Source organism: Candidatus Harpocratesius sp. (assembly GCF_054039255.1).
Map to the genome: position 1 here is coordinate 1 of NZ_JBPLBG010000033.1, position 57,671 is coordinate 57,671.

Below are 57,671 nucleotides of genomic sequence, written 5' to 3' on the forward strand. Positions count from 1 at the left end.
CTGTTTGATCAATGCTATCTTCTGGACCCAAATATTTCTGCCAAGTTCGTCGTGAACTACCATTAATCCATTTCCTTTTCTCTAAATAAAGGTAGTTTTTTCCTTTGATTTTTTTTCGAACAAGATAGGTCATTATTTATAGTTAGGGTAAAGATATATATAAATATATTCCTTTAAATCGCTTTAGATTGTATATTTTATAAAAAATAAAAATTATAGTTAGGGTAAAGGACATTTTATTGGAAAAATAGACTAAAGGTATGAATAAAAAGATATACTATTGAAAAACAGGGCTATTTTAGGAGATAATTTGATTTTACAAATAAAATAAATTATGTCGGAGCAATTTTCAAATGAAATGCAATATAAAGATTAAAAAAATTAATTAACTTGTAAACTTAAGAAATGAAAAAAAAATTCAGAAAATTTAGAAAAGTGAATTACATACTATTCTTTAGAATCAAAACCATATAATGGATCTTCTAACCATTTTTTATAATAACTGAGGGGTTACTATTATGAGTAAACAACCATACGATATTGCAATTATTGGTGGTGGTGTGATTGGTGCAGCAATTGCCCAAAGACTGGCAAAATATCAACTTTCACTTGTTTTAATAGAAAAGGAAGAAGATGTTGCCATGGGAACTTCAAAGGCAAATTCTGGAATTATTCATCAAGGTTATTTTACCACCAAAGGTTCTCTCAAAGAATCTTTAAGTTTAAGAAGCAATGCTTTGTTTGATGAGCTTTGTCCGCAATTGGATGTGGACTTCAAACGAATTGGAGCAATATTTTGTGCAACAAATGAAAAAGAATTAAAGACCTTGAAAGGAGAATTCAAAGAGAGTCAAGAACGAAATGTTGCGGTTGAATTAATTCAAGATCGCGCCAGAATTCAAGAAATTGAGCCGCAATTGAATGATCAAGTCATAGCAATTTTACATTTTCCCAATGCTGGTATAATTACCCCATGGGAGCTAACAATTGCTATGGTAGAACACAGTATTATAAATGGAATAAAACTACATTTGGGATTTGAAGTTGCATATATTAAACGCGAGAAGCAAATTTTTCAAATAAATTCAGTGAAAGGACAGAAAATAGAAGCAAGAACAGTAATAAATGCTGCTGGTGTATATTCTGATAGTATTGCAAAAATGATTGGAGATGATTCATTCAATATTATCCCGCGTCGAGGGGAATATATAATGTTTGATAAAAATTCACTTCAGCTAAATAAAATTATATTTCCTACGCCAAATGTAGTTTCAAAAGGAATTGTAGTTGCACCAACAGTGCATAATAATTTCTTTGTTGGACCTAATGCAAACGAAATCGATTCTAAAGAGGGAATTAACACAACAACACAAGGATTAAATGAAATTCTGCATGGTGGGTTAAAATTAGTTAAAAAATTGCCCATTCGCAAACATATTACAAATTTTGCTGGTATACGCGCTTCTACTATAACCCATGATTTCATTATTGGCGTTTCAAAATTACCGCAATTCGTTAACGTTGCAGGAATCGATTCTCCAGGATTAACTTCTTCTCTAGGAATTGCAGAGTATGTTGAAAAAATATTACAAAATGATTGCAGTTATAAATTTATTGAGAAAAGAAATTATATTCCTACCAGGAAAAATCAGATTAGATATACTCAACTTTCTGAGTCAGAATTGGCTAAAAAAATCAAAGAAAATCCTCAGTGGGGGAATATGATTTGCCGATGTGAATTGGTAACTGAAGCAGAAATCGTAGAGGCATGTCATGGTTTAATCCCGGTAACTAATACTGACATGATCAAGCGTCGGTTACGCCCTGGAATGGGTAGATGTCAAGGTGGATTCTGCTTACCTAAAGTGATGAAGATTATTTCTCGAGAACGTGGAGTGATATATGAACAAGTAACAAAAACTGGAAAAGATTCTCATATTGTATTTAAACGAACCAAGAATTTGTGTTCAGAAGTATTCCAAGGAGACCAGTTATAAAATGAGCCGATTAATCAAAAATCTGGAAATAGATGTTGCTGTTGTTGGAGGAGGTCCAGCAGGTATGGCTGCTGCGATTGAAGCTCATCGGGTTGGGGCTAAAATAATTATCCTTGAGCGTGATAATGAATTAGGTGGAATTTTACAGCAATGTATTCATAATGGATTTGGTTTGAAGCATTTTAAGGAAGAACTTACTGGACCAGAATATGCACAACGATTCATTAATGAAGTACAAGAGAGAGATATCGAAGTTTGGTTGAAAACTATGGTGATCCAGATATCTCCCGAACGAATTTTGACTGTTATCAATCCTGAAAAAGGCTTAATTCATATTCATGCTAAAGCAGTGATTCTTGCAATGGGATGTCGGGAACGTACACGTGGTGCCATCAATATTCCAGGAACCCGACCTGCCGGTATATATCCTGCGGGACAGGCTCAACGTTTCATAAATATTGAAGGTTATTTACCCGGACATCGAGTTCTTATTCTTGGAAGCGGAGATATTGGTATGATTATGGCCAGGCGTTGTACTATGGAAGGGATGAAAGTTTTGGCTGTTGCTGAAGTTTTGCCATATCCCAGCGGGTTGGTAAGAAATAGGGTACAGTGTTTGGATGATTACAATATTCCATTGTATTTACGCCATACAATTATTGATATCCGAGGAAAAGAGCGCGTAGAAGGAGTTACAATAGCACAAATTGATGAAAAATGGCGCCCAATTCCCGGAACAGAGAAACATTACGATTGCGACACGATTCTTTTTAGTGTAGGGCTAATTCCAGAAAATGAATTGACTTCTCAAGCAGGTGCTGTAATTTCAGGTAATGGAGGTCCTGAAATTGATGAATATCTCCAAACAACAATTCCTGGAATATTTGCATGTGGCAATGTGCTTCAAGTTCATGATTTGGTAGATTGGGTTACTGAAGAAGCAGAATATGCCGGAAAGAATGCAGGTTTATTTGCTTTAGGGCATTTTCCTGGAAAGAAAAAACTTATTACTCCAATACGGTTAATTCCGGGTGAAAATGTTGGATATGTAAAACCAGAAAGAATTGAGTATTATGATAATCTTGGCAAATTGAAAATTTCCTTTAGAGTAAAGAATCCACGCTCGAATATTCGGACAATTTTAGTATCAAATGGAAAAGAAATTTACACAAAAAGGCACAGATTTGTACTTCCATCAGAAATGATTCATTTGATACCAAAGATTGATATTAATAAAATCGGTCCTGAACTTCAAATTAATGTGGTAGAAAAAGAACAAACTGTTAATGTAATTGAGAAACAAATGATGGAGGAGAAATAATATGCAACAAGCTGTAGAAGAACGCATTAATGAGAAAGAAATTGTTTGTGTGGTTTGTCCGAATTCATGTCGCTTAACTGTTTGGGAAGATAAATTGGGTGAGGTACATGTATCTGGTAATAAATGCCCTCGGGGAGTGGTATATGGTGAATCAGAGTACACCCATCCTGTGAGGATGTTAATTACAACTATGAGAGTAGAAGGTGGTGTTTTACCTGTTATCCCTGTTCGCAGTGAAAAACCCATTCCTAAAGAATTACTCTTAAAAGCCATCAAAGTAGTAAATAAACATTATTGTCAAGCTCCAGTTAAGATGGGGCAAATTTTACTTCGTGATATCCTTGGAACAGGAGTAAATGTTATAGCTTCCCGGGATTTGATGCAAGATGAGAATAAAAAGATTGCTTTTTCTATTTATGATGAAATGTCACCAGAAGAAATTGTCCAACAGACATTGGTTGAAGATTTATTTGACAAAAAGCAGAATTTGACTTTTGAAGAAAAAGAAAAATTAGAAAGAATCAAGAAACACTTAGTCGAGCGCTTGTCACCTTATTTTAATAAAATGTAAAGGATATGCAGTCTTTTAGAATTAACTTTTTTATTTTTTACCAAATTTCATTTTATACTTTTTTCACTATTTATCCATTCTTTTTTCTTTTCTTCCCATTGGGTTTGAAATGATTCTGGGAGTAAGTCCAAGAAATTCTTATAATCAAAATACTTACTTGGAACACCATAAACAAATTCTGATTTTTCTCTTGAGATCTGCCAATTTTTTGGTACAAAAGAGCGCGGACCAACAGCACAATCTTCATTAATAGTTGTTCCAGGAGCCATCACTGCCGTTGAATTTAAGGCAGCATTTTTTTTCATGGAAACTTTTTTTACAGTAAGGTTTCCAAAAATACTATCTACTACATGGCTGGAGATTACTGCTCCATTTTCAATAACTACGCCATCGCTTAATTCAGAAAATTCTAAGCAGACATAGGAATCTCCATAATATGCATTTTTATGTATTTTATTTCCTGCCATATCCCTCAAGACAAAATTTACCATCCAAGGGAATATTGACTTTTTTGATACCCAAACGGGCCATTTATACATAAAACCTCGCAAATGATAATAATGAACTGCAGGATCTACCACATTTTTTTTATCAAATTCCCGAGAATATAATCCTTCCTTTGGAGGACTTTTTTTATCATAATAGGCATTGAGAATACGACAGAATTTTGACATCGACCATATTAATAGATAAACACTAATCATAAAAATTCCTGGTTCTAATAGAATTTGAATCCAAATATTAACTTGAAATGTCGAATATAGATAAAGAATCCCAGCGATAAAGAATAGAACAACAAAAAGAGGCATAACAAATTGATAAAGGTTGATTAAGAAAAAAGGAATTTTTGGTAAAGCAACTTGATTATCATCCCATTTTTTAGCTAGTTCTTCAGCTGAGTAATATTGAACTTCATGTTCACTCATTGATCAGCAACTATACGTATTCCTTAAAATATTTTACTGCATTGAGGAAATCAAGAGTGATCAAGATTAACTGTGATTTTTAAGAAATGTAATTAAAGCCTCAGGATTATTGGTAATGATACTATCAACACCCGCTTCAATTAATTTTTCCCAATCCTTTGGAGAATCGATTGTCCAAGGATTCACAGTTAATCCCATTTCATGAGCTTGTGAGCAGAATTTCTTATTAATAAATTTATAATATGGGTTAGTCCCTTGAGCTTCTACTATTTGCGCATTAACTAAAAACTTCTTTTTATTAAATATACTAAAAAGATATGCCCAAATATTTCCTCCTGTTGGCTCTAAAGTTGTAAATACTAAATTTGGATTAATCTTTTTGAATTTAGTGAGTTCTTCGTGAAGAAAGCTGGATATAATTACATCTTTCTCCATATTGAATTCTTTTATTAAATCATTTACTTGTGAAGTTATCCCTTTTTGTTTTATTTCAATATTAATACCGATTTTACCTTGACAAAGCTCTAACACTTCGCGTAATGTTGGGATTTTTTGTTTTTGAGCAAAATTTAGGGTCCTTAATTCCTCTAAAGTACTTTGAGATACAACTAAGTCTCTAGATGCCACTCTTCCTGTTTTATAATCATGAATAACTACAATTTTATTATCTGAAGTTGAATGAACATCTAATTCTATATAATCTGCTTTCAATTCAATCGCTTTTTCAAAAGCTAACAGTGTATTTTCTGGATATTTTGCACTGTATCCCCGATGAGCGTGAATAGAAACAGAAAAAGTTTTCCGAATTGCTGGGAGATCCATATTTTAAATTAATATTCATTCCTTAAATATTTTTAAATTACAAATATATATTGGAATTTTTTTTTACATTTTTTTAACGAATAGCTTTAAATACTCAAATACATTCATAAATCCATTATCAATAATGCCTTTTAAAAATGTGAATATAACGGATGAAATTTTGCCCAATATGTAGCAATCTGCTGTATCCTAAAAAACATTCTGACGAACTTTACTGCAGAATTTGTAAAAAGTCATTTCCAGTTGATAAAGTTGGTGGAAGTGAGAATAAAAATGTTCAAAAGAAATTGAAAAATCGGAATTTTTACAAGAAAGAAAAGAAACGCGCCCTAAAAACAATGGTCATCACAGAAACAAAGAAAGAAAAATCAATGACTGAAGAAGAACGGGAAGCTTTTGGTGAATTATTTGAATTATCAGAAGAATAGTAATTTAAATAAATTGTATTTATTTTATTTTTTTTGGCTTATTTTATTTTAAATATTTTCGGAACTTTAAAAAATTGCAATTGTATATAATTCACTAAGGATGAGATCTATGCCTTATTTATTTCAAGCAGTGAATGGGGAAGAAATTGGTCGTTTTGATAACAATGCTGAAGATTTAGGAATTCCTAAAATTCTTTTAATGGAATCTGCTGGATTGCAAGCAACAGAATGTATTATTCAGAAATTTTCACCTTCAGTAGATAAAAAAATAACCGTTTTTTGTGGGAATGGTAATAATGGGGGCGATGGATTTGTAATATCTCGCCATTTTGCTTCTAAAGGTTATATTGTTGATGTTTTTTTGTGTGGAGATCCAATAAAAATTCGAACTGAAGAAGCAAGACTTAATATGAAAATATTAAAAAAATTAATATTATCAGTCAAGATTCATATAATTCGGGATTCTAGTCAATTAACTGAATCTTTACGGGAGAATATTGAGAAAGGGAGTAGTTTAGTTATCGATGCATTATTAGGAACAGGTGTTTCTGGCAAAATTCGTGAACCGACAGCTTCTGCTATTAAGTTAATAAATTCTCTTTCAATTCCTAAAATTTCAGTAGATATTCCTTCAGGGATGAATCCAAATACTGGTTATTTTGATGATATGGCTGTAAAATGTGATTTTCGAGTGACCTTTCATCGAGAAAAAACAGGTTTAGAAAATTCACAGAATAAACATATTGCATCTATTGGCATTCCTAGAGAAGCAGAATTATTGGTTGGTAAAGGTGATTTACTTCAATGCATCAAATCCAAACCAAACAATGCCCATAAAGGTCAATATGGTCGGCTTCTTATTATTGGTGGTTCAAAGTCTTATTCTGGAGCACCTACATTTGCAGCTCTTGCTGGTATTGAAATGGGACTTGATCTGGTTAAAATATTTGTTCCTAAAAGTATTGATAATGTTGTTCGTGGTTTTAATGCAAATTTTATCGTTCTTTCTGGAGAAGATGAAATCTTCACTCTAAATGATCTTCAAGTTGCAAAAGAATTATGCAAATGGGCTAATGCAGTTGTTCTTGGTCCTGGCTTCGGAGATGATCCAAACACTATTCAATTTTCAAAAGAAATAATACGTTGGCTTGATTCTCAAAACATTCCATTTGTTATTGATGCAGATGCGATCACTAGTCTCGCGATTCTCATTCACGATGAGAATTTCTGCTTTTCAAATAAGAATGTAGTCATTACTCCACATAAAGGTGAACTTCAAAGATTACTTAAAATTCCAAAACATGAAATTCATTCTGAATTTATCCATTTTGTGGATCAAATAGCCCCATTACTTCATAGATTTGGAGGCATTATTCTTTTCAAAGGGCGTTATGATATTATAATTGATGCATATTATGAAAATACCACTAAAAATCTGATCAATTTAGATTATAATCATTTCCGGTTAAATACCAGAGGTACACCTGCAATGACTGTAGGAGGAACAGGTGATGTCTTAGCAGGTATTGTTGGTAGTTTTCTTGCTTTGAAAAATAATGGTTTTGCTTCTGCAATAAGTGGTGCCTATCTAAATGGAAGATTGGGTGAAGAAATTTCCAAGGAAATTGGTGATCGAATTTCAGCAACAGATTTAATTTATTATATTCGAATATTTCTCAAAAAATTTATCAACTCAAAAAATTAACTACTATTATTAAACAACGATTTTTAGCCAATCAAAAGTTATGTTAAGTATAGGAGTAAGAAAATGCAACTGTTCATAGTAAGGGGAAATGGTGAAGCACATGAGATCACTGAAGAACAGCCTATAAAAAAGCTCTTAGATAGCAAAGAATGTTACGTTTTAGTCGATGATAAGAAACGAGTCGTTTACCTCTGGATAGGAACAAATGCATCCGTTAGATCAAAATTTAATGGTGCACGGATTAGTCAAGATATTAGATCACAAGTTGGATTAAGTTATCGTTCTGTTTCTTTAGAAGAAGTTGACACTAACAAAGAACCTGAATTTCTTGAAGCAATTGAAGAACCTCCAACTACAGGATTTGCGCATGAAATTCGCGAAGAAGGAAATGAAATCCAATTTCGTGAACCTAGTGGAAGTCCACCTTCGAGAACCCCTCCTTCTACTTCTTATCACTCAAAATATAATCAAATTGAACAATCAGGGCCACTTTATACAGGAGATAACGATCATCTTTTTACATCTTCAAGTTCATCTGCTACTTTCTCAAAAACTCCCAGTAAAGCAAAATTAGAAGAGATCATTCATTTGCTAGATGAAGAGGAAATACCGGCAGGATATGAACGAGAAATGGTGATAATAGGGGATCATGCTTATTCAGTTACTGAAAAAAAGCAATCTTTTCTAGGTAAAGAAAATATAGAACGAGTCCTTGAACCTATTTCTAGTTTACCAGAAGGGTTATTTTTTGCAAATGGTTATGCGCCTCGAGTTTTAGTGAAAGATCAAACTGTAATCGCAATAGAATTTTTAAAAAAGAAATAACCATGAAAAATTAAAAATTCAAAAAAAAAGTGTGAAAAAAAATGTCATTAAATGAAGATGATGCCCAAAAACTAAGTGCTTATCTATCGAATATCACCAAGAATACCGAACTAGAAGCATTGGCTTTAGTAACCAAAGAAGGACTAAGGTTGGCCTTTTCTGCAGTTTCTGGTTATGAAATTGATCCAGATGCCTTATGTGCTATGGGTGCGGTTCTTCTTCAAAGTGGAAATGATTCTGTAGCTAAAATTGGATACAACAAGCTTATTGAAGTTGTTTTACGAGGAAAAAAAAGTTTTATGGTTATTTCTGCCGCAGGGAGGTTTTTTCTAATTGGTGCATCCCGTACTATTCGGGATTTAGGTAAAACTGTAGCTGTTTTTCGGTTTTATGCCCAGAAAATAAGCGAAACGTACCCTAAATCTGAATAAATCAGATCTTTTTTGTCTATTGATCTCTTGAAGATTATCAAAAGAGTTATATTATTTAGCTCTATTTCTATAAAAATATTAGGTGTTGGGTATGCGGATCAGTCTGAAATTTCAATTTGAACTGAATAAATTTCCTTATTGTGAAATGAATGAGATAGATGCGCATAAGATAGGATTACCAGAAGGTGGAACTATTCGATTATTTTCTAATAATCGACGATGGCGTAATTATTTTCAAGTTCCTATGAGAATATCTCCTACGATACCAGAAGGAACGATTTTATTACCTAAGCTTTTTCAGACATTACCATTCGCTCAAAGTAAAACAATTGATGCAGAAAATTCTGCTAAATTTATTAATCCTGGTGAAGAATATTTAGAATATAACATTGAAGAACTTGCTTTAAAAAGTCAGACTCAACTCTTTGAAGAAGTAATAACTCAAAAAATGACTCATGAATCTCATAATCTTAATTTGCATACTGATGTTGAGAAAGCAATTCACAATCTTTCTGCTTTTTCCAAAAATAAAGATGTAAAATACGCCCCATCTGATAATATTGCTCAAAATTCAACAGAAGAATACAATCAACTTCAAATTGATGATTTTAAACTAGAAGAGTCTTTACATGAAGACAAATTAAGTAAAAAACAATTTAAAGGTATGAATAAAAAGCTAATTTCTGAGGCTTTTGAAGAGAATCATGATTTAACCACAATTAAGACAAAGTCACATCCCAACGATCTAATTACATCCTCAATCATAAAGGATAAAAATTTAGGTTTTTCATTAGATAGGAATGAAATTAAAGAATATGAAGATAAAGAGTCGATTAATCTTGAAAATTACCCAAATAGAATTTCTGAAGAACAACTGCATTTAATTATTCCTAACTCTCTAATAGTAAGATGTAAAATTGTTGATCGAGATTTAAATGGTAATATTATAATTTCGCAGGAATTAGCAAATAGTCTTTCATTATATCCAGGAGCCTTTTTTGGATGGGAAGATCCAATTTCAAGAAGACAAGGAATGGCAACAGTAGAAATTAGTAAAACTGAAATTGATACAATAATTATGGATAGGGAAATGTTCCAAGATAATCAAATCGCTGAAGTTTTAGTCCCAAAACTAGTTGTTTTTTCAATGGAACCCCCAATTATCAAAGTTCGAGAACTTACATTTAAACCCATAATTAATCATAGGTTGATTGGAAAAGTTAAGATTAATTTTCGAAATGCTAACGCTTTAGGTGTAAAATTAGGAGATATTGTCAGAATTAGTAAAATTAATTCTAACTTTACAACATATGCTCAGGTTCAAACAGATTCAACCTTATCTGATGAGAAAATTGAAATAGATCCTAATATTTTATGGTATAGTTTTGGAGATAAAGATTTACTTTCAATTCAAAAGCAACAAAAAAATGTTGTTAATATTAAAAAATTGTATATATCAGCAAAATTAAATCCAGATTCATCAGAAACTTATAATAAAATTACAACAAATATTCAAAATCGGAAAGAAAGTATTAGAATCTTTTTTTTGAATTATTTCATTTTTCCACGAATGCAAATAAAGCATCCTGATTTTGATTCTATTTTTAAGTTTAAATCATGTTCACCTGCCTTAGGTCCAAAGGAAATAGGGAAAATATCTGCCAATTCAGAAATTGAAATATCAATCGAAGGTTTAATTCCGGTCGATACTCTTATTCTTTTTGATATAACACATAGTATGCTGGCCCGCGATGTTGAAGTAAATTTCGAACATAAAGAACTGCGTAAAGTAGAGAGTTTTCTTTCACAACTTTCAATAGAATCTCCATTTCCCATGATTACTGTAAAATCACATATTTCACGACTTCATACTGCTTTATTCTTCGTGATTTTATATATTATTGAAAAGATTTTCCGAAAAATGGAAGAATATGTTTCTATTGTAATTTTCAAAGATCATGAAGAATTAGTAAATACTATTAATCAAGATGAATGGTTAAATTCAAATATATACAGCACATCTGTTTTAGTTTCATTTATCCATAATTTATTTGAACAAGTAGAAATTGAATCTGGAACATTTACTCATGTTCATTCTCTTTTACCAAAATCAAAAGAAATTATAGAAAAATTACGAAAAAAAAACCCAACTCGCCCAATAAATATCATAATGATTACTGATGCAATTCCTGATGATTTTCCTGAACTAAAGAAAATACTTAATAATTTTTATCAATTCGATAAAATCCAAGTCACTATCTTTGGAATGGGAAATATTTCACTAAAAGAATTAGTTTCTGATTTTCGTTCCAGCAAACTTAGATATCATGATATTAATTCATTCAGCGATTTTATTCCACTATATCGTAGGCTTGCAGCTTTCAATGATTAATCATGAAAAATAAGAATTTTATTTCTATTTCTCGACGATTCCTTGATTTTTTAAAAGGAAAATCACATAAACATGCTTATGGTGTGCTTCTTTTTTGTCTTTTAATCATTCTCATTGGGTCTTACACATATGCAATATTAAAATTTCCTGTTCATTATCAATTTCTTCGTATGAGTGTAAGTAGTCTTGGAAATACGATAAAAAACCCTATAGGTCATTCAATTTGGAGCTTAAGTATGTGTATTGCAGGATTAGGTTTAGTTCCCTATATTTTCTTTCTTTTTCACCAATTACGTCAAATTGCTAAAATTACAACTTATATTTTTACTATAATCCTTCTTTTTTCAGCATTGGGTGTGTTTGGTGTGGGAATTTTTTCTGAAGATTCAGGTTTAATTCATTACATTTTTGCAGGATTGGCTTTTTTTGGCTTTTTCACCGCATTTTCCTTTAATATGTATACACTAATTAAAAGCATTAAAGATAAAATGGGGTGGATTAAAATTTGGCAACTTGTATGTATGTATTTAGTTTCTGATGTGATTATGATTGGTTTTTTAACAGCATTTATTTTTTATTGGTTATATTATTTTTGGAGAATTTACTTTTTCATGATGTATCTTCCACTATGGGAATGGCTATTGTTTGGTTCTTATGTCTTTTATATTTATAGCTTATATCTCATTATTCCCAACCATAATGACCAATAATCTTTAGAAAAATTAGTTAAAAATTCTTGAAAGAAAAAAAAAAGTAATATTTTGATTGGTGCGAATAAGTTTCTTGATATTTTTAATCTAAAAGAGAGAATTCAAAAATCATGCCTAAATTGATGGAATTTCATTAGGTAGGGTAAAAGCAAGCCAATATATCGAAATAAAGAAGTTAAATGAGAGTAACCATTCCCAAAGTGGAAAACTATATATTCCAGGCCCTGGCCATGGATAATCCCTAATATTGGAAATGATCTGCGTAATTAAAGTTCCCATCCCAATTACAGCAAAAGCTATAAAGATATACCGTGTATGAGCATTTGGATACAAGTCATGTTTACCATGATGAATTTTAGGGTATGCATTTACAAGGAATAGAATTCCATAAATAGTAAATCCAGCACTGAAAAGCAAGAATGTTATAGTTGAAATTAATACATGAGCTTTACCCAAAGTCATATCTTGAAAGAAATCAGCTCCATGTACATCTGGGAAAAACGAGATTATTAATATTCCAATACTACCCCCAATTAAGAAAAAACTACCTATATAACCCCATAATCTTTCAATCAACACAACTCTTCTGTGAATATAAAGGATTAAAGGTATAAATGATAATCCAATGACAATAAAAGAAAGGGAAAAATAGAACCAACCTTTAGGGTTTTGGGTATAGTCTCCTAAATATGAAATTGTATGAGTTAGAATATTGTAATTTAACGATTTGGGATAAAATTGCCATGAAATGAAAAGCAATGTAAAAAATAATCCAGCACATAAACCCATATAGTGTAAAAGCTGCCGTCGGGTAAATTTTCCTGTAATAATATTCAGAAAGTTTGTGGGAATATCCATATAATAAGAATAAAAAAATCTCTTTTCTAAAGAAGTTTCGTATGTATTTTCAACCACTTTATTTTTTCCTCAGAATACATAAGAATTCTTTTCGAAACATTTGTACCAGAAAAAAAGCTAAACCCAAAAGATACAAAGGAAAGTAGAAATAGATAACAGCTAACCATTTATTAAAAAAGATCATTGCAATTTGTAGAATTGATTGTTCTATTATATGAAAGTATGATCCACCTCCAAAAAATTGATTTTGTATCTTGGTTGGATCATGTCTAATTTCCTTCAATGAATATTGTTGAGCTTTCTTCCATCGTTCATGATTTAAAGGGCTAAAGGCACCATACATTGCCCAAAATGGGGTTAAAGATACTAAGTAGTATTTATAAATGCCAATTTCAGCAAAAAGAATTACAGTAAATAATGCCAACCCTCCAATATTCCACATAAACCAATAGTATTGTTGATCTGAAGAGAATTTTGTCCTATTTAAAAACCACCAATAAAAACCACCTAAAATAATTGTGATTAAGTATAATAATAATTGCATATGAAAAATAACAGCAAAAATCGCTGTAATTTTTGGTGGAATTCCTAATATGTATCCTATCCATGCAAATGCAATCGCAAGGGATGTTCTGTAATTAACTTGATATGGTCTATTTTTTGGGTTAATAGTTAAATCAGGAAAATATCCAATAAAAGTAGAATTGCTGTTGACTGGTACAATTTGAGAGAAAATATTGTAAACCCATTCATAATTTGAAGTTCGATGATTATTAAAGAGAATACTGATGTATTTTGTGGGTTCGTCAAAAATATATGGATAAGAGGCAATTAAAAATATTTCAATTGGGATTAATCCATAAAAGATTATTGAATTTAATGGTAAATTCCTAATATAGTCAAAAAGGGGTATTTTTGATTCTTTTCTGCGTAATTTTCCTTTTCTTCGTAAATAACTTTTCCAAAATGAAGGTGAATATGCAACTCCTATTACGAAAAATGGATAAAAAAAGAAAGCAACTTGCTTAATGCTCATAGCGATTCCTAACCAAAACATCCCCCATTTGTAATTTTCTTGTGAAATATTAAACATAGATATCACTAAAAAAGTAGTTACAACTCCTGTATTCTGCCAAACAAAATCGCTATAAAATAAATTAAAAGGGGATAAAAGGCATATCATCATCATAATTTTTGCTGCTTTCGGTGTTGCCCCAAAATTTAATGCTAAACGAAAAACATAATACCCTGTAAGAATATTACACAGAAAAATAACAATTGGAGCAGAAAAAACAGTCCAATATGCAAAAATATGAATTAAATAATAATATAAAGGGGGATAAAGATATCTACCTTTGAATGCATCTGTATAAAGCTTTTCACCATTCATCCAGTTTGTATGCCAAGGAATATAATCCCCAGCGAAATCACTTAATCCTTCTAAATCCCACCAGTGTGCTGCAAATTGATTGAAAACATTCTGTGATGCTACTAAAATTCCATTTTGATAACAATATAGACTGTAAATAAAAAAAACCAGTTTTATTAGAAAACCACATAATAAAACGAAAAGAACATTATTTGGAAATAATTTTTGTAGTACACTTGGCTTTGACGGAATGCTTAAATCGAATTCATTGAAATTATTCAAACTTGAAATTGGAAGTGAAGAAAATATTGAATTTTTAAGTTTGTCGATTTTTTTTTGAAGTTCAAGTCGGTTCCTCGTCATTCCTTTACATCTCAAGAAAAATAGTAATAATTTTCTAATGTTGCTAAATTATCATTGGATCCAAAAAAAAGTTCTCCTCATTCAAGAACAAAAGATCAAGATTAATTGACTAAATGAACAATTTCTTAATTCTTTGAAATAAGAATTAATGCAATCACTTCTAAAATTATTCCTAAATAGAAATATACAGTAGGGATTTCGCCTAATATCAATATGGCTAGAATTGTTGCGAAAATTGGCTTTAAATAAAAAAGATTCGATCCTTTTGAAGCTTCAAGTGATTCTAATCCCTTAAAAAACAATAAATAGGCAATTCCTGTAGTGACTACTCCAATATAAAGTAATCCTATCCAAGTACTTAGGGATTGGGAAATAATCACTGTCCATTCATCTGAAAATAGAAAATAGGGGGTCATAAAAAGGGAGGCAAATAAGAAAGTTAATACATTAAAATCTAAGCTTGAGACAATTTCTGATTCTGTGTTATTCCTTGAGAAAAAATCATTATTCTTAAAATTTTGACGAGAAAGTCTAGATTTATTCATAACTAATTTACCTAGAATTAAGTCGACGACCCAAAAACATGTTCCGACCAGAACTAACATATTTCCTAACAGATATTCATTGCTAAAAAATGCTGAAAAATGCATTTCTGTTACAATAAATAACATTCCAATAAAGCCAATCAAAATTCCTGTTAATTTCGATGCTGATTTAGATTCACCTTTAAAAAAAATCATATATGTTGAAATCAATATTGGGTTAGAACTTATTATTGCTGCAGACATTGAGGCTTCAGTTAAACTTGTTCCAAATGAATAAAGCAATAAGCCACCTGCTAATCCTATAAATGCTGCAGGAATATAATATTTTGGATGAGATATTAAGAATTTTTTGATACTTTTTGTTTTTTTTGTCGTAATTGCATAGATTAAAAGTGTAAATCCTCCAATAAAGAATCTAAAAAAATTCATTAAAAAAGGGCTACTATTATCTTGAATTAATTTCATAACAATTTCAATAGTTGCCCATAGAAACACAGCAATAATTATGTATAGATATGCTTTAATATATGATTTTTCCACAAAGTAGAGAATTGCTCATTGATTAAGAATTCTCTCGAAAATCAAAAAAGAAGTCATCAGCTGTAAAAATATAAAAAAATCAAAACTTTGAATAACATCGCCTCTATATACCCAATTGACGTATCAATGGAATATGAACTTACTTCTGATATAATTGAAAAATACATGAAGGCTGGAAAAGCAGTTGCTCATGCTTTAAAATTATCCTATCAAATTGCTCGACCAGGAACAAATATGGGTGATCTTGCAAAAGTTTTAGAGGATGATATTCTCGCTCATGGAGCTGAAGGTCTTGCATTTCCAGCGAATTTAGGTATTAATCACATTGCAGCTCATTATTCTCCTGTAATTAAAGAACAACAAGTACTTCCAGAACATGGTTTATTGAAAATTGATTTAGGAGGGCACGTTGATGGATATGTAGCAGATGCAGCTGTTACAATAAATTTAGGAGACGATAATGGTATATATTCTGATCTCATTCAAGCTGCAAAGGATGCATTATATACTTCTATTAGTTTAGCAAAACCTGGGGCAAATATTAGAAGCATTGGTGCAGCAATCCAAGCTGAGATTGAAAAATATAAAGATTTAACCCCAGTCTCTAATCTTGGAGGACATCGTGTAAGTCAATGGGATCTTCATGGTTCTCCCTTTATACCTAATGTGGGTTCAAGTTTGGAAAATTATATTTTACAAGAAGGAGATCAAATTGCCATTGAGCCATTCAGTACAAATGGTTATGGTGCTATTCGTAATGGAAAGGAAATTACTATCTTTGAAGTAAAAAACATTCATAAGAAAAAAAACCTACCCCAAATTGAACGAATCAGATTGAAAAAATTCAAGGAAAAATTTGGTGCTTTTCCCTTTTCACCACGTTGGGTGGATTTTATTCCAGAAGAAAAAGTAAACAATATTATTTTAAAATATTATCGGCAAGGAATTCTGCAAGGTTATAACGTTTTCGTAGAACGTGCGCAAGGTTTGGTGGCTCAACACGAGCATACTCTCTTAATTACGAAAGAAGGGGCAATCCCAACCACTTGGTGGGAAGATTTCGATTACCATAAATTATGGCAGTAAAACTCATGATTGATTCTGTTATTTTAGCTGCTGGGAAAGGGGAACGATTTTGTGAATCAAAAGACAAAAATGAACCAAAAATTCCTAAATCTTTGATGCCTCTTGATTCAACTGAAGAAAATACTCTTTCAGCACTTATCTCTCATTTACAATCTCTTCCTATCAATGATATTTATCTTGTTTTAGGCTATTATTATGAAGAAATCAGTAAATGGATTCAAAAAATCAATGAAAATAAAAAAAAACCTATCATTGTTGATGCTCGAGACTCATTTATGGCCGGGCCGTTCTTTTCATTTAGAAAAATGCGCTTGTATAAAAATCGAATAAAAACGTTGCTTGTATTTCCAGCAGATACATGGTTTTCACCGATTTTTTGGGATTGTTTATCACAAATTTTAACCAATTTTTCTAAATTATCAAGCAATAATTTTCTTTTTTATGCAAATCTTCCTACTGATTACATGTATGGGAGTTTCTGCCTTGAATTAGATACAGTAAATTCATTTTCTCAAGATTCAAACGATTTTATATACTTAAATAACTCAAAGGGTTTAAATAATTCAAATAAATCGAATAAATTGAATAAGTTGAATAAGTTGAATATGTCCAATGAGCTTAAACTTAAGTTTCCGATAGTATCCAGAATCTTAACACGAAAAACTTTTATTTGTGAAAATCCTAATCGTAAAAATTTACCACTTCTTTTACCTGTAGTTATTCTTTCAAAAAAAACTTTAGATTCACTTTTCAATAATTCATCTCCTTCATTTTCAACACTACTTGGTGGAATCCAAAATCTATTAAGACAAGGCACTATATTTAATGCTATAAAAATAACCTTCAAAAATTTTCCACAGAATTCTCAAAAAAGTAGCAATTTTTTATTTTTGGATGTTGATACTTATACAGATTATCTACATTTGAAAAAATCACTAGAATAAACAACACCTCATACTTTATAGAGTGCTTTTACCAAATTCCATTTTTTATTTATTTTCTCTTCTGTTCGTAAATATTGAAAGAAGAAATATTTTTGCATTTGGGTTTTTTGTGCATTTTTTCTAATATGATGATAAAAATCTGTTCGTTTTAATGTGCGTGAATAGGATTTTGCTGAAGATTTGGACCAGTTAATGCTTTTTTTCGAAGCAATATAATCAACTGCAAATTTTGCTATTTGCATCGATGAGGCAATTCCAGATGCTCCTGATTTTTCAATAAATCCCATAGCTTCACCAGTTAGAAAGACACCAGGAATAGGCATTGGATTATTATATATTTCTCCTGCACCAATATAAGTAAATCCTTCAAATTCGATCTCCGTATTGCGCATTAAATCAGAGAACCGGGGATATGTGGCAATTAATTGATTCCAAACACGCATTATTTCAGCTTCATCGGGTAAATCACATAAATTTTTGAGTTTTTTAGCCACATCTGCGAAGATCATCATTCCTACTTCACATTTTTCCTTGTTTCTTGGAAAAACAAAAATTACTGCTGGAGGAAATCGGGGTGCATAATCCAACATCCCCGGAACCAAAAAAAAGTACTCAAAACCATAATAATCTCCGCGAAAATTCCGAATAATACGTTTAATAATTGGAAAATTAATTTTTTCATAGGGAATGCGAAAATTTTTACCAATAAGGCTGTTGTGACCATCTGCAACAATTATCGATTTTGCATAGATTTCCTCACCATTTTGCAATCGAATTCCACAACACTTGTTATCTTCATAAATTAATTCTTTAACCTCTGAATTGGTCCGTATTTTTGTTGATGTCTCTAATAAACGTGATTTTAGTAATTCAATGAAATTATTCCATTCAAAGACAATTGAAGGTGTTCTTCGAAAAACCTCTACAGTATTCTTTACCATAGGGCTGTTGAATTTACGCGCAGCAGTTATATGGATAGAAATTAGATTAAGAACATTATCACCTAAAACTTGAGAAAAGATTTTTGCATTATGTAGTGTCTCTCCTCTTGGAAATAACCATGGATGTTCTTCTTTTTCACAGATAAGTGCTTTTAATTTGTATCGACCCGCAAAAATACCCGCGGTCAAACCAGCCGGACCCGCTCCACTAATTACAATATCATAAGGATTTTCTTTACTACCAATAGAGTGAGTTGGTTCTTGCACATTATTCATTCGCTAATCAAATTTTAATTATTCCAAATATTCTTAAAAAGTATCTTTCACTTTTTTTAAATAGAATGGAAATTGTAAAAAACGGAATATGCTTACAAGAAAAAATTTTGAATGAACGTTGTGCAAAATGCGGTAAAAAGCTAGTTCTTGGAGTTTATCGTTATCAATCTTTAAAACTCAAGCAAGTTATCCGCTGTAAACATTGTAATACTGCCACTAGAATTAAATAACTCATTTACTCTATTATTTTCATTCAATCAATATTTACTTAGGATCATTTTCCATTTGTATATTAATGAATCAAAATTTATTACTGAATACTCTTTCCTCTAATTTAGCAAGCAATATACTTGAATTACAAGGGCTTTATATTATAAAAAATGGAGAAGAACTGATTTACTCGAATGAGATTCAAAAATCATTTGATTCAAATGTTAATAATACAAGAAATCAATATTCATCTATCAATATTGATTTAGATCCTATTTTGCGCCGAATTCAAGAAATTCAATCGGATTCACCTTATGCTAACGTCATTATGGATGCTGAGAACTTTCGTAGTATTAGTATTTTTGTTGATCACTGGACTTTTATTTATGTTGTATCAATTGATGCTTGGATTGATAAGCTTCAACCCTTTCTTTACTTAGCTACAGAAAAATTTTATAGAATTTTATCAGAAAATCAATCTGTTGATCTAGAAATTCCAAAATTGGGAGAAATTTTAGGCTCAAAATTGCTAGACTCCAGTTCAAAAAAGATTCAACAATGGGTTTTTAAGTTTACTTTAGTAGGGGATTCAGGTGTTGGAAAAACAAGCCTTGTAAATCGCTTTGTTGACGGTATTTTTCCAAAAGATTTTCGACCGACAATTGGCTTGAATATTATGACCCATACGTACACTTTTATGGAAAATCGCGTCCACCTAAATATTTATGATATTGGATCGCAAAAATTCTTTAAACGTGTAAGAAGAAGTTATTATAAAGGGACTATGGCTGTAATCCTTGTATTTGATTTGCACGATCGGAACACATTTGAACATATTCCTCAGTGGAAATCTGAATTAGATTCCTATATTAACGGTGAATACGAATCCATTTTGGTCGGGAATAAGTCTGATTTATTTAAAGTTGTTTCAACAAAAGAAGCAAATATTATGGCATCTAAACATAACATGGTTTATCTAGAAACCAGTGCTTTAAATAACATCAATGTAGAAGATGCTTTCGTACTGTTGGTTTTTAAAATATTAACAAAACGACTAAATAGTATTCAAATTTAGCCCTTTTCCATCTATATTTGAAAATAATTGGATATTATTCAAATTTTATGAACTTATTCGCACTTTTCTGTAAATAATATAGTGTAGATTAGTTTAAATAAACAAAGAAAAAAAAAATTCTCCACAAAAGTACAAATGCATCAATTAAATCACCTTTCAAATTTAAAATTGATCTGTTTTTCCATGTATAATTTACTATTTTATTGATCTATTTCAAATCTTTTCTGTTTTGAATTGTTTTGTTTCCAAATTTCAATAGAATAATAGAGTATTTTTTTAATCTTCTTATTATAATGAGATATAATTCCAAAAAAAATTGGAAGAAATAAAATAACAAATAAAAGATATAAGTATTTTTCGGTGTCATATGGATTCATCTCGATAAAATTTTTATCTCTATTGATAAACTCGAAAGAAGCTAATGATGCAAAAAGTAATATTGAAACAAGAATGATGAAAAGAACAGTTTTTCTTCTAATTTCTTTTATTTCTGATTTAGTTGATTCTGGTATTTCTTTGTAATGATCTGGACATAAACCTAACTTTTGACATTTAAGGCAGCTTTTTCGTTCACAAATTGGACAGATTACATAATTCGATTGAATTATCATCCGTAAAGGTTCACCACAGAATTCACAAATATTACTTTCCATATAAACAACCTATGAATTATTAAAAATTCTGATTAATAAATTTAATTCCAATTCTAAAGCACAAATTATTTAATTCATTTAGCACTGCCTCACTAGAAGGGAGGTAATAATGTCGGATAAAAAACTAATCGGTCCTTTTAAGCAAATCCTTACCATGCAAAATTTACCCTCTGCTGGGCCTATTTCTGATGATAAATTGGAAATTATCCCCGATGGGGGAATTCTAATTGTTGAAGATAAAATTGAGCAAATTCTTTCCAAAGATGAATTTGAAAAAGAAGTGTCTCATGCAAAATTCCACGGTTCAGGAACTATATTTCATAAAATTACCGAAAACGCTGTTGCTATGCCTGGAATGATTGACTGCCATACTCATATGTGTTATGCAGGAACACGGGCTGAAGATTATGCACGGAGATTATCTGGTGAGACCTATCTGAATATTGCAAAATCTGGCGGTGGAATGCTCGATACTGTTCGTAAAACTCGGGCTGCATCAGAAAAGGAACTATTTGATAATCTTTTTATAAGAGGGTTAACCCATCTTCACCGAGGTGTTACTACGTGTGAAGTTAAAAGTGGATATGGACTTACTGTTGAAGCAGAACTTAAAATGTTAGAGGTAATTAATCAAGCAAATCATTCACGTGCATTATTACCTGATTTAGTACCTACATGTTTAGCTGCTCATACTTGTCCGCCCGAATTCCAAAATTCTGATGAATATCTACAAGAAATTATGGATAAACTATTACCTGTTGTAAAAGAAAAACAATTAGCAAAAAGAGTCGATATATTTATTGAAGAAAGTGCTTTCAGTCCCGATTCTGCTCGGAAATATCTACATTATGCTAAGGAACTTGGTTTTCAAGTTGTTGTACATGGAGATCAATTTTCAATAGGTGGTTCTGAAGTAGCTGCTGAGGTTGGTGCTTTATCTGCTGAACATTTAGAAGTATCGGACGAAGAACATCTCCGTATGCTTAAAGATGCAAATGTAATTGCTGTAACTCTTCCAGGTGCATCGTTAGGATTAGGAATTGATTTTGCGCCAGCTAGAAAAATGCTAGATGTTGGATTAAATGTTGCAATTTCATCTGATTGGAATCCAGGTTCTGCCCCTATGGGTGAACTATTAACTCAAGCCGCGTTATTGGGTGCATATCAAAAACTTACAATCGCAGAAACTCTTGCAGGTATTACAAAGCGCGCTGCTGATGCTTTATCATTAAATGATCGTGGTATTCTTGCTCCAGGAAAATTAGCTGATTTTATTGCATTTAAATGTAATAAATATCAAGAAATTGTCTATAACCAAGGTTCTTTAAAACCATTTTTAGTATATCGAAAAGGAAAACAAATTGTTTAATATTCTTTCTATACTAAAATTCCTTTTTTAAATACAAAATCATATCAATTGGAGAGATTATATGAAACCAGATATTGAAATCGCTCGGGAAGCCCATATGTTGCCCATCACTCAGATTGCTGCTCGAATTGGGATTCCTGAACGAAGTTTGGAGCTTTATGGCCCGTATAAGGCAAAAATTAATTTAAATTATTGTCTAAATTGTATGGAACACCCTCCAGGAAAATTAATTTTAGTAACCGCTACTTCCCCCACTCCTGCAGGTGAAGGGAAAACAACCACTTCCATCGGTCTTACAGATGCCATGAATCGACTTAATCGCCAAACTGCTGTTTGTTTACGAGAACCTTCTTTGGGTCCAGTTTTTGGAATTAAAGGTGGTGCTGCAGGTGGAGGATATTCTCAATGTGTCCCAATGGAAGATATTAATCTTCATTTTACTGGTGATTTGCATGCCATCACATCCGCCCATAATACTTTAGCTGCATTACTTAATAATGCAATCTATCGACATAAAATTGAGTTAGATCCAAAAAAGATTCTATGGAATCGGGTCGTAGACGTAAATGATCGTGCATTACGAAATATTATTGTTGGTTTAGGTAAATCAACAGATGGGGTTACGCATGAAAGTGGCTTTGACATTACCGCAGCTTCTGAAATAATGGCAATATTGTGTTTAGCGCGCAATTTATCTGATCTAAAAGAGAAAATTGGGAATATTTTATTAGGATTCGATTTCAAAAATAAACCTGTATATTGTCGGAATTTGAATGTTGCAGGTGCTATTACAGTTCTCTTAAAAGATGCCATTAAACCTAATTTAGTCCAAACAATGGAAAATAACCCTGCATTTATTCACGGTGGTCCATTTGCAAATATTGCCCAAGGTGCAAACAGTATTATGGCAACTAATTTTGCTCTCAGAACAAACGATTATGTAGTTACTGAAGCAGGTTTTGGTAGCGATTTGGGTGCTGAAAAATTCTTTGATTTGGTCAGTCTTTACGGCGGATTTGCTCCAGATCTTACTGTTATCACCACAACTATCAAAGCATTGAAAATGCATGGTGGACAATCTCTCGATCGAATCAAACAAGAGAATCTAACTGCTCTTTCTGATGGATTGGCCAACCTTGGGCGCCACATCTCTAATATGAAGAAATTTAACATTCCTGTAGTTGTTGCTTTAAATAAATTTAATTTCGATACTCCTGCTGAGATTGAAATGGTATTTTCATACTGTGAGCAATTAGGTGTTGATGTTGCTCTTTCGGAAGTTTGGGAAAAAGGTGGAGAAGGTGGGGAAGCTTTAGCGAAATTAGTTATAGAAAAGTTAGAATCCCCCACTGTTTCAACATTTACGCCTTTATATGATTGGAATGATTCAATAGAAGAAAAAGTGCTTACCGTTGCCCGTGAGATTTATGGTGCAACAGATGTCGAATTTGAATTAGATGCAAAACAAGATATTGCAAATATAAAGCAAATTGGGTTGGATAATCTTCCTATTTGTATTGCTAAAACTCAAAAATCATTTTCTGATGATCCAACAAAATTGGGAGCTCCCAGCGGTTTTACTCTAAAAATTCGACGTGTCTTAATTGCTGCAGGTGCTGGCTTTTTAATTCCAATTGCTGGTCGAATGCTCAGAATGCCAGGCCTACCGATGAAACCAGCTGCTGAAAGCATTGATATTGATTTCGACGGCGATGTAGTTGGTTTATTTTAATTGAAAATTCCTTTATTTTTATAAACTTTTTACTTTTTTTTGGCTTTTTTTAATTCCCCTTTAGCATATCTCCTTTTATTTCTCTAAATTGTATAACATTCACTTAATCCTATTAATATTTATTGTCAAAGTACTTGATGAGATCAATGGTAGTGGATCAATCAAAATTATTATGGAAAACTTCCCAAGAACATAAAATCTTCCAAAATAAGTATATTGAATTGAGGAATGAACGCGGTTCTGCATTTGTTAAGGCTCTAGATGATTTTTCAGCCGGAGAATGGGCTTTTCTTGCTGCTGCAGGCATTACAGGAATAACATTATATTTATTAGAATTTTTGGGAGATGCAGCTAGTGGGGGACTAGTTACAGCGGTTAAAATCGCAGTTTTTCTCACTACAGCTGCAGTTATTATTGATTATTTTGTTGAAGAATCTCATGATGACAATGACGAAGTTGGATAAAATATGAAAAAGATTCAGAATTAAAGTACTTATGAAAAAAAATAGATAATGAATAATATGATTAATGACAAAAATGATTGTGATGAATCCGTTTTATTTAAAAAAACGGGCTTTTCATTTAAAAATAATCCAAAATTAAAGGATATTAAATTTCCTTTTTTATTTGGATATATTGGCATAAATATTTTCCTTTTTTTAATAATCGATATGCATTTTGCAGGAAATTTTATTTTCTGTTTGGTAATATTTACTATATCAACTTCCATAATTAATGCCCTTTTTTTTGTAACCATCAGTGTAATAGATGGATTGTCAAGTCCAATACAAAAGTTTGCTGAAAACTATGAGTTACAAAGAATCACACTTAAACGACGTGTTCGAGTATTTATCATTCAATCAATTCTGCTAATTTCGATTGAAATGATTATAGCGTTCATTACACATCGAACAGTTCCCATTTTCAAACAATCTCCAATTTATGACTACGTTCCGATAAGTGCTGTTTTCTGGATTAATTTCATTGTGCTTGAAACGATTGCTTGTTTAATTATTTGGCTCTCATTAACCTTTCTGATTGCATGTTTTATAAAATTGTGAAGGAAGTGCATGGTAATGGAGGTATTTTTACAATAGATGGTCATGCAAAAAGTTTTACTTGGCTTGTGCCCGGAATTTTAATTTATGCATATAGTGTCCATTCTTCCAATTCTTTAGAAGATAGAGTCTTTTTAAAATAAAAAGTCCGAAGATGATAATAACGGTTTTCAAAACTCCAATAAAGATAATTATCTCAAAGAAAATGAACTCATAGCTGATTTCTGCATTGATAAACTAAATCACATTGAAGAACCAATCCAAAAAGAGAAAATAATAAAGGATGTCCTTAAGAACTAGAAAATTCAATAAGTATAAATTAAATTTTTTTTAATGATTAAAAGAATGGCAAATTAGAAAAAATACTGCTGGTAATTCTTGTTTGTTAAAATAAAACTTAAAAATAATGAGGAACAATCTATAATCAATTTAATCCTTAATAATTGGATAAAACGAATTAAAATCGAGTGTTTTTTCTTTGAATGGGAAGGAAATTGAAATAAGATCGTATCTTATCAATATCATTGAATTTTTCAACTATTCGGAAATAAACCTTATTAAAGAAAGACTATCACATGAATATAGTAAACCTCTATTAGTTTTGTTTCACGGAACAATATATAAATATGTAGCATCAATAATAACAAATGGATTATATATTAAGAGCTCTGAACCAAATTTAACATTAAATCCAGCTACAGCAATGTTAAAATATGCAAATCCAGGATTAAATAGTAATCATATATATTCCAAAGAGGTATGGGTCTCTGTTTCAGATCTAATTAAAAATAATAAAATAAAGAAATCGAAAAAAAAAAGTGAATTATTATCACAAGCGATTAATTATTGGGCAAAAAACCCTTGTTCTGGAGCTATGTTTGTTATTGAATCATCAAATCTTGAGATAAATTCTTCTAATTCTGGACAATTGAAAGTAATGAAGAATAAAATTGAAGGTGGTACTTCAAAATGGATTAATTGTCATTTAGGTATTGTGAAACCGCTCAATCATTCAAAAAATATTGAAAAATTTATTATTTCTCCCAAAAAAATTATTGGTATGGCCCTCCCTACAATAAAGTGGAACTCTTTCTTAAAGAAATTTGATCCTTTGAAATTTGATCGATTTTTAACTTATAATTCTTATAAACCTGAATTGAATGAGTTATTAACCAATCCAGAGTCATTTATATGGTTTGAAAAAAAAGAAGTTGAGAATTATCTCTCAATCTTATCAAGTTCTATTTATTATGGATTGATATTTGGATTATTTCTTCAGAATATACGTAAAATTATATTAGGTATCTTTGATAAAAATGGTTTTCCCATATGGAAAAATGATTTTCTTCCTTCTGTACATTATCCTACCTTAAATAAGGAACAATATTCATCGATTCTAAAAAGGTTTGGTTCTTTAATATACGAAGATAGAATATTCGATAAATATAGAAAAATATGTTTAAATAAAGTTAGACGGTTAAAAGAATTCATGGAAAAATAGAAAAATAAGCATAAATAGTAAGAGCTTTAAAAAACAAAAAATTCTTTTTCAACCATTTCATTTTATTAGTCTATTCCAAGATCCATTTTTCATACCATAAATTATACATTAACAAGGTCCATAAAATACCAGAATTATCTTCTTTCCCTTCTAAATGGTTCTTAAAAATTTCTTCTAAATTATATCTCTTAAAATAAGAATGTTCATGAAAATTAATTACTTTTTCTTCTATAGTATTTCGTAATTCATTCTTTAAATAGTATTTTAAAGGCATTCCAAACCCAACCTTTCTCCTATATATTACTTCTTTGGGTACAATCTTTGCGACTGCTTTCTTTAATATATATTTTCTTTCAAATTTTCTTATTTTTAATTTTTTATCTATCTTTAATGACAAATTTACAAAATTATTGTCCAAAAATGGAGACCTGGTGTCAAGCCCATTTCCTCTTGAAGCTCGATCAACTTTAATAAGAATATCATTTGGTCCATATAAATGAAGATCACAATAAGATAGATTAAAAAAAAGATCTTTATGTATAAAAAATTGTTTATAAATATCAAGAAATTCTTTATCTTCTTCAAGATTTATTGAATTTATTTTTTTAAGAGAATCAAAAAGAGCAAAAATCTGATAGGATTCTAACTGTAAATACTTTTGAGCATTTTCATTATTGAAATTTAATCGATCGAAGTGATTTTTATAATAATTTTGTTTCATTTTATTAAAAAATGGCAATCTTATCAAGAGTCGATATCTCTTTAGTTTTTCGAGTTCAAGGATATTCCCATATTTCCTAGTACCCATAAACATCATGTCTCCACCGTCTCCTGTTAAAATTGTATCAAAATCTTTACTTACATATTCTGAAGCATAAAATGTTGGAGCCATTGACGCATCTGCAAAAGGTTCATCATAGTTATAAGGTAACTTAGATAGTGCATCTAAAACATCCTTTGCTGAAAATTCTATAACATGATGATTAGTATTGAATTTTTGAGAAATTACATTTGCATAGTATGACTCATCATAGAATTCGTTATCAAATTTAACTGAAAAAGTATGGATATTATCTGTAAATCTACTGGTCAAGGCTACAATTGCAGACGTATCAACTCCTCCCGAAAGAAAACATGCTACAGGTTTATCGATATTTATCCTTCTAGCAATTGAACTTTGTAACTCATTTAATATCCTATTTATTGCTTCATCTTCATCTTTAATTTCATTCGTATATTTTATTTCCCAATATTTAATATAACTCTTGATTTTACTCGCTTTCAAATCAAAAATTAAATAATGTCCCGGTTCCAGTTTAAATGCATTTTTTATTGGAGTATCTTTATAATGTGGAAATCTGTAAAAAAGGTAAAAATCGACAGCAAAAGTATTTACTTGTAATTCCTTTATTTGCTTTAAATAATTTATGATAACCTTCAAATCTGAACTAAAAATGAACTTTTCATTGTTAAAATAGTAATATATTGGCATGATGCCGATTCTATCACGGGTGAGATAAATTATTTGTTTCTTTTTATCATAAATACAAATATTAAACTTTCCGTTTAATTTATTAACAAAATCCTGTCCATATTCTTCATAAGCATGGACTATTACTTCAGATTCTGAATCATCTATAAATTTATGTCCCTTTTTAATAAGTTCGGCTCTTAATTCTTTATAATTATAGATATTACCAATAAAAGCACAAAAAACTGTCTCATTTTCATTTGACTTTGGTTGGAATTCATCATTTAGTCCATTACATCCTAAAGAAACACAATTATCTATATATTCTCCATATTTTTTTGAATTTTTTGTCTTCATTAATATTGTTAATGACTTTATTAAGTCAGAATCTTGCCAATTTATACCTGCTATACCACTCAACGTATCCCATTCTCTTAACTATTATTATTTAATTGATTAAGGTTTGAAAATTAAAGTAGGCAAATATCCTTTATGAATTTCTGGACCTTCAACAGGATGATAATCCTTTAATAATTTTCTCCATGAAGAAATACTATCGTTATTTCTAATTGGACAATAAGGATCTCTTTCATTTAGTGTTCCATACCAAATAAATCTCCTGTCTATTGCCCCACCTCTACAAATATCCCTTAATTCACATTCGTTGCAATCATCAGGGATTAGAGTAAAATCAAAATCAAATAAATTCATTTTTGATAAATCGAGTTCATTAATATGTATTTTTTGCCAATTTTTATCTATCAAGTAAGTTGATGGAGTTACCCATCCATTTGGTAAAATTCGTATGCTAGTAATTCCAGAAGCGTCTTTAAATTCTTCGTTTAAAATCAAGGCTGAAAATAAAGAATCGCTTAAAGATACTATTTTATGATTTTGTAAGATATATTTTATTAGGTTTTTTAGGTTAGAATATTTTAATGGGGTTAAATCTTGCATCGCATTTGGTCTAAATATGTTTATTCTAACGAAAAAATCAAATTTTTTTGCAATCTTAAAAATTTTCTTTATGTTCTCTAAATTAGTATTTCGATCTATAGCCATAATAACAAAAGTACCAGTAATGTTACTCTCTGAACATATTTTAGCAGATTTCATTACCCATTCATATGCGTGATTATTTCCTCTGAATTCATTATGATCTTTTTGATTTGAAAAGTCTAAAGAGATATCTATTTCTGAGAGACTGTTTAAAAGACTGTTTTTACTATCTAATTCTTTATATAATTGATAGAAAGAGCCATTTGTCGTTAGTGCTTGTGGAATCTGCGGATAGTTTTTATAGATATACAATAGAAATTCAAACCATTTTTTAGAAATTGTATTTTCCCCAGTACCATAATTAATTGAGTCGATATATTTATGATTTCTCTTTATCATATCAATCAAATACGCAAGAGAGACTTCTTTAGAATTTCTTTCATTTTTACTATAGCAAAAACTACAATTCATGTTACATGCATTTGTAATCCCCCAACCTATTTTCCATTTCTGCATTAAATTTCAGTCCAATGTTTTATTTTTAATGTGTGTTATGCAAATATAAGTCAGTTTTGGTAATTCCATCAAAAATAAAAGGTTTGTTATAAATTTAGATTAAAATAATATTTGATTTTTATTGTAAATTTGTTAACGCAAAGGAAAATCGTCTAAATTATCTTTTTTAGCTCGTCTAAATTATCTTTTTTAGCTTCCCGCATCAAGATAGCTACCGTTCGGGGTAGTTTCATTCACAAGGGTGTTCTGCTGAGCGGGGATGCCATATAAACGAGAGTTCCCAATCACTATGCTCTAGCTAAGGTTAATAAACTTACGAGGCTATCTAATTATTAGGGACTCCCCATGTTTGGAACAACAATACAGGAGAAAGCATTGGGTTCAAAATGAAATATTTCTATGATTAAAATAAAAAGAATAAGTAATCAATCAACTGTATAATTCAGTATTCGATAAATAACTTTTAAAAATTCTGAGGGAATTCAATTGATTAAAGATGATTTTACTCTTTTGAAATCTTTAGAGACGATGTTAAATGTAAAAATTCATAAAGTAGACGATATAACCCGCGAGACTCTAGGATATGTAGAGGATAATGCAAAAGTCATAAAACTTAGCTTATATAACATGGGTTTAACATCTCTTCCTGAAATAATTGAGCAATTTACAAGTTTAGAAGTATTATTTTTATACAAAAATAAATTTACTTCAATACCTGAGATTATAACTAAAATGAAAAGATTATCGATTCTTAATATTGCAAATAATGAAATTACTTCTATCCCCAATCAAATAGTCCGATTGACTAATCTTAGAGAACTATATTTATATAAAAATAAATTGGCGCTTTTTCCTGAAGTAATAACAAAAATGACTTGGCTTAATGTCCTTGAAATTGGAGGTAATCACTTTACTTCCATTCCCGAGTCCATTGAAAAACTAAAAAATTTGAAGATTCTTTGCTTAGCCGGTAATGCTATATCATATATACCAAATTCGATTGGCAATCTTCAAAATTTAATAAAATTATCTCTGTGGTACAATAAATTAGAAGAAATACCGGAATCTATAGGTCAGCTAAAATTGCTTCAAATTTTAAAACTAAATTATAATAAAATCAAAAAAATTCCCGATTCTTTAATAAATTTAAATCATCTTAAAGAGCTTGTTTTATTTGATAATGAATTAAAATATGTTCCTGAATTCTTATACAGACTTAATTCTCTTGAAATACTTGAATATAAAAAAAATTTTAATGAAATTAATAAAGAGAAGTTGAGATAATGAAAATCATAAAAAAGATACAAAAGATAATATCATTTCTATCAATTATTAAAACCCAATCATATAGAAGTGAAAAAGATCTTAGATTCATTGGGCGAAATTTCTGGTGGTTAGCCATTATTTGTGATTTCTTAATAAACTTATTTAGCGCTTTAGTCTCTATTGTCTTCTTTTATATTTTTAATTCTGGGTTGATCTCCGCAATAACATATATCTCTATTGATCAAATTATTCATGGATTCCAGAAAATTGATGGTTTCTGTGATCTTTCTGAAGGTATTTTTTATAGTTTTTCAAATCCTAATTGTAATCAAAATAAAGTTTGGGATGTCGTTCGTTCATCTCAAAAAGGAGTATACGGGATTACTTTGATTGGTCTATTTTTAATATTAGAGTTCTCATTTATCAATAATTTATTTATTATCTTTGGAGTTAATGCATTTTTCTTAATCATAGTTGTTAATCCCATATCAAAAATATCAATTGCAGTTGCTCTTTCAAATCACAAGTCCTTTCGAGAAAAAAGTGATTTTAGATTTTTCTCAGAAGAAATTGGAAAAAAACATCGAATTATTCTCTCTATTTTGATCGTTTTTGTCATATCATATCTAATATTGTATTACTCTAAAATTCCTAATCTTAATTATGGCTTTTTTTTTTTGATTCTAATTTTGGTTTCTATTTTTATTGGGTTTAGTTCAAAACATTATTTAATCCAAAAGATGGGAGAATTAAATGGAGATATAATTGGTTTTTCATGGACTTTAAGTGAATTATTTTTATTTTTTACAATAAATGTGTATTTGGTGGTTTAATAAATGAAATATAATTTGCATCGATTTGTAATAAAACCTATTTTAAAATGTACAGCAAATTGTCCTACATGTTCTTTACGAATGAATTTATACTCAAAGCGCTTGACAGATAAAATGTTATTAATTGAAGACTGGAAAAGGGTTTTATATGAGATCTCTGAGCTTGATTGTAAACAATGTAATATTAGCGGAGGGGAACCGCTTTTATATAATGATTTGATAGATTTAATCAATATCGCAAAAAGTTTAGACATGAGAATTAATCTGAATACTAATGGAGGCCTACTTACTCCTGAAATGATTGGTAAATTAATTCATTCCAATGTGGATACTATAAGGATCTCAATCTACAGTCTTTTACCTGAAATCCACGATGATATGCGCCATGAACCAGGATTACTCATGCGGGCAAAAAGTGCAATTACATATCTGCAAGAATTCCATCCAGGGCATTTAGATCTTGAAACAATTATTACTCGAAGAAATATATTTGAATTACCTAATATTTTAAGATATGCATTCTCTAAGAAAGTAGGTTATTTATATGTAGCCTATCTTGAAGGTGATTTTGAAAAAAAATATTTACCTACTCTAGATCAAATTATTAAATTTCGCTCAAGGATCATTCCCGAATTAAAAGAAATAATTGATAAGATGTCTTTAGATAAATATAAATTAGAAGCATTAAGCACAATTGAAAATATCTTTACTCCCAATGCAGATGCATGGATTAATTTTTCAACTGGAGAATACCACCCAAGTGGAAACTCTAACTGTAATCGCTCTCACTATTTTACAATTATTTTAGCAAATGGGGAGGTTCACCCATGTAATGGTGTCGAATATTTTCACAAACCTATTATGGGAAATGTTTTTAATAAATCATTTAAAGAAATATGGACATCAAAAAAATGGGACAATTTTCGAGTGCATAGGCATAAATTATGCCGATGGTGTCCAATGACTTTACATTTTCGAATACCAATTATGGGATATTAAAAACTAATTCGCACCTTTCTATATCCGATTTGTTTATAATAAATACGAATTTTTTATACACAATAAAATGAAGATTTTTAATACATTTACGAATAAAATGGAAATTTTCATTCCAATTAAAAATAAACAAGTTTCTATGTATGTATGTGGTCCTACGGTTTATGATGAGCCACATCTTGGTCATGCGCGCTCTGAAGTTACATTTGATCTAATTAGAAGATATTTGGAGTTCAAAGGTTATAATGTTTGTTATGTTCACAATTATACGGATATTTCTGAAAAAATAGTGAAAAGATCAAGTGAATTAAATATTCCTTTAAAAAAATGTGCTGAAGAAAATATTATTCGATATGAAAAGATGCAAAGCGAATTATTCGTTAAAGAACCCACTTATAAACCTCGGGTAACCGAAGAAATTAACACAATTATTTCTTTAATTAAAATTTTAGAGAAAAAAGGTTTTACATATATTAAAAATGGGAATGTTTTTTTTGATTCTAGTAAAATAGATGATACGTATTTTAATTTGTTCTTAAAACCCGATGAGATGGATAAGCAGAGAGAACAACAAGATGAGATTCTCCTTTGGATTAAAAAAAAAGAGGGATTTCCTCTTTGGAACTCTCCATGGGGTGATGGTCGACCTGGATGGCATATAGAATGTAGCGCAATATGTATGAAGTATCTTGGTGCTACAGTTGATATTCATGGAGGTGGAATAGATCTTAAACGACCTCATCATCAATTTGAAATAATACAATCAGAATCCGCCACGGGTAAGAAATTTTCAAATTATTGGATTCATAATGGACTTTTAGCAATCAATAATGTAAAAGTCTCAAAATCTTTAGAAAACCAAATAAAAATTGAATATATATTCAAAAAATATCCGACAAAATCACTCCGTTATTATTTTTTTAGATCAAATTATATTGAAAAACTTAATTTCACAGAAGATGATTTAAAAAAGGCTTCTGATGAACGGGAAAAAATTCAATCATTCTTTATAAAATTAAAGCATTATAAAAACATAGCAAATGAAGAAGAGGATTTTAAATTTCTTTTAAGCAAAATTAATGAATTTTACACGGCAATGGATCTGAACTTTAATACAAATCTCGCAATTAAACACCTTCTTGAATTAATTAATGTTTTTCAACAAAAAATGAGAGAAAATCATTTAATCAGTAAAAAGTGTATAAACCAATTTCTCTCGTTCAGAAAAGACATCAATTCTTTTTTAGTTATATTTGATGAAGATAAAAAAAATAGGTGAAAAAAAAGAAAATGGTGGAAGATAACTCAAATTTAATTATTCCTACATTAATGTATCATGGAGTAAATCTTGAAAGCTCAGACTATTTGACAATATCTGAGAAAACATTCTTTGAACATATTAAATTTATTACAAACGAATATAATCCAATTCGAATCAAAGATGTAATTAATTATCTTAATAATAATTGTATACTTCCCAAAAATCCAATATTAATAACTTTTGATGATTCGCTACAAGAAGTTATTGAATATGCTTGTCCAATATTAAAAGATTTCTCTTGTAATGCATTATTTTTTGTTATTGGTCAGTATATAGGAAAAACTAATGATTGGAATCATAAGTGGCACGTGATACAACCCCATATGACTAAAAAAGATTTAAAATATTTACTGAATCTGAATCATGAGATTGGAAGTCATACGCTAACTCATCAAAGACTTTCAAAACTACCAGATGATCGATTACAAAAAGAATTTGAGAAAAATAACCAAATTTTACAAGAAATCATTGGTAGTCCTCCTGAATCAATATCTTATCCTTATGGTGACGCTAGCTCAAAAGTCTTAGAAATATGTGGAAAGTTCCATAAAATTGGATTTACAACAGTGCGCCAAGGTGTTTTTAATTGGAAAGAAAATTTACTAAATATAAGAAGGATTTACGTTTCTCCAAATGATTCTCCTTTAGATTTAAAGAAAAAAATTGAGAACTATATTAATGGTGTTCAGCATGAGTAGTAATATCATTTCTATTATAATCCCGACTTATAAGCGCTATAAAATGCTTTTATCTTGTCTAAAGAGTATAAAACGGGCAAAGAATGTAAATCTTGCTAATTGCGAAGTTATTGTAGTTGATGATGGGGGGAATTTATCTCGATCAATTGAAAAATATGGAGAAGGGCTCAATATTAAATGGATTTATCTTCTTGAAAATAAAGGACAAGCAAATGCTCAAAAAGAAGCAATGTCAATAGCAACATCAGATATAATTGCATTTCTTGATGATGATGCTGAAATCCATCCAAATTGGATCAATTCTATATTGAAATACTTTAAGTCCTTTCCTGAAGTGTCTGCAGTTTTAGGTAGAATCCTCCCTATTAATACAAATAACTTATTAGCTCGAACGAGACAACAAGTGTATAATCGTCGACATAAAAATTATCTAGATACTCAATATCAAAGCAAAATCCGAGAGAAATACAATCTCCCAAAAACAAATTCTCCTGGAATAAGTACACATATTAGTGGGGGTAATTCTGCAATTCAAAGAAATGCCCTTTCTAACATAAATGAATGGCCGGTATGGATTAAACGCGGTGCAGACCAATATATCTCTGATTTATTATTATCAAAAAAATTAATTATCGGATATAATCCTGAAATGATTATCTATCATCATCACAATCCTCAATTTTCTGTTCTCTATAAAACTAGTTTTCAAGACGGTCGCAAAGATGTTGCATTATTAAGAAGAAATGGAAAAAGCCCAATTAGTATTATTAATTTCTTACTGAAAAATATCTATAATATCCCTAATTCTCTTAAAGAATTTCCTGAAATGCTTAGGGCAGATAAGAATCCATTAAAAATCTATTTTGTCTTAATGACAATCAGACTTTTTGAAGTACTGGGCCAGATTTATGAATTTATATTTATACAAAGATTTAAAGTGATTTAAAGTTTGAGATCTGTCGAAACCAAAGGTTAAAATTTTAGAAAGGATATGATATGGTTGGAATCTTAGGGAAAATTATCCAATTATTAACTATTGATGGTAAATTCAACAAAATATTAAAAAAATATAAATAATGAATTTTTCCTTGCTTTTTTGTTCCATCCTCTCCCACCAAATGTAAAATTCCAGGTTTACCTTGAATTTGAAGGAATTGGTTCTCTTTTTAAGGAACACTTTTTCGATAAAGATTTATCGCATGTGTATGATGAAGAATATAATGATGTTATTGATTTGGATGAAATATTGAGGGATCTTTTCAATAAGGATAAAACCCATAAATATTTACGCCGGGTGGATAATTTATCGGGCAAAAATGTTCAATCGGATACGGCTCTAACTGCATTCCGATAATCGGAATTACCAAGCAGGAAATACTGCAGAAGCCGCTTTTTTTAATGATACAATAGAACCCATCCAAAATTTGACATTATTAACCAAACAAAATGTCTGGACGATAACAGCCGATGCCGGCTACTGTTCTACTTACATCATCGAAGATATAAAAGCGGCAGATTCGATACCATTCATCGACATAAATACCAGACAATCCAAACTTCTTAAAAAATTGAAAAACGTAGGTGTAAAACTTCAAAAATTTGGATTTTAAAAAACACTCAATTATCTCTTTCCTATTTATTGCGCTATTTTGAAATAATTTTATTTAAATAGAATGAAGAAATCGTAGCGGACCCAAGGAGATTCGAACTCCCGGAAAATCAGCTTAGGAGGCTGACGCCATATCCGCTAGGCGATGGGTCCAAAAAAAAATGAAATTTATAGAAAAAAATTCTTCATAAGTAAAAATTTTTTCGGAAAAAGGGGCCCTAAATTTCAAGAAATTCGGGATTATCACGTATTTCTGGCGTTAAAAAAGCTAATGGTAATCCTATGATTATACAAATTAGTAGTATTATTAAGAAAATGTTCCAAATTGTCGGACATTGTGAAAATTCGTAATGTAATGCAGTCAAAAATAAAAGAGTAAATATACAGATCGTTGAAATTATGCCTAAAATAAGAATTATTTTTGCTCTATTACTGTAATTTTTATCCCAGATATTCCCATTTTTGTCTCGAATGAAAATATCGTTTACAACCAAATTTTTATAAGAATTATTCTGAACAAATCTCCATTGGTCGAAAAATCGGGGTTTTTTTGTTTTTTCTGTTTTTTTAACACTTTTCTTTTTTTTTGATTTTTTTTTCTTTTCATTTATATCAATTTTATAATAAGATGTGTTAAAAATTTTCATGTCTGTCAAGAATTCGAAAAGAAGGTTAATTTTTTTTAAATTAGCATAAGTACGAATCGTTTTTTCCTTTCCTGAAAATGTTTTAATATGAATTTTCATAATTCGATTATGATAAAAAAAAGGCACTAAAAAAATCAATAATATGCCACCTTGGACAGAATAATTACGTTTGCTAAGGCTTAGCGTAAGTTCAATTGATTTTATTTCTTTCCAAGTTGCCTTAATTTTAGAGAATCGAGAAATGATCTGGATCCCTTTCTGAGAATTAAAATTAATTATTGCGAAAAGAAAATAGTAATAAATAATTTCAATGCTGCTACATAACAAAAATATGAAGGCTAAAGACCAATAAAGTTGTTGTAATGTGCAGGTTCTTTCTCGGTAATCCAAGATATCATCAAATACAAATGAAATCTCTATTAAAATAAAAATCGATTCAACAAATAAGAAATATCCAGAAAAAATCTTAATTTTTAAATTATGTTCATACATCATCAATTTTCATCTTAGATTCTAAAATTGGATAATGAATAACTAATCTACACCTATCAAGTTGAATTAAATGCTTAATTATTGAGTTGCTTCGTTCCTTTTTAAGTTATTTGCTCATTTGTCCAAAAAAGGGATAAGCAACTATTATTTCCTTAAAAAATTTTTCATTAAAATAAAATAATAAAATAACATAATCGAAGTAATATCTATAAAGGATCTGATCAATTACATAATGCGAAATGAAACCAGAAGAGTTCTTGCATTACCAGTTAAAAACCATGGAGACTGTTTTAAAAGAAGATATTCAATACCATGGGAAAAATTATTGGAAAGAAGTTTATTTTATTCCAAACGCTCTAACTCCAATTGGGGTAAATGATGTTGATTTATCAATAGATTTTATGGGAAAACATTTAAAATATCCCATTTGTGTTGGATCTCTTGCAGGAGGGTATAAAAATTTCATTCCGATAAATGAAAAAATTGCAGAATTTACTGCAAAATATAAGATTGCTCAAGGTGTCGGAGATCAACGTTGTATTTTGCAAAAAAATGCAGATGAAGATGCATTGAAGAGTTTCCAAGTTGTCAGAGAGAAAAATCCTGATGGATTGGTCTTTGCGAATATTTCTGGAACTGTAATTCTCGAAAGTAAAGATTATGTGAAGGATGTTCAAACAATTGTTGATTCAATTAATGCCGATGGTGTTGAAATTTGGGTATCCCCTCTTCTAGATATATTAGTCGATCCTCGAAATACAGGATATAAAGGGTTGATTGAGCGAATTCATAATCTTACATATCAGCTGCATATTCCTGTATTTATAAAAAGCTTTACCACAGGTTTGAGTAATGAAGATATCAGACCATTGTGGGATGCCGGGGTTGCAGGTATTAATATTCAAGGTGTTGGCGGCACTTCAATTGCCCGAATTGAAACTGTGAAGGATTTATCAACTTCTCAAAAACAAACTTATCCCCCAATCAAGCGTCCTTTTGATTTTTGGGGAATTCCAACAGTTTGGAGTCTTTTAGATATATCATTGCGACCTGAAAATCGGGATATTCCCTTGATTGTCGGTGGTGGAATTAGAAATGGTCGAGAAGCTGTCAAAGCCTTAGCATTAGGGGCTGATTTAGTTAGTTTTGCTTATCCTGTTTTGATTGAAATTATGGAAGATTTTGGATATCCGGATGAAGAGAATCTAAAAAATTGGTTTTTAAAAATTATTACACAAATGAAAATTACTATGAGTTTATTGGGTGTGCGAAATATCAAAGAATTACGCCAAATTGTGCGAAATCGTACCATATTAATAGGACGTACTCATGAATGGGTACGGGGACGGAATTTAAAATACCCTCCTGCCCATTATAAAGATGTTTGTAGTCCATAAATTTATACTCACCTTGAGTGAATTAACAAACTTATTCGCACTAAAAACTAATTCGCACACTATTAAAAAAATTATTAAAAATACCAGGAACTTGAATTAACTACACATCTTGTCTGAAGTGAACTTAATTTGAATAATCCCTTCTGATAATTATTGTAATTCTTCTCCTTAAGGTAAATTTAATATTTTTTGAACAAATTGGGTTAAATTCATTATTTGTTGCCGATAATGAGGATTATTAATTAAACGTATTTGTAATGTTTTAATTTTATTTTTTAATTCAGGAGCTGTTTTTAATGTTTCATCTACAAAATGATAAACACTCTTTTCAATATTCCGAGCTTTTTCTGAAATTTGGCGATGAATATCATTGTTTGAGTTATAAATAGGGATTGGTAATTTAAATGGTGCTTTATGTATATTTCGTAGACTCCCATTCGCACCAGTGCTTCCTGATAATCGTACGAATGATATGATGAAATCTGAATTAAGAATCCCAACAAGATAATATGCTTCATCCATTGATGAAGGAATATAAAAATAAAGAGAAGTGTCGATAATTGCAGGCGTGTGAAGAATGGCGGCCTTAACATTACTTCCAATCCCAGCAAATACAATCTTCGGTTGTTGTAGCTGCTTTGGATCTGATAAAGCATGTCCATAATCTAATCGAGAAAATAAATCGGTTATTTTTGCTCCAGATTTTAAATTTTTGGCGTATATTTTGCTTAAATTAGTAAAATGCTTACGTGCTAAAGGTTGATCTGGGATTCTCACTTGAGAAAAAATATGAGCTTTTGAGTTACTCGATATTTCTAATGGTAATGTTGCCATATAAGGTTGAAAATAGCAAAATGATAACAAACCTGTGCTTTTTGCAATAGGAAATAAGTATTTGCTCTCTATACGAACTGAAGTATATGCATTAAAGTTCCATGTACTATCTTTTTTAGATTGAATTGATGTCGCAGGCGAAATCTCAATAATCTTCGAATTTTCTGCTTCTTTGTTTGGATAAAAAATATACGGAATATGTTTATGTTCCGCCATAAAAATGGAATGGGGAATAGGTTCAAAATTAGGAGGTATTTTAGCTCCATTAATTTCAACAAATAAAAGATTTCGAGGAACTAATGATGCTCCTTGTCGAAAAAGATCTTTATAAGGTGAATGTTGATTTTTTGAGATCTGAAGTGGTGTAGGTCTTCCGAAAAGGGATATCAACTGTTTTTCAGAAATTAACCTTCCAACTAAAATAGAAGAATGAAATTCTTGATTATTTGTATTGGAATTCGATCTGAGTGCAGAATTCTGATTTTTTTTGGTCCATTTATGTAATGTTCTATTAGAAGAATTATCTGTTGTATATTGGAAAAATTTATCCGATCCATCTTTAAATTCAACCGTAATCGGAAGATAATCTTCTTCTGAAATCATTTTCAAACAATTGTGCTCTTCATCAAAGCTAAATTTAATCCAATGTGTTTTTTTGATCAATTTATTCAAAGGATGAAGTGATTTTTGCGCCTTCAAACAGATATTATGAATCCGGAAAAAATCTATTGTAAAATCCCAAATTTCTATCTTCTCAACTCCTAAAAATTGTCGAAATCGAGCATGCTGACTTCCTGTGGCTAAACTGGCAGGGACAACAAAATGAATGATACCTCCTGGTTTTAAAAATTCATTAACCATTTTCTGCCAAAATATCGTAGTAATTTCAGTACTGGTGGCAAATCTTCCACCTAACAATATGTTTAAATCGTTCCCAAGCCTTTTTATCTGCAATTGCTTTTCTTTCGAAGGTATACCATTTAACACCAACCAAGGTGGATTACCAATAATTAAATCCCATAAATCAAATGAATTCTGTTCTCTTTTTGGCTGTTTTATTGATGATTTCGACGATCTCTGGGAAATGGCTGATTGCGGTTTATTCAAATCTCTAAGATTAATTTCTAAACTGTCTTTATAAAATATATTGAAAATATCTTGATAAATTCTGTAAGAAGATGCAAGAAGCATTAAATTAACTCGTGTCATCAAATAGGCTAATGGATTCTGATCTATTCCGTATAAATTTGATAAGAAATGTACTTTCTCTTCAAAAGAAACTGATGATTTCAAAATTTTTCGAGCAATTATCAAAAGGAAAGTTCCAGAACCACAAGTTGGATCTAAGACTTTCATCCCCATCTGATATGATGATTCGACCATTTGCTCGCATAAGACTTCATCAGTGTAAAATTCGCCTTGAATATGGCGGGTTGAATTAAAAATTAATTCTTGATATATTCCAGCAAAAAGATCTTCTGATTCTACTCGGTACCTTGCTAATATATCTTTTAGATCTGCAAGTTCTTTAATAATTTGATGATTTTTGATAATCCATTCAAAATAATTAAAATAATGCGATATTTCTACCTTTGGATCTTTACCTTTATTCATATTTTTATTTACATGCTCAAGAAATGCAAATAATATCGAAAATAATAGACAATGCTTTGCATATAATTCAATTGTAAGTTCTTTCATGGGATAAAGATTACATAATTCGTTTTTCCAAAGATTGAAAGAAGATTTTTCTATTTTTACATTAATCCGATTTTGAATATTTGTGACGATAAGTTTATATAATTTTTGACCCCATTCTCCTTTAAGTCCCAAATTATTTTTAAGCCAATGCTGGTTGATTAATTTCTCTGGAGAATAGAGCAGCATTAGAGCTATATTGCAGTTCATTTTATTTAATATTTTAGAATTGCTGAGAAACAAAAATCACAAATTTTTAATTTTATCCCACTTTTCAAATCTTACTAATCTCTTATGGAAATTATCGTAGATTAGGACGCGTACATTGTGCGGCTTTACTCTCATTTCCGTGGATGAGAACATTATGTTCAACACTCCTCGCATTGTAGTAAAGTATCACCACTAGATCTATTAAATATTTCGCAATTTACAGAATTCGACCCTTTAAAGAAGAAAACTGAAAGTTGCAAATACAACTAAATAGATCGATTATTTTGCGTTTTAATCTGCTACCAAAGAGATCGCATGTTTGACAACAAACGTGACCCACAATGGCAGATAAATTGATTGAAGTCTCGGCTCTTATCGAAGGTGGAAAAGCTTCTGGAGGCCCTCCTATTGGTCCAGCCGTTGGTCCAACTGGAGTTCCTATTAAAGACGTGGTCGATGCAATCAACGAAAAAACTAAGGACTTTAAAGGTCTTAAAGTTCCAATCACAATTTTGGTGAACCCAGTTGATAAAAGTTTCCAAATTATTGTCAGCACACCCATGGCCTCCGCACTCTTGCTTAAAGAACTAGGCATTGCTAAAGGTTCGGGTGAGCCAACCACCAATTTTGTCGGGGATTTACCATTCAGCGCTATTTTGAAAATTGCCCGGATGAAACAAGATTCTTTGAATGCTTTAGATATGAAAAGTCGAGCAAAAACAATTATTGGTACTGCTTACTCTTGTGGCATTAAAATAGATGGGAAAACTGCTCGGGATATTTTAAAGGAGATCGATGCAGGTTCCTATGATGACCAAATAAATGCGGAGGAGGCTTAAAGAGATGAATATTAGTGAAAAAGAAGTTCAAAAAGCCTTGGAATTAGCGCTTGAAAATTCGGTCATTAAAAAGGAAGGTAAACCTGATAAAATTCGAAAATTTGATGAAAGTGTTGATTTGATTATAAATATTCGTGATGTTGATATTAAAAATCCTAATAATCGAATTGATAATGAAATCTTATTACCTCATCCTATCCCGAATAATTTGACCAAAGATGAAGTTTGCTTCATTGTAAAAGACCAGATGGAGTTGGATTTAAAGGAATCTGGCTATCATGTGTTGAACCAAAACGATTTAAATGAGTTACAAAAGAAATCGAAAAAAGAAAAGAAAGAAGTGGCTAAGAAATACAAATATTTCGTTGCTCGGGCTGATTTAATGCGTGATTTAGCCAGAGTATTAGCCCGCTTTTTAGGTCAACAAGGAAAAATGCCTCGTCCCCAACCCAAAGGTTTTGGTGTGATTCGACCAAATGAAGATTTGAGCAATTATTTGCCCTTATTGAATCGCATCGTGAAAGTATCAATGAAAAAGCAACTTTTGATGCAACTAAAAGTAGGTAAGAAGTCCCAATCAAAAGATGAATTGATGGATAACATCAAATCTGTGCTTAATTTTATCGAAGGGCAGCTACCAGTTGGAAATAATAATGTTCGCTCTATTTATTTAAAAACAACGATGGGTAAGCCAATAATGATTAAAGAAGCACAGAAAGGAGGCAAAAGGTGAGCAATAAATGGTGGTCAATGATCATAAAATCTCCCCTGTAAAAATTCAAGAAGTTGCTCGTATCCGAAAGTTGATTGATGAATTTAATGCTATCGGATTGGCTCGTATTGAAAAAGTACCTGCGAAAGCATTACATAATTTACGGGACTCATTAAGAGGAGATGTTGTAATTACAGTTTCGAAGAAAAAATTGCTTCGCCGCGCTTTTACCGAATCTGGAAAAGAAAATTTGGTTGAGTTAGCAGATCAGATTCAAGGAATTACTGCTTTACTTTTTACAAATATGAACCCTATTAAATTAGCTCAATATTTGGAATCGAAAGCAGTTAAAGGTCCTGCAAAACCTGGTGATATAGCTCCTGCAGATATTACTGTGAAAGCTGGAGATACAAAAATTGCACCTGGACCAATAATTTCTGAATTAAATCAATTCCTAAAAGTTCCAACAATGATTAAGAACGGAACTATTCACATTCGTTCTGATACTATTACTCACCATCAAGGGGATATAATTAATGAAAAGCAGGCACAACTGCTCGCACGTCTTGGTTTAGAACCAATGACAATTAAATTAGATTTCTATTCTGCATGGGAAAAGGGTGAAATTATTCCTGAAGAAGTATTGCACCTGGATGAAGAAGAAATCATGGGAAATGTGCGATTAGCTGCTTCACAAGCTTTGAATTTGGCGTTAAATGTTGGCATGATTACTGATGAAACAATTACTCCATTAATTCAAAAAGCTGCAAAGAATGCTATCAGTTTAGCATTAGAATTGCCTATTATCATTCCCGATTTACTTGAACAATACGTGCAGAAAGCCATTCGACAAGCATCTGTAGTCAATGCGGCTGCATTAGGTATTGAAGTTGCCCAACCCGCAGCATCTGAACCTGAACCTTCGAAAAAAGAAGAACCGAAGGAGGAGGAAAAAGATGAACCTGCAGGATTAGGTGCCTTGTTTGGATAATTGTATTTCAAAAATTTAATCCAAAATTTAAAATACTCAAATTTTTTAACCAAAACTAATAAATAAATATATACATAGGAGAAATCAAAATGGAATCTGTATACGCTGCATTATTGCTTCACAAAGCCGAAAAAACAATCGATGAAGCAAGCATCGAAAAAGTGTTAAAAGCTGCAAGTGTCACTCCAGATAAAAATCAAATCAAAGCCCTTGTGGCAGGATTAGAAGGAAAAGACATTGACGAATTAATTGCCAGTGCTTCAGCGGCTCCAGTAATGGCTGTTCCCGCAGCTGGTGCTGCTCCAGCAGCAGAAAAGAAAGAAGAAAAGAAAGAAGAGAAGAAAGAAGAAAAACCAGAAGAACCAGCTGGTCTCGGTGCTCTTTTTGGATAAACTAAAAGGTCATCGATTAAATTTTCAAATCTTTCTTAATCATTTTTTTTATTACCTTTTTAATATTTGTTTTATATGTTATTTTGGTGCGAATAAGTTTAAGATTGAAGCAGCTGCGAAATAGTTTATTAAATTTAAATTGAGTGTAAAAAACAAATCTACAGTAAATTTGAAAGAAAGATTGATATTTTAAATGCCTATATATTGGCCACATATTGAATAAATTTGGGATGTATGTAGAATTATGAAGAACATAATCTTCATAAGGAATATTTCTGAAGATCCCTTGAATTTTATGAATTTAGATGTTGATTATGATGTGATTATTGTTGGAGCGGGTTGTGCAGGACCAGCAGCTGCAAAAAAAAGCGCAGAATTAGGCTTGAAGACTTTACTTGTTGAGAAATCTCTTGATCCTGGTGCAAAGAACGTTTCTGGGACATGTTTGAATATGGCTGCACTTGGAGATGCTGATTTACATTATATAATGAAATGTCCAATTGAGCGAGAAATTCATTCGATGCGAACTTATCATATCAGTAAAGATAGAACAACAGTATTTACTGAAATGCCCAAAGAAGGTGTTCTATTGCTTTCTATCCGTCGTGATGAATTCGATAAGTGGCATACTGAACAAGCAAGACAAGCTGGGGCTGAAATTCGTTTAGGAACTGCTGTGGTTGATATAATTCAAGAAAATGATACCGTCAAAGGTGTTATTCTTGAATCTGGAGAAAAATTGAAGTGTCATGTTGTTATTGATGGTGGTGGTGTCAATTCAATTGTTGGAAGAAAAGCAGGATTAATTCCAAAACGCTCTGGTAAAAATATGATCTTGTACATTACTGCTGCTGTGTATTTAGGTGAAGAAATCATTAATGAACGCTTTAAAGATGAGCAAGGTGGTTGCTGCATTGAGTACTATTTGGCTCCTGGTACTCAATATAAAACTTGGCCCTGGATTTTTCCTAAGAAAGATACAGTTACTTTAGGAACTGGAGGGTACATGACCCAAGAGTTAATCAATGATGAATTTCCAACAGTTGAGCAGTATATGCGTAATTTTATGAATCTTCCAATTATTCAGAAAAAAATTGAAGGTGGGAAAATTGAATCATGGGGTCTGCATTTAGAATATGATAACAAAATTGAACAAAAAACCAAGAATGGTTTAATCCTTACTGGTGAAGCCGGAGGATTTGTTATTCCATTTTTGGGGGAAGGAATGCCAGAAGCATTTTTAACTGGTATTTATGCGGCTAAAACTGCTGCAACTTGTATTAAAAAAAGAGATGTATCCCAGTCTGCCTTAAGTGAAATTTATGAAAATATGATTCAAGAGAATCTTTTCCTTCAAGGTTTTATGTATGTTGGTGAAGAGAATAAAAAATCTATTCTTAGTAAATCTGATGAAGAAATTGTGGAAATGATGCAATCTGTAATTATGGGTGGGGGATTTATTACCAATACTGTTCACACAAAGTGGTTTAAAGGTGTTGAAAATGGTTCCATTGATGAAGTAGAAGAAGCTAAAACTTTTTTGGAATTTATTCAACCGTATCGGCAGGTTTCTACAGATTATATGGATATATATCGTGAAATGCGCGCTCAAGTTAATTCCAATACATTTAAAAAATCCGAAAAGGGAAGTGAAGAAAAATAATGCAGATTGAGATGAAATTTAGATATTATGATGGAGACCCCGGAGAATTTATCAAGGTTATTGAAGATAAATGCACTGGCTGCGGTCAATGTGCTAAATTTTGTACAACAAGAGTATGGAAAAAAGTTGGAAACATATACAAACCTGTCAATCTCTCTAATTGTGTTGAATGTGGTGCTTGTTGGAATGTATGTACCGCTGACGCAATCGATTTTGGAGAACCTCGTGGAGGAACTGGAGTAAAATTCTCATATGGTTAGTGAAGTGTTTTTTTTTATAATGAAAATGAAATAAAATCATTAAAACAAATTAATTAAGAGTTAAAAGGTAAAAAAAATGAATGAAACAGTAGAAAGTGAAGTATATAAAGAAAAATCTGAGAAAGCAGAAACATTTCTCGAAATTTTGGATCGAAATCGTTTAAAATTTATCGATCCAAAAGTAAAAAAAGCCTTTAACACTTGGAATAAAGTTGTTCAGTATTATTTTACAGATACAGGTGAATACTGGCATTTTAAACTTGAAAAAGGTATTCCTGGGCCATTAATTCAGTCTAAAATCGAAAAACCTGATATATTATATGAAATGTCAAAGGATACATTTTTAGCAATAGACAAGAAGGAGATTTCTGGTATGAAAGCATATAGCCAGAAACTGGTAAAAGTCAAAGCAAAGATGCCTGATTTGTTGAAACTTCAAAAATTAGATAAGGTTTAGTAATAGATATTTTTTCCTTTTTTCTTTAATCTATATTCTATTTGGAATAATTTTTCTTCTGTTTCACTGCTTAATTACTCATTTTCATTTAGAATATATTGGTTAATCTGTGAAAAGAAGATGTTCTTTTTATTTGGGACGATAAACGTCATCACACGGACATTTCAATAAATTAGCCAATTTTTAGATTTCATTCGATTAATTGTTAATCAATTTTTTATCTTTTTTAAAAAATTTAAAAATAGTTTATAGAAGGAAATTTTCTTTAATTTTATATTCTTTTAAAGGGAAACTTTATATATTTTTGTCCTTCTATATATTTATGATAAAACGAGATCAATGGATTAAACTCATTAAAAACTTTGCTGAATCCCCATTGCCATCAAATATTCACTCCAGATCTCTTCAAATACCAATTGAATTAACAACAAATCGCACAATTAATATAATTGGACCACGTAGATGTGGAAAAACTTATGAAATGTTTATATTGATTCAACAACTCTTAAAAAAAAAAATCCCAATTAATCAAATATTATACATAAATTTTGAATCAATTGATTTGTTTGGTGTTAATATTCATGATATGATTGATTTCTTGGATATTTTTTATACTATTTATCCAGAAAATTATTCAAAAGAAATCTGGTTTTTTTTGGATGAAATTCAAGTTTTGACAAATTGGGAAATATGGGTTAGAAGTTTAATAGATAAAGGAATTCATGTATATCTCTCAGGTTCATCATCAAAATTATTAAGTAAAGAGATTTCTACACAAATGAGGGGTAGAAGTTTGATATATGAAGTTTATCCTTTGAGTTTTCGAGATTATCTCACATTTCAAAGCTTTACTTTAAATAAATTTCTATCTTCAAAAGAAGAGAATATATTAAAAAATCTTATATGGAAATTTCTAAATTGGGGCTCTTATCCTGAAGTTTGTTTATTAGAGCAAGTAAAAGAAAAAATATTGCATGAAATAATCGAGGTAACAATTCAAAAAGATATTATTGAGAGATATAATATTCGTAATATAAAATTACTTCGAATTCTATTTAAGGCTTTAATTAACTCAAAACAATTTTCAGTAAATAAATTTTTTAATTATTTAAAAACGTCTGGTTTTAAAATAAGTAAAAATACATTATACGATTATTTAGAATATTTAAAAGATTCTATGATTATTTTTCCGTTAAAAAAGTATGCAAAATCGTATAAAACTGAGGAAAGTTCAATACGTAAAATATATTTTGTAGACAATGGAATATTAAGGATATCAGGCGTAGAAGATCGTGGTAGATTACTAGAAAATTGTGTTTATATTGAATTACTAAGAAGAGAAGGTGAAGAAAATATTAGATATTATACTAAAAATGGAAAAGAAATTGATTTTGTGGTGAAGAAAGGTGCTAAAGTTAAACAATTAATTCAAGTATCATATACAATTGAAGATTTTCAGACAAAAGATAGAGAGTTTCGTGCTTTAATAATTGGTAGTGAAGATCTAAAATGTCAAAATCTTTTACTTTTAACATGGGATAGTGAGGGTGAAGAAGAATTCAAAGAAAAAATCATTCACATCAAACCACTTTGGAAATGGTTATTAGATATTTAAGAGATAAACGTTTTAATTAAGTAAGTTATAAGAAAAATTTTGAAACAGTTCTCAAGCATTCGACAAAAAGATGATCTTCCAAAATAACAGCATTATCTAATATTTACATCAACAAGAATAAATAAAATGGATATTTGGAATATATTATAAACAACTTACCCCAAAACATGCATCAAATTTCTCGATTCGGCGCATGTTATCCAAAATTTAATAAGATTTCATTTTTCATAAACATTACGAAATCTGTCAGAATAGCTTTGAAGGTTCCTCTTACTCGACAGGGGCGAAAATGGTATTTGCATGATATTTTAGCAATATTGTGTTATTCTTGGATTCGGAGGATCTCAATTCATCATGCTTGTGAGAAATTAAACCGCTGAGCCCAAAAATATCTGCATTTCACCCCTCAAATATATGCTGATGGTAGATTTTCACGCGCTTTCCCTCATCAAACTACTGTAAATGATTGGTTACGCACTCAGACTCTTCTCAATGTTGAGAATGTATATCGAATCGTGTTTGAAAAAATGATTCGGCTTGTTTTTCTTAGAAATCGAAAAACTCATTCCATTATAATAGAATTTGATTTAACCTATTTAGGCTACTGGGGAAAACGCAGAGATTTAAAGATTAAAGGCAGTAAAATGGTGAAAGGAACCGGAAGAATCCGTCATTATCATGGCGCTATGATTCATGGACTGCACAAATCTCTCTATATCGGATGTCATCATGTGGCTAAAGATGAATCTAAAATCCCATTTATGCTTGATATTGCAGATTGGTTATTAAATTTAGGTCTTAAAATCAAAGTTTGTGTGATTGATCGTGAATATTATCGCCAAAATATCCTAAGATCATTCAAAGGCAGAGGAATTCCTGTAATTACGCCTGCAAAAAACTACAAACAACTCAAAAAAGCAAAAAGGGAATAAATTTTGGGAAATAAGGGGAGAATTCAAACTTTTACAATAAGAACTAAGAATAAAAAGAACCGAAAACGAAAATTGACACGTTGTTGGGTTCATTTATTTCCTCGAGGAAAACAGAGATTAAATGATTTGAAATACGCCTATCGACAAGGACAACTAAGTTTAGACAAAGTATGTGAACAACTATATGGATTAATTACGACTATTGCACCACAATATCGCTCAAAATCTTTCGTGTATCTAATAAAGCGATATTACAAAATAAGATGGCAAATAGAGACCGCGTTTCGTGATATGGATATCTACAAAGGACTTTGGCGCTCAAACGATGATGGAACGCGGCTTTTTGCTGAAATGGGTAGATATTTACTCTTTAACTTCTGGTAAATTGAACGGGATCAAATCTTCCCAAATCATCAAATGACGTTCCAAGAATATCGCAATTGGCTTGTGGATGAATTTACTCAGACTATTAATTTATAACGTGCTTTAATTTTATCAAAATCTGGTGGTGGACGAGGAAAATGTAAAAAAAGTTATTTCATTGAGAACTCTTAAAAAAAAGAATATTACGTAAAAATCTTTTAGGATAATATTTATTTTGTTATTTTTTCAGGTACTGATTTTTTTATTGAAGGTAGAGGTGCTTGCTCTTTTGGTTCTAAACGCTCATAACCAAAATAATCAATAATATCTCCCCAATGTGCATTTACAATGTTTATTACTTCATCCGAAATATCAAATTTGTTCACTTGGTATGTTTTTTGACTATCAATATGTGCTTGGAATCCTTTTTTTGCTTCTTCCCAATTGGTTAAATTAAATTGGCGGTAAATCTTCTCCATATGGCTCATTGGATCTTCTAAAAATTTCTCATATTGAATTTCTATATAATTTCCATCAGGGATTATTTTCTTTGCCTTTTTCCACATTTTTACCATTTCACTATAGTGATCTAAAATCTCTTCTTTGAGCATGTCATCAGTAAAATTCTGTAATGTGTATAGAGGAACAACTTTCTGATAATAATGCAAATTTGATGCATATAGCGTGTAAGGATTTCGATATGTAAAGATAAATTTAGCGTTTGGATATTTTTCTAAAATGTATTTGACTCGAAAACAAATAGCAGGATTTTTCAAATATAATTGTTTACCATCATAAATATAATCTAAGATACGGAGAAGATAATCATATTGTTTTTGCCATTTGCGGGCATCTTTGGGAAGATCGTGGAAGCTGTGGTACTTGGCAAATTCACGAAATTTCTGTGGAAAAACCATACCATGATAATATCCATATTTTGAATATGTTCCTAAGCAGTATTCTTCTTCTGTGGGTTCATCAGCTCCCATAATAACATTATCCATTGGTCGTGTTTCTGGTAATGAAGCATCAATAATTTTGCGGGTAAGTTTTGGAATTGCTAAGAAAAATGAAAAAGCATAACCAATCAGATTTGAAACGTATCCTTTGGATTTATCCTTTGAAAGTGTTGTAATTAAGTAAGTAGTTCCTGTTCTATAATTTCCAACTATAAAAAGTGGATCAGTTTTAATTTCGCGCCCTTTTAGGGCTTTTCGTAATTTCTGTTTTTGAATTATTCGCATTGGTACTGTAAAAATCGAAAGAGCAAAGGCATAACCCAAACGTAACCAATATTTTGGATGAACCTTAAAACGCCCCATCCATAAAACTCGGAAAAGATTGCTTAATTTATATCCTGCCATAATCTCTTCCGAGACAACTAGCCAATCTGGTTTTTCTTTCATATTAAACACTAAACTATTAACTTTTGATTAGTAATTTATTTTATTAATTAAATAAGTATTTGTTTTTTAAGTTTATCAAACTTATTCGCACTGAATCAAGAAAAAATGTAAAAGCTATCCATTTTTGTCTAAAAATAAAATTTGAATAAAATTTGGTAAGAGTATAATATTTTTTCAAAAAATTTAAAGAAGTATATCAAAAAAGCTTTATTTAAAATTCTATTTTAGTTAATTTATTTTACTTATTTTATGATTGGTAAAATAAAATGATAATTCAAAATACAAATTATTAGCCATATTAAGTAGTTCATTTTAAAAGGATATATTTATAATTTTCAAATAGGAACAAGAGAATGACTGACATAATATTCCATGTGGATTTAGACTGCTTTTTTGCAGCAGTAGAATTACTCGATCATCCAGAATTAGTCGGTGTTCCTTTAATTATAGGGGCTGATCCAAAAAAAGGAAAAGGGAGGGGGGTAGTATCAACTTGTTCCTATGAAGCACGAGATTATGGTGTTCATTCTGGTATGCCAATTTCTCAAGCATATGAACTTTGTCCATTTGCAGTTTATCTTCGACCGCGATTCAACCGAATCAAAGAAATTTCTGAAAAAGTAATGAAAATTCTTCAAAATTATTCAAGTATTTTCCAACAAACAAGCATCGATGAAGCATATCTTGATATGAGCAATATAATAAGTAATTTTAAACAAGCCGAGAAAGTCGCTTTTTCAATAAAGGAAAAGGTGAAGTCTGAAGTAAAAGTGACTTGCTCTATTGGTGTTGCTTTTTCTAAAACTTTGGCAAAGATTGGATCTGATTATCATAAACCTGATGGAATTACAGTAATAACACCAAATAATTATAAAGATTTACTTCAGAATCTTCCAATAACTGCAATTCCTGGAATAGGAAAAAAAACCAAAATTTTTTATTATTCCAAAGGAATCCATACTTTTAAGGATATTTACAAGTTATCATTACCAGAAATCTCTAGAAAATTAGGAACTTCTGGAAAATGGTTATTCAATGTAACTCATGGCGAAGATGGACGAAAAGTACATGATTCTCGGAATAAATATGATCCAAAATCTATAAGTTCTGAACGAACATTTCGCGAAGATATTGATGATTTTTCTTTAGTTATGGAAAAAATAGACTTCATGAACCGAAAATTACATAAAAAAATGAAGAAACACAGCATGTTTTATCGAACAATATCTATAAAAATCCGATTTCAAGGATTTATTACATACACTCGTGCTCAATCATTAACTTCTCCAACTTGTTCAATTACTACTGCAAATAATATAATTCAAGAGCTACTTGAAGAATTTAAACATTCTGAAAGAAAAATACGATTAATTGGAATTAAATTTTCAAATTTCATGATTGAAAAGAGTAAAAATCAAAAAAAAATAACTGAATTTTTAAAATAATTATTTTTTGATAGAAAATTCTCAGTTATAACAATTTCCTTAATGTTTCTTGTAATTCTTCTAATTTATATGGTTTTACCAAGCTACCTGAAAATCCATAGTCACGAAAATGTATCATAATTTTATCTGTTGCATAACCACTTGATGCAATTACTTTGATTGATGGGTTAAGCCTTAATAATTCTTGTAACGTTTCAACCCCTCCTTTGCCTCCTCTAATTGTTAAATCTAAAATAACAATTTTGAATGGATCATGTGCATCTAAATATTTTTTAAAGATTTTAATTGTTTCATCAGAATTTGATGCAGAAACTACTTCAAAACCTAACTGAGTAAGCATTTTATTTAATACTTTCAAAATTATCATTTCATCATCCATTATTAGAATTTTTCCAGTAAATTGCTTTTCAACGGGGATTTGTTCTTTTATTTTTGAAATTTCTGCGTATTCTGCTGGAAGATATAATGTAAAGGTGATTCCTGCTCCAAGTTTTGATTTGATATCAATATAACCCAGATGTTGGTCGATGATGTTTTTTACAATCGAAAAATTCACATCTTGACTTATATATTCACTCTGATGGATTTCATCAAAAATAAAGTCCAGTTCTTCTTTGGGAATTCCAATGCCTTGATCTTGAATTTCAATAACAACATAATTGCCTGGATTAAACATGTTTGAATTTTCTTTTTCAATAGTTTGGTTATAGGCTTTGATTTCAATTTCTCCGCCTAAAGGCATGGCCTGAATACTATTTAACACAATTTGATAAAAAACTAAACTTATTTGCGTTTTATTTATGAAAATTGGCCATAAATCTTGTTTTAAATCAAATTTTGCAGATACATTACTTCCAGAGAGAGTAAAATTTATCATTTCATTCAAAATTTCTGGTAGTGCAACAAGTTCTTTTTCTTTTTGTTCTTCAGCAGAGAATGTCAATAATTGTTTAGTTAAATGTCGTGCTTTTTCGATTCCTGTCTCTGCATCATTTAATAAATTCCAAATCTGATCTTCTTCTTTGATTTCAAATTTAGCTAAACTCACATTTCCTAAAATACTTGTCAAAATGTTATTAAAATCATGTGCTAAACCGCTTAGCAATTGGGATAATGATTTTATTCGTAAAGCTTTTTGTAATTCTTGCTGAAGAAGATATTTATCGGTTTGATCATATATGCGTATAATTGAACCTGTGATCTCACTTAATTTATCTTGTGATTTAATTACATCTATTATAATTTTTGTATAATACTCTCTGTTTTTTTTATCTTTTAAACAAGTTGGATATTTAATATTAACTGTTTCCTTTGTTTTTAATGCTTTTTTAAAGAAATAATCAAAAGTTGAATCTTTATTCTGATTTTGAAGATTAATTACTTCTGATACTGATTTATTCTTGAGTTCTAATTCTGTTATATCTAAAATTTCACATGCTTTAGAATTACAATGTAAAATTTTTCCCAAAGCATCTGTAAAAATTATTCCTTCATCAAAGGAATTAAGACTTGTCTGAAATCGTGGGTTGTTTAAAAATTCCATATAACTCATTAATTGATCTCTTAACGAAAAAACTTTTCTTTAATAAAATTTATTGAAATTATTTCAAAAATGTTCATAAAAAAAAAAGAAAGAAGAAAGAAATCGATTTTAGCATTAATTTATACCATTTATTTGATCAATTTAGTTAACTATTGATATTCTATATAATGTACGGGAGCAATATTTCGATTTCGAGTCGAAAGAACTTGTCTATAAAACTTTCGTAATAATGCTTTGCCACCTTGAATTTTCTTCTGTTCTAGCTGTTTTACATAATCAACTAACAATTCGTTAACTGGAAGATCCATTCCATATGATTTACCAATTTCAAGAATTTTTCCATTAAGATAATCAATTTCAGTGATTCTTCCTGCTCTAATGTCTTGCAGCATTGAAATTATTGCATTTCGATGAGGGTAAACAATTCGACTCAATACTGTACGTGCAATGGCATAGCTAATGATATCGTAGATATAAAGTACCTCTGGGTAGAGTTTTCCTTCAAATGGATTTAAAGTGATTCCATGTTTTGTAGCAACATCAACCATTTCTTTCCATGCCCATAGACATAAATAAACACTCTCGTTAGAATTTGCCAATTCACCCAAAGCACAATCACCAATAGCGCTTAATGGGTTGATTACTGAATTTATAAGAACTTTCATCCAAATATCACCTGCTATTGTTTCAGAAATAATTAAAGGTGCTACTTTTTCTAGAGAATTTCTTATAAAATCAGGAACATCACTACTTTTATTATCTTTTCCAGATATTCTGCCTAAAACTAATGTACCTTCAGATGCTTGAATTGAAACACCAAGAGAATCCTTTTTGATATTAAATCCTACAACACATCCAAACACATTATCAAAAAGTGAAGTTGCTGCAATATCATATGCGATCAATCCATTTTGGAGTGAAACTATAGGGATATCAGATGAATAAACTTCTCCAAGTTGCTTTATCAGATCAATAGTATGATTCGCTTTTAATGTTATTATGATATAATCGGGTTTAAATGGATTATCTTTTAACTCATCCATAGTTAAGACTTCTGCCATTCCCTCTAATGTTTCATCATTTTTGATATATCTTGCAGGATTTTTTGAAAAATGATCTTTATGATGTGCTTTACCTAAAATCTTTACTGGAATGTTATGATATGCCAAACTTCCTACAACTGCACATCCAATAGCACCAGGTCCGACAACTAAAATTTTTACAGATTCATTTCCTTCAACCATGATTTTCCCTCCTTAAATGCTGTAAGATTAAAACTCTGTGCAATTGGATTTTTCGCAAAATGTTTTCTGACATTTTTCTTTGCAATTTTGGGATCTAATCCTAATTCAGTAAATTCACTTAATGCACCAAAAATAGCAATATTTGTTGGTTTAATTCGAAAAGAAATTTTCTTTTCATAGTCTAAACTATTAAAAAGATATAACTTTTTGACCAGTTTTCGGATTTCTGCATCAATATCTTTTTCTTCTGGGAAATGTTCCAAGTCGAAATATACTGTATTCCTAATTTCATATCTATTTCCCATTATAACAATTGGATGGGATTTACTCGCATATAAATAGCGTAATGTTTCTAATTTTTCCATTCCTATTAAATAATCAGTATCCTCAAGTGCAAATACAGGGCAATCATTGTCATTTACTGCTAAAAGTGATTGTACGGATCCACCACGTTGAGAAAGACCATGTATCTCATTGAAACAGACTTGCTTTTCTAATGAATGGTAGGTTGCGGCAATCAGATTCGCTAGGGTAATAACACCTTGACCTCCTAACCCTACTATTGCGATATTTATTCTATTCTTCATAATTTCACCTATTTTTCTCCTTTTATTAAAATTGCATTCACAGGACAAACATTTATACACAAATCACAAGCAATGCAGCTATTTTGATTAATGACAAAATTTCCATCATATTTCAAGATAGAAGGACAGCTAAAATCATATAAACAAGTTCCACACTTCGTGCATTTGTCTTGATCAATGTAAACTTTTTTATTTCCTTGCTCGAAAATTTTCTGACTCCTAAAAAGGTCAATAACACATATACCAGTGAATATAACCACTGAAGGTCCATCAAATGCTAATGCTTCTTTAAAGATTTTTATATTTTCTTTAATATTTTCAACAGGTACTCTTTTAACCCATTGAACTCCACATCCTTTAACTACTTTTTCGATATCAATTTGAGTCTGTTCAGGGGCGATACGTTCTGGTGAACCAGCAGTTGGTTGACCACCAGTCATTGATGTTAAATAATTATCTAAAATTGCTACTGTAATCTTTCGATTATGCATAACTGCATCTAGCAATGGTGGAATACCTGCATGAAAGAATGTTCCATCACCAATCACAGCAATTACAGGTTTATCATTCGTGATTGAAAATCCTAAAGCTGTTCCAATACCACCTCCCATACATAACCAAAAATCTCCGACTTGAACTGGGGGAACTTGTCCCAAAGCATAACATCCAATATCACTTGGAATAATGTCATCATAGTTAGTCGCTTTCTTAATTACGTAAAATGCACCTCTATGAGGGCATCCATCACATAATCGTGGTAATGTTCTAGGAATTACCAATTCTTTTTGAGTCAAGATTGGTGCGAATGGAAGTGAAGGTTTGATTTTCGGAGTAAATGTTTCTGAATTTGTTGGATCTCCTTTTATATGTTCGAAAGTAATCGCTAATGCTTCAGCAACAATCCTATTTTCTTGGGGTACTTCAAGTTCACTTTTTCCATATACTTTTTTTTCCAAATGATTCTTCCCAATTATTGCTAGAAATTCTCTCTCTAAATATGGTTCAAGTTCTTCAATAAAATAGAGGTATTTGAAAGGTTTGATCATTTCTTGTATTAAATCTTCATTCAAAGGATGAATAGCAGATATTTTTAATATCGGTAAGTTTAATTCATAATAATCGTTTAAATAGGCAACAACTGGGTAAATTGCGCCATGAGTAATGATTAACTTCTCAGAAGACTGTGATTTCCCACTTGAAGAGATTAATGGATTTAAAGCTGTAAAACTCTTATCAGCTATAAATTGAAGAAGTTTGTTGTGTGCATTTTTATGTAGAATATATCGTGCGGGAATTTGATAATTAATATCCCTGATGAATTCACCATTATGGGGTAAATTTTCTTCAATGGGTATGTATTCTACCTCACTTGTATTTAGTGCAGTAAAATTCGTAAGGCGCAAGATGCATATTTGATTGTATTTTTCTGATAATTCATATGCTACTTGGATCATATCGATAATTTCTTGGTTGGTGGATGGCTCAAAGACTGGAAGATGTGCAAATCGCCCCCAAAATCTGGAGTCTTGTTCATTTTGACTTGACAAGCATCCAGGATCATCTACAACAACAAGTAGCATTCCCCCC

At 30.7% G+C, this 57,671-nt stretch carries 55 protein-coding genes and 1 tRNA gene (1 of these 56 running past the window's edge); 39 read left to right on the top strand and 17 right to left on the bottom strand.

What is annotated here, in order from left to right:
* The first annotated feature begins 518 nt into the window (after positions 1 to 518).
* Genes ACXLDF_RS07160 through ACXLDF_RS07170 form a run of 3 tightly spaced genes read left to right on the top strand, consistent with a single transcriptional unit; the run spans position 519 to position 3,889 of the window.
* On the top strand, positions 519 to 1,997 hold the full coding sequence (locus tag ACXLDF_RS07160; protein ID WP_457557821.1) for an NAD(P)/FAD-dependent oxidoreductase: 1,479 nt from the start codon (positions 519 to 521) through the stop codon (positions 1,995 to 1,997).
* A 1-nt stretch (position 1,998) separates the two neighbouring features.
* Positions 1,999 to 3,318, top strand: a complete 1,320-nt coding sequence (locus ACXLDF_RS07165; RefSeq protein WP_457557822.1) for an NAD(P)/FAD-dependent oxidoreductase — start codon at positions 1,999 to 2,001, stop codon at positions 3,316 to 3,318.
* Between the two features lies 1 nt (position 3,319).
* Positions 3,320 to 3,889: a DUF1667 domain-containing protein gene (locus ACXLDF_RS07170; protein WP_457557823.1), complete on the top strand. Its 570-nt coding sequence runs from the start codon at positions 3,320 to 3,322 to the stop codon at positions 3,887 to 3,889.
* Between the two features lie 47 nt (positions 3,890 to 3,936).
* On the opposite strand, the gene ACXLDF_RS07175 is transcribed toward ACXLDF_RS07170, so the two are convergent.
* Both ACXLDF_RS07175 and ACXLDF_RS07180 read right to left on the bottom strand, forming a co-directional pair.
* Complete coding sequence (locus ACXLDF_RS07175; RefSeq protein ID WP_457557824.1) at positions 3,937 to 4,815, bottom strand: hypothetical protein; 879 nt, start codon at positions 4,813 to 4,815, stop codon at positions 3,937 to 3,939.
* Between the two features lie 66 nt (positions 4,816 to 4,881).
* Positions 4,882 to 5,637 (bottom strand): glycerophosphodiester phosphodiesterase, encoded by a 756-nt coding sequence (locus ACXLDF_RS07180; protein ID WP_457557825.1) that lies wholly within the window; start codon positions 5,635 to 5,637, stop codon positions 4,882 to 4,884.
* A gap of 152 nt (positions 5,638 to 5,789) precedes the next feature.
* Here ACXLDF_RS07180 and ACXLDF_RS07185 point away from each other — a divergent pair, with 152 nt between their 5' ends.
* The 6 genes from ACXLDF_RS07185 to ACXLDF_RS07210 all read left to right on the top strand — a co-directional run bounded on the left by ACXLDF_RS07185 (position 5,790) and on the right by ACXLDF_RS07210 (position 12,128).
* Entirely contained in the window at positions 5,790 to 6,065 is a 276-nt protein-coding gene (locus ACXLDF_RS07185) for a hypothetical protein (protein ID WP_457557826.1), read from the top strand.
* 109 nt (positions 6,066 to 6,174) lie between these two features.
* The gene (locus tag ACXLDF_RS07190; protein WP_457557827.1) at positions 6,175 to 7,770 is read left to right on the top strand and encodes an NAD(P)H-hydrate dehydratase; all 1,596 of its coding nucleotides are present in this window, start codon (positions 6,175 to 6,177) and stop codon (positions 7,768 to 7,770) included.
* Between the two features lie 63 nt (positions 7,771 to 7,833).
* A complete protein-coding gene (locus ACXLDF_RS07195; protein WP_457557828.1) occupies positions 7,834 to 8,595 on the top strand; it encodes a hypothetical protein in 762 nt (253 codons plus the stop codon).
* A gap of 41 nt (positions 8,596 to 8,636) precedes the next feature.
* On the top strand, positions 8,637 to 9,026 hold the full coding sequence (locus tag ACXLDF_RS07200; RefSeq protein WP_457557829.1) for a roadblock/LC7 domain-containing protein: 390 nt from the start codon (positions 8,637 to 8,639) through the stop codon (positions 9,024 to 9,026).
* Positions 9,027 to 9,117: 91 nt separating this feature from the next.
* The gene (locus ACXLDF_RS07205; RefSeq protein WP_457557830.1) at positions 9,118 to 11,418 is read left to right on the top strand and encodes a hypothetical protein; all 2,301 of its coding nucleotides are present in this window, start codon (positions 9,118 to 9,120) and stop codon (positions 11,416 to 11,418) included.
* Positions 11,419 to 11,420: 2 nt separating this feature from the next.
* Positions 11,421 to 12,128, top strand: coding sequence for a hypothetical protein (locus ACXLDF_RS07210; RefSeq protein WP_457557831.1), 708 nt, complete (start codon positions 11,421 to 11,423; stop codon positions 12,126 to 12,128).
* Positions 12,129 to 12,242: 114 nt separating this feature from the next.
* Here ACXLDF_RS07210 and ACXLDF_RS07215 read toward each other — a convergent pair whose 3' ends face one another.
* The 3 genes from ACXLDF_RS07215 to ACXLDF_RS07225 form a co-directional block, all read right to left on the bottom strand.
* Positions 12,243 to 12,986 carry a hypothetical protein gene (locus ACXLDF_RS07215; RefSeq protein ID WP_457557832.1) on the bottom strand — a complete coding sequence of 248 codons (744 nt, stop codon included), beginning with the start codon at positions 12,984 to 12,986 and terminating at the stop codon, positions 12,243 to 12,245.
* 58 nt (positions 12,987 to 13,044) lie between these two features.
* Complete coding sequence (locus ACXLDF_RS07220; protein WP_457557833.1) at positions 13,045 to 14,718, bottom strand: glycosyltransferase 87 family protein; 1,674 nt, start codon at positions 14,716 to 14,718, stop codon at positions 13,045 to 13,047.
* 125 nt (positions 14,719 to 14,843) lie between these two features.
* Entirely contained in the window at positions 14,844 to 15,803 is a 960-nt protein-coding gene (locus tag ACXLDF_RS07225) for a DMT family transporter (protein WP_457557834.1), read from the bottom strand.
* Positions 15,804 to 15,929: 126 nt separating this feature from the next.
* On the opposite strand from ACXLDF_RS07225, the gene map reads away from it, so the two are divergent.
* Both map and ACXLDF_RS07235 read left to right on the top strand, forming a co-directional pair.
* The gene (gene map, locus ACXLDF_RS07230) at positions 15,930 to 16,889 is read left to right on the top strand and encodes a type II methionyl aminopeptidase (RefSeq protein ID WP_457557835.1); all 960 of its coding nucleotides are present in this window, start codon (positions 15,930 to 15,932) and stop codon (positions 16,887 to 16,889) included.
* Positions 16,880 to 17,833 (top strand): hypothetical protein, encoded by a 954-nt coding sequence (locus ACXLDF_RS07235; RefSeq protein WP_457557836.1) that lies wholly within the window; start codon positions 16,880 to 16,882, stop codon positions 17,831 to 17,833. The genes map and ACXLDF_RS07235 overlap by 10 nt, the downstream gene beginning before the upstream one ends.
* An 8-nt stretch (positions 17,834 to 17,841) precedes the next feature.
* Here ACXLDF_RS07235 and ACXLDF_RS07240 read toward each other — a convergent pair whose 3' ends face one another.
* A complete protein-coding gene (locus ACXLDF_RS07240) occupies positions 17,842 to 19,050 on the bottom strand; it encodes an NAD(P)/FAD-dependent oxidoreductase (RefSeq protein WP_457557837.1) in 1,209 nt (402 codons plus the stop codon).
* A 107-nt stretch (positions 19,051 to 19,157) separates the two neighbouring features.
* Between ACXLDF_RS07240 and ACXLDF_RS07245 the strand changes: the two genes are divergently transcribed.
* Both ACXLDF_RS07245 and ACXLDF_RS07250 read left to right on the top strand, forming a co-directional pair.
* Entirely contained in the window at positions 19,158 to 19,280 is a 123-nt protein-coding gene (locus ACXLDF_RS07245; protein WP_457557838.1) for a hypothetical protein, read from the top strand.
* Between the two features lie 65 nt (positions 19,281 to 19,345).
* The gene (locus tag ACXLDF_RS07250) at positions 19,346 to 20,335 is read left to right on the top strand and encodes a GTP-binding protein (RefSeq protein ID WP_457557839.1); all 990 of its coding nucleotides are present in this window, start codon (positions 19,346 to 19,348) and stop codon (positions 20,333 to 20,335) included.
* Positions 20,336 to 20,535: 200 nt separating this feature from the next.
* Here ACXLDF_RS07250 and ACXLDF_RS07255 read toward each other — a convergent pair whose 3' ends face one another.
* Positions 20,536 to 20,988 (bottom strand): ABC-2 transporter permease family protein, encoded by a 453-nt coding sequence (locus ACXLDF_RS07255; RefSeq protein WP_457557840.1) that lies wholly within the window; start codon positions 20,986 to 20,988, stop codon positions 20,536 to 20,538.
* A gap of 109 nt (positions 20,989 to 21,097) precedes the next feature.
* On the opposite strand from ACXLDF_RS07255, the gene hutI reads away from it, so the two are divergent.
* The 6 genes from hutI to ACXLDF_RS07285 all read left to right on the top strand — a co-directional run bounded on the left by hutI (position 21,098) and on the right by ACXLDF_RS07285 (position 26,648).
* Entirely contained in the window at positions 21,098 to 22,357 is a 1,260-nt protein-coding gene (gene hutI, locus ACXLDF_RS07260; protein ID WP_457557841.1) for an imidazolonepropionase, read from the top strand.
* A gap of 61 nt (positions 22,358 to 22,418) precedes the next feature.
* Entirely contained in the window at positions 22,419 to 24,089 is a 1,671-nt protein-coding gene (locus tag ACXLDF_RS07265; protein ID WP_457557842.1) for a formate--tetrahydrofolate ligase, read from the top strand.
* A gap of 146 nt (positions 24,090 to 24,235) precedes the next feature.
* Positions 24,236 to 24,553, top strand: coding sequence for a hypothetical protein (locus tag ACXLDF_RS07270; RefSeq protein WP_457557843.1), 318 nt, complete (start codon positions 24,236 to 24,238; stop codon positions 24,551 to 24,553).
* A 57-nt stretch (positions 24,554 to 24,610) separates the two neighbouring features.
* On the top strand, positions 24,611 to 25,150 hold the full coding sequence (locus tag ACXLDF_RS07275; RefSeq protein ID WP_457557844.1) for a hypothetical protein: 540 nt from the start codon (positions 24,611 to 24,613) through the stop codon (positions 25,148 to 25,150).
* Between the two features lie 5 nt (positions 25,151 to 25,155).
* Complete coding sequence (locus ACXLDF_RS07280) at positions 25,156 to 25,290, top strand: hypothetical protein (protein ID WP_457557845.1); 135 nt, start codon at positions 25,156 to 25,158, stop codon at positions 25,288 to 25,290.
* Between the two features lie 335 nt (positions 25,291 to 25,625).
* Positions 25,626 to 26,648 carry a hypothetical protein gene (locus tag ACXLDF_RS07285; protein WP_457557846.1) on the top strand — a complete coding sequence of 341 codons (1,023 nt, stop codon included), beginning with the start codon at positions 25,626 to 25,628 and terminating at the stop codon, positions 26,646 to 26,648.
* Positions 26,649 to 26,718: 70 nt separating this feature from the next.
* Here ACXLDF_RS07285 and asnB read toward each other — a convergent pair whose 3' ends face one another.
* On the bottom strand, positions 26,719 to 28,539 hold the full coding sequence (gene asnB, locus ACXLDF_RS07290) for an asparagine synthase (glutamine-hydrolyzing) (RefSeq protein WP_457557847.1): 1,821 nt from the start codon (positions 28,537 to 28,539) through the stop codon (positions 26,719 to 26,721).
* 36 nt (positions 28,540 to 28,575) lie between these two features.
* A complete protein-coding gene (locus ACXLDF_RS07295; RefSeq protein ID WP_457557848.1) occupies positions 28,576 to 29,634 on the bottom strand; it encodes a radical SAM protein in 1,059 nt (352 codons plus the stop codon).
* A gap of 486 nt (positions 29,635 to 30,120) precedes the next feature.
* On the opposite strand from ACXLDF_RS07295, the gene ACXLDF_RS07300 reads away from it, so the two are divergent.
* The 7 genes from ACXLDF_RS07300 (at position 30,121) to ACXLDF_RS07330 (ending at position 36,102) form a co-directional block, all read left to right on the top strand.
* Complete coding sequence (locus ACXLDF_RS07300; protein WP_457557849.1) at positions 30,121 to 30,918, top strand: leucine-rich repeat domain-containing protein; 798 nt, start codon at positions 30,121 to 30,123, stop codon at positions 30,916 to 30,918.
* Complete coding sequence (locus ACXLDF_RS07305; RefSeq protein ID WP_457557850.1) at positions 30,918 to 31,733, top strand: adenosylcobinamide-GDP ribazoletransferase; 816 nt, start codon at positions 30,918 to 30,920, stop codon at positions 31,731 to 31,733. The genes ACXLDF_RS07300 and ACXLDF_RS07305 overlap by 1 nt, the downstream gene beginning before the upstream one ends.
* Positions 31,734 to 31,736: 3 nt before the next feature.
* On the top strand, positions 31,737 to 32,732 hold the full coding sequence (locus ACXLDF_RS07310) for a radical SAM protein (RefSeq protein ID WP_457557851.1): 996 nt from the start codon (positions 31,737 to 31,739) through the stop codon (positions 32,730 to 32,732).
* 67 nt (positions 32,733 to 32,799) lie between these two features.
* Complete coding sequence (cysS, locus tag ACXLDF_RS07315) at positions 32,800 to 34,008, top strand: cysteine--tRNA ligase (RefSeq protein WP_457557852.1); 1,209 nt, start codon at positions 32,800 to 32,802, stop codon at positions 34,006 to 34,008.
* Between the two features lie 11 nt (positions 34,009 to 34,019).
* Positions 34,020 to 34,748, top strand: a complete 729-nt coding sequence (locus ACXLDF_RS07320; protein ID WP_457557853.1) for a polysaccharide deacetylase family protein — start codon at positions 34,020 to 34,022, stop codon at positions 34,746 to 34,748.
* A complete protein-coding gene (locus ACXLDF_RS07325; protein ID WP_457557854.1) occupies positions 34,741 to 35,694 on the top strand; it encodes a glycosyltransferase family 2 protein in 954 nt (317 codons plus the stop codon). The genes ACXLDF_RS07320 and ACXLDF_RS07325 overlap by 8 nt, the downstream gene beginning before the upstream one ends.
* A gap of 150 nt (positions 35,695 to 35,844) precedes the next feature.
* On the top strand, positions 35,845 to 36,102 hold the full coding sequence (locus tag ACXLDF_RS07330) for a hypothetical protein (protein ID WP_457557855.1): 258 nt from the start codon (positions 35,845 to 35,847) through the stop codon (positions 36,100 to 36,102).
* A 334-nt stretch (positions 36,103 to 36,436) separates the two neighbouring features.
* Here ACXLDF_RS07330 and ACXLDF_RS07335 read toward each other — a convergent pair.
* Together ACXLDF_RS07335 and ACXLDF_RS07340 are read right to left on the bottom strand one after the other, a co-directional pair.
* Positions 36,437 to 36,510: transfer RNA gene (locus ACXLDF_RS07335), tRNA-Arg, on the bottom strand.
* A 65-nt stretch (positions 36,511 to 36,575) separates the two neighbouring features.
* A complete protein-coding gene (locus ACXLDF_RS07340; RefSeq protein WP_457557856.1) occupies positions 36,576 to 37,499 on the bottom strand; it encodes a hypothetical protein in 924 nt (307 codons plus the stop codon).
* A 236-nt stretch (positions 37,500 to 37,735) separates the two neighbouring features.
* Here ACXLDF_RS07340 and ACXLDF_RS07345 point away from each other — a divergent pair, with 236 nt between their 5' ends.
* Positions 37,736 to 38,893, top strand: a complete 1,158-nt coding sequence (locus ACXLDF_RS07345; protein WP_457557857.1) for an alpha-hydroxy-acid oxidizing protein — start codon at positions 37,736 to 37,738, stop codon at positions 38,891 to 38,893.
* A gap of 168 nt (positions 38,894 to 39,061) precedes the next feature.
* On the opposite strand, the gene ACXLDF_RS07350 is transcribed toward ACXLDF_RS07345, so the two are convergent.
* The gene (locus ACXLDF_RS07350; protein ID WP_457557858.1) at positions 39,062 to 41,614 is read right to left on the bottom strand and encodes an HsdM family class I SAM-dependent methyltransferase; all 2,553 of its coding nucleotides are present in this window, start codon (positions 41,612 to 41,614) and stop codon (positions 39,062 to 39,064) included.
* Positions 41,615 to 41,976: 362 nt separating this feature from the next.
* Between ACXLDF_RS07350 and ACXLDF_RS07355 the strand changes: the two genes are divergently transcribed.
* From ACXLDF_RS07355 to ACXLDF_RS07405, 11 genes are all read left to right on the top strand, one after another.
* Positions 41,977 to 42,474 carry a 50S ribosomal protein L11 gene (locus tag ACXLDF_RS07355; RefSeq protein WP_457557859.1) on the top strand — a complete coding sequence of 166 codons (498 nt, stop codon included), beginning with the start codon at positions 41,977 to 41,979 and terminating at the stop codon, positions 42,472 to 42,474.
* A gap of 4 nt (positions 42,475 to 42,478) precedes the next feature.
* The gene (locus ACXLDF_RS07360) at positions 42,479 to 43,207 is read left to right on the top strand and encodes an uL1 family ribosomal protein (protein ID WP_457557860.1); all 729 of its coding nucleotides are present in this window, start codon (positions 42,479 to 42,481) and stop codon (positions 43,205 to 43,207) included.
* A 7-nt stretch (positions 43,208 to 43,214) separates the two neighbouring features.
* Entirely contained in the window at positions 43,215 to 44,177 is a 963-nt protein-coding gene (locus ACXLDF_RS07365; RefSeq protein WP_457557861.1) for a 50S ribosomal protein L10, read from the top strand.
* Positions 44,178 to 44,266: 89 nt separating this feature from the next.
* Positions 44,267 to 44,569 carry a P1/P2 acidic ribosomal protein gene (locus tag ACXLDF_RS07370; protein WP_457557862.1) on the top strand — a complete coding sequence of 101 codons (303 nt, stop codon included), beginning with the start codon at positions 44,267 to 44,269 and terminating at the stop codon, positions 44,567 to 44,569.
* Between the two features lie 244 nt (positions 44,570 to 44,813).
* Positions 44,814 to 46,232, top strand: a complete 1,419-nt coding sequence (locus ACXLDF_RS07375) for an NAD(P)/FAD-dependent oxidoreductase (RefSeq protein WP_457557863.1) — start codon at positions 44,814 to 44,816, stop codon at positions 46,230 to 46,232.
* Complete coding sequence (locus ACXLDF_RS07380; protein ID WP_457557864.1) at positions 46,232 to 46,492, top strand: ATP-binding protein; 261 nt, start codon at positions 46,232 to 46,234, stop codon at positions 46,490 to 46,492. The genes ACXLDF_RS07375 and ACXLDF_RS07380 overlap by 1 nt, the downstream gene beginning before the upstream one ends.
* A gap of 76 nt (positions 46,493 to 46,568) precedes the next feature.
* Positions 46,569 to 46,949 (top strand): SCP2 sterol-binding domain-containing protein, encoded by a 381-nt coding sequence (locus tag ACXLDF_RS07385; RefSeq protein ID WP_457557865.1) that lies wholly within the window; start codon positions 46,569 to 46,571, stop codon positions 46,947 to 46,949.
* A 322-nt stretch (positions 46,950 to 47,271) separates the two neighbouring features.
* Positions 47,272 to 48,564, top strand: a complete 1,293-nt coding sequence (locus ACXLDF_RS07390; RefSeq protein ID WP_457557866.1) for an ATP-binding protein — start codon at positions 47,272 to 47,274, stop codon at positions 48,562 to 48,564.
* A gap of 167 nt (positions 48,565 to 48,731) precedes the next feature.
* A complete protein-coding gene (locus tag ACXLDF_RS07395; protein WP_457557867.1) occupies positions 48,732 to 48,944 on the top strand; it encodes a hypothetical protein in 213 nt (70 codons plus the stop codon).
* Positions 48,945 to 49,091: 147 nt separating this feature from the next.
* A complete protein-coding gene (locus ACXLDF_RS07400; RefSeq protein ID WP_457557868.1) occupies positions 49,092 to 49,496 on the top strand; it encodes a transposase in 405 nt (134 codons plus the stop codon).
* Positions 49,497 to 49,499: 3 nt separating this feature from the next.
* The gene (locus ACXLDF_RS07405) at positions 49,500 to 49,880 is read left to right on the top strand and encodes a hypothetical protein (protein WP_457557869.1); all 381 of its coding nucleotides are present in this window, start codon (positions 49,500 to 49,502) and stop codon (positions 49,878 to 49,880) included.
* Positions 49,881 to 50,089: 209 nt separating this feature from the next.
* Here the strand turns inward: ACXLDF_RS07405 and ACXLDF_RS07410 are convergent, their stop codons facing one another.
* Complete coding sequence (locus ACXLDF_RS07410) at positions 50,090 to 51,265, bottom strand: sulfotransferase family protein (RefSeq protein ID WP_457557870.1); 1,176 nt, start codon at positions 51,263 to 51,265, stop codon at positions 50,090 to 50,092.
* 353 nt (positions 51,266 to 51,618) lie between these two features.
* Between ACXLDF_RS07410 and dinB the strand changes: the two genes are divergently transcribed.
* Positions 51,619 to 52,710, top strand: coding sequence for a DNA polymerase IV (gene dinB / locus ACXLDF_RS07415; RefSeq protein ID WP_457557871.1), 1,092 nt, complete (start codon positions 51,619 to 51,621; stop codon positions 52,708 to 52,710).
* Between the two features lie 25 nt (positions 52,711 to 52,735).
* Here dinB and ACXLDF_RS07420 read toward each other — a convergent pair whose 3' ends face one another.
* The 4 genes from ACXLDF_RS07420 to ACXLDF_RS07435 all read right to left on the bottom strand — a co-directional run.
* The gene (locus ACXLDF_RS07420; RefSeq protein WP_457557872.1) at positions 52,736 to 54,262 is read right to left on the bottom strand and encodes a hybrid sensor histidine kinase/response regulator; all 1,527 of its coding nucleotides are present in this window, start codon (positions 54,260 to 54,262) and stop codon (positions 52,736 to 52,738) included.
* 140 nt (positions 54,263 to 54,402) lie between these two features.
* A complete protein-coding gene (locus ACXLDF_RS07425; protein ID WP_457557873.1) occupies positions 54,403 to 55,497 on the bottom strand; it encodes a ketopantoate reductase family protein in 1,095 nt (364 codons plus the stop codon).
* A complete protein-coding gene (locus ACXLDF_RS07430) occupies positions 55,473 to 56,084 on the bottom strand; it encodes a 2-oxoacid:acceptor oxidoreductase family protein (RefSeq protein ID WP_457557874.1) in 612 nt (203 codons plus the stop codon). The genes ACXLDF_RS07425 and ACXLDF_RS07430 overlap by 25 nt, the downstream gene beginning before the upstream one ends.
* A gap of 8 nt (positions 56,085 to 56,092) precedes the next feature.
* Positions 56,093 to 57,671, bottom strand: partial view of a thiamine pyrophosphate-dependent enzyme gene (locus ACXLDF_RS07435; protein WP_457557875.1) — the 3' portion only. The gene runs 314 nt beyond the window's last position; only the last 1,579 of its 1,893 coding nucleotides appear in the window; its start codon lies beyond the right edge, outside the window — the gene reads right to left on this strand; the stop codon is at positions 56,093 to 56,095.

Bases quoted from the DNA above. Each gene is read 5' to 3' on its own strand.
- ACXLDF_RS07265 (WP_457557842.1), top strand. From the start codon at position 22,419: ATGAAACCAGATATTGAAATCGCTCGGGAAGCCCATATGTTGCCCATC.
- ACXLDF_RS07360 (WP_457557860.1), top strand. From the start codon at position 42,479: ATGAATATTAGTGAAAAAGAAGTTCAAAAAGCCTTGGAATTAGCGCTT.
- ACXLDF_RS07380 (WP_457557864.1), top strand. From the start codon at position 46,232: ATGCAGATTGAGATGAAATTTAGATATTATGATGGAGACCCCGGAGAA.
- ACXLDF_RS07205 (WP_457557830.1), top strand. From the start codon at position 9,118: ATGCGGATCAGTCTGAAATTTCAATTTGAACTGAATAAATTTCCTTAT.
- ACXLDF_RS07410 (WP_457557870.1), bottom strand. From the start codon at position 51,265: ATGAAAGAAAAACCAGATTGGCTAGTTGTCTCGGAAGAGATTATGGCA.
- cysS (WP_457557852.1), top strand. From the start codon at position 32,800: ATGAAGATTTTTAATACATTTACGAATAAAATGGAAATTTTCATTCCA.
- ACXLDF_RS07320 (WP_457557853.1), top strand. From the start codon at position 34,020: ATGGTGGAAGATAACTCAAATTTAATTATTCCTACATTAATGTATCAT.
- ACXLDF_RS07185 (WP_457557826.1), top strand. From the start codon at position 5,790: ATGAAATTTTGCCCAATATGTAGCAATCTGCTGTATCCTAAAAAACAT.
- ACXLDF_RS07310 (WP_457557851.1), top strand. From the start codon at position 31,737: ATGAAATATAATTTGCATCGATTTGTAATAAAACCTATTTTAAAATGT.
- ACXLDF_RS07295 (WP_457557848.1), bottom strand. From the start codon at position 29,634: ATGCAGAAATGGAAAATAGGTTGGGGGATTACAAATGCATGTAACATG.
- ACXLDF_RS07425 (WP_457557873.1), bottom strand. From the start codon at position 55,497: ATGGTTGAAGGAAATGAATCTGTAAAAATTTTAGTTGTCGGACCTGGT.
- ACXLDF_RS07180 (WP_457557825.1), bottom strand. From the start codon at position 5,637: ATGGATCTCCCAGCAATTCGGAAAACTTTTTCTGTTTCTATTCACGCT.
- ACXLDF_RS07365 (WP_457557861.1), top strand. From the start codon at position 43,215: ATGGTGGTCAATGATCATAAAATCTCCCCTGTAAAAATTCAAGAAGTT.
- ACXLDF_RS07355 (WP_457557859.1), top strand. From the start codon at position 41,977: ATGGCAGATAAATTGATTGAAGTCTCGGCTCTTATCGAAGGTGGAAAA.
- ACXLDF_RS07370 (WP_457557862.1), top strand. From the start codon at position 44,267: ATGGAATCTGTATACGCTGCATTATTGCTTCACAAAGCCGAAAAAACA.
- map (WP_457557835.1), top strand. From the start codon at position 15,930: ATGGAATATGAACTTACTTCTGATATAATTGAAAAATACATGAAGGCT.
- ACXLDF_RS07430 (WP_457557874.1), bottom strand. From the start codon at position 56,084: ATGAAGAATAGAATAAATATCGCAATAGTAGGGTTAGGAGGTCAAGGT.
- ACXLDF_RS07160 (WP_457557821.1), top strand. From the start codon at position 519: ATGAGTAAACAACCATACGATATTGCAATTATTGGTGGTGGTGTGATT.
- ACXLDF_RS07305 (WP_457557850.1), top strand. From the start codon at position 30,918: ATGAAAATCATAAAAAAGATACAAAAGATAATATCATTTCTATCAATT.
- ACXLDF_RS07395 (WP_457557867.1), top strand. From the start codon at position 48,732: ATGCATCAAATTTCTCGATTCGGCGCATGTTATCCAAAATTTAATAAG.
- ACXLDF_RS07340 (WP_457557856.1), bottom strand. From the start codon at position 37,499: ATGATGTATGAACATAATTTAAAAATTAAGATTTTTTCTGGATATTTC.
- ACXLDF_RS07420 (WP_457557872.1), bottom strand. From the start codon at position 54,262: ATGAGTTATATGGAATTTTTAAACAACCCACGATTTCAGACAAGTCTT.
- dinB (WP_457557871.1), top strand. From the start codon at position 51,619: ATGACTGACATAATATTCCATGTGGATTTAGACTGCTTTTTTGCAGCA.
- ACXLDF_RS07165 (WP_457557822.1), top strand. From the start codon at position 1,999: ATGAGCCGATTAATCAAAAATCTGGAAATAGATGTTGCTGTTGTTGGA.
- hutI (WP_457557841.1), top strand. From the start codon at position 21,098: ATGTCGGATAAAAAACTAATCGGTCCTTTTAAGCAAATCCTTACCATG.
- ACXLDF_RS07345 (WP_457557857.1), top strand. From the start codon at position 37,736: ATGAAACCAGAAGAGTTCTTGCATTACCAGTTAAAAACCATGGAGACT.
- ACXLDF_RS07215 (WP_457557832.1), bottom strand. From the start codon at position 12,986: ATGGATATTCCCACAAACTTTCTGAATATTATTACAGGAAAATTTACC.
- ACXLDF_RS07235 (WP_457557836.1), top strand. From the start codon at position 16,880: ATGGCAGTAAAACTCATGATTGATTCTGTTATTTTAGCTGCTGGGAAA.
- ACXLDF_RS07175 (WP_457557824.1), bottom strand. From the start codon at position 4,815: ATGAGTGAACATGAAGTTCAATATTACTCAGCTGAAGAACTAGCTAAA.
- ACXLDF_RS07350 (WP_457557858.1), bottom strand. From the start codon at position 41,614: ATGCTGCTCTATTCTCCAGAGAAATTAATCAACCAGCATTGGCTTAAA.
- ACXLDF_RS07375 (WP_457557863.1), top strand. From the start codon at position 44,814: ATGAAGAACATAATCTTCATAAGGAATATTTCTGAAGATCCCTTGAAT.
- ACXLDF_RS07210 (WP_457557831.1), top strand. From the start codon at position 11,421: ATGAAAAATAAGAATTTTATTTCTATTTCTCGACGATTCCTTGATTTT.
- ACXLDF_RS07400 (WP_457557868.1), top strand. From the start codon at position 49,092: ATGATTCGGCTTGTTTTTCTTAGAAATCGAAAAACTCATTCCATTATA.
- ACXLDF_RS07275 (WP_457557844.1), top strand. From the start codon at position 24,611: ATGATTAATGACAAAAATGATTGTGATGAATCCGTTTTATTTAAAAAA.
- ACXLDF_RS07170 (WP_457557823.1), top strand. From the start codon at position 3,320: ATGCAACAAGCTGTAGAAGAACGCATTAATGAGAAAGAAATTGTTTGT.
- ACXLDF_RS07270 (WP_457557843.1), top strand. From the start codon at position 24,236: ATGGTAGTGGATCAATCAAAATTATTATGGAAAACTTCCCAAGAACAT.
- ACXLDF_RS07385 (WP_457557865.1), top strand. From the start codon at position 46,569: ATGAATGAAACAGTAGAAAGTGAAGTATATAAAGAAAAATCTGAGAAA.
- ACXLDF_RS07255 (WP_457557840.1), bottom strand. From the start codon at position 20,988: ATGGAAAGTAATATTTGTGAATTCTGTGGTGAACCTTTACGGATGATA.
- ACXLDF_RS07325 (WP_457557854.1), top strand. From the start codon at position 34,741: ATGAGTAGTAATATCATTTCTATTATAATCCCGACTTATAAGCGCTAT.
- ACXLDF_RS07200 (WP_457557829.1), top strand. From the start codon at position 8,637: ATGTCATTAAATGAAGATGATGCCCAAAAACTAAGTGCTTATCTATCG.
- ACXLDF_RS07220 (WP_457557833.1), bottom strand. From the start codon at position 14,718: ATGACGAGGAACCGACTTGAACTTCAAAAAAAAATCGACAAACTTAAA.
- ACXLDF_RS07240 (WP_457557837.1), bottom strand. From the start codon at position 19,050: ATGAATAATGTGCAAGAACCAACTCACTCTATTGGTAGTAAAGAAAAT.
- ACXLDF_RS07190 (WP_457557827.1), top strand. From the start codon at position 6,175: ATGCCTTATTTATTTCAAGCAGTGAATGGGGAAGAAATTGGTCGTTTT.
- ACXLDF_RS07195 (WP_457557828.1), top strand. From the start codon at position 7,834: ATGCAACTGTTCATAGTAAGGGGAAATGGTGAAGCACATGAGATCACT.
- ACXLDF_RS07250 (WP_457557839.1), top strand. From the start codon at position 19,346: ATGAATCAAAATTTATTACTGAATACTCTTTCCTCTAATTTAGCAAGC.
- ACXLDF_RS07390 (WP_457557866.1), top strand. From the start codon at position 47,272: ATGATAAAACGAGATCAATGGATTAAACTCATTAAAAACTTTGCTGAA.